Source organism: Puniceicoccales bacterium (assembly GCA_031283585.1).
Classification (GTDB): Bacteria; Verrucomicrobiota; Verrucomicrobiia; order Opitutales; family LL51; genus JAIRTH01.
Genome location: JAITBP010000007.1, coordinates 57,672 through 101,326 on the forward strand (window position 1 = coordinate 57,672; position 43,655 = coordinate 101,326).

The following is a 43,655-nucleotide window of genomic DNA, read 5'->3' on the forward strand; positions in this document are numbered from 1 at the left end:
CTATCCAGGATATTTTTGCCAAAGCTATGGTAGGTAAATCCACTGTCAGCACATAGTTCGACCATCGTCGGCGGGATGTCCACATGAGATCCAACCGGCACAAAATCAACAGCTAACTGATCTAAATAATTTTTCCCATATATAATTAGAGGCACGCAGCTGGATTCATAAAACGAATGTTCATTATATAAGTGCCTGCGCGAGAAGTGATCACCGGTTATCAAGAATAAACAGTTCTCAAATTTTTCATCGGCCTTTTTCACAAAATTAGCAATACAGTTGTTCGCATACCATATGTGCCGCAGCTGTTTTATCTTACTACTATCCGACGTCACGGCACTAATTGCTTTCACCGGAACTCCTTTGCTATCAACATCAATTTCATAGGGTGGATGGTTAGAGGTGTTCAAAATCAGGCTGAACGTGGGAACATCACTGGGAATCTTTTCCAGGACAAAATCAAATAATCCGTCATCGTCCACACCCCACTCTTTACCGGTCAACTCACCCATGACATCGCCGCCATATACATTCTTGAACCCATTGATGGGCACAAAGTTATTGATATTTTGCCAACTCATGTATCCACCGTAAAAAAAACTGGTCTCGTAGCCCAATCTGGAAAAAATCGAGCCAACCGAATAGGGAAACTCCTTCTGGCACTCAGGCATATGGTTGAAGTACAACCGGGCATAGGGAAAATTGCATATCTGGGACGATATGGCATTGATAGTCATGTCCGCCGCTGGCAAAAACGACCAGACAAAAAGCCCTTTTTCGGCCACATCCCGGAGATCATTTACCAAATCCAGATACCTGTATTTGTCCAAAAATGGCCAGCTATCCATGCTCTCGGCCACCAGAACAAACAGATGCTTTGGTTTTGGATTTAATTGAAAGCCAGAAGCTTGCCGCTCAAGTATAGCATCTATGTCATCGGTGTCAACCTCATCGCCAAACAAAAACCTGATCGATTCCCTCAGACGAACCTCGGACAAATTATCCTTTATTCGCTCCTCAAAAGACCTCCGATCATAATTTCGGAATAGCAAATAATAGAGAGCATAGGCCGGATTGATCACAAGTTTATTCAAAAAAGGATCGCCGGTTATCGCCACATCCAGCATCTGCAGTGGCCGACGCCCAAAGGTCCCTCTCAGCGCAAATAAAAATCCTAGAAGAAACACTCCAATGGCAACCCAATTGCACCAAGCATTTGCCCTTGAAAGTTTTTTGACCCAAACGCATTCCATCCTGTCCCATTTATTATAAAAATGGCAAAAAATTTTCGAGATAAGTATCGCAGCCAATAGCATTCTAATGATTGGATAATCGATCCATATGGTCTTGAGAATGGCGACCTTATCATCAAACAAAAAATTTAATACCCACCAATTGAATTGGTCTTTGTATTCCTTAAAATAGGCAAAATCCACCAGGCTCAGCGACACAGCAATCACTATCAATAGATAGCCATAGGCTCGGCGGCGAGCCGGCCAAAATTTTCCACAATCACTTCCGTACCAAAGAAATACCAACGGTGGGATGATAAAAACCGGCAAAGTCGCGACACTGACAACTTTCAGGTCAAACAGAAAACCATGCCTAAACAATATCCATAAACCTGAAAATGTTCTGTTATTCCATAAATATATGTGTGAAAAAAATAACCCTAGCCGAAGGTAGGTAAAAATTGAAGCCAAAACTATCAACAGCTTCAGAGATCTAGCTGTTTCCACCAATACATGGTTGGAAAAATCACTCCAGTTATACTTTGCACGTGGCATACTTTCAATCAACCTAATTTAATAGAATTGCTAGCAGCAGAGCGAAAGTCAACAGAATTATATGGCCTTCCTCTAACCACAGACGTCCATATTGCATTGACAATTTGCAATGTAAAGAGTTAAAATTCTTTTGCATCTGCGCAAATGCGCAAATAAATTAAATTGCCAATTGGTCGCAATATCCTAGCAGTATGCAGGATGACGACAGACAAAACTGTATCCATCTCCATCTGGCTTAAAGCGATAGCCGCCATCGACTCCAACAGGGTAATCGGAGCCAACGGTGGCATACCCTGGAAAATCAAAGAGGAATTTGGTGTTTTTAAGAAGATCACCACGGGCCATAGTCTGGTGATGGGTCGAAAAACCTATGAATCCATAGGTAAGCCGTTGCCAAACCGAATCAACCTGATCATGAGCCGCTCCATGCAACCCCAGGATGGCATAACCATTGTACGGGGACCCGAAGAACTCAGGCCACCCGCCGATGGTAAGTTACTCTGGGTCTGCGGCGGCGCCGAAATATACCGGATGCTTCTCCCGCGATGCTCCCAGCTGATCCTCTCCCATGTCCATGGAGATTTCCACGGGGACACATTTTTTCCAGAATTTTCGCATTTATTTAAGTACAATAGCGACATACATCTGGGTGACAAATTTGTGACAAAACTCTACGATAATGTGCATTGCTCCTGGCCAACGGAAAAATTTCTGCTTGACTAAAAATTCATATCCTAGTTGCCTGATTGGCGATGTTGGCAATAGTACAATCCGGAGCGATTCTTGGCATAGAAGCGCTTCCAATTAACATCGAGATAAATTCTGGCGAAGCCGGTGAGCCAAGATTTATACTGGTTGGATTGCCTGATACGGCGGTCAAAGAATCCCAGGGTCGAGTATATTCAGCCCTGGCAAATTCTGGTTTTTTTCCACCAAAAACACGGACCACAGCTAATTTATCACCAGGAAATATAAAGAAAGAAGGGCCACTCTACGACCTGCCGATTGCCCTGGGGATCATAGCAAGCACGAACCAGGCAATTTTTCATGGATTGGACAGATTTTTAATAGCCGGCGAGCTCAGTTTATCCGGCAAAGCGTTACCGGTCCGAGGCGCCATATCGTTGGGAATTTTGGCCAAAAAGCTGAACAAATCCCTAATACTACCCAGGCCATCGGCCGAAGAAGCCGCGCTGCTCGATGGTCTAGAAGTTATAGGTGTCGAATCCCTGGACCAGGCTGTACAATTCCTAACCGGCAGAATAAACCTAGAACCTAGGCATAGCAATATCAACGAGATATTTGACATAAACAGGCGTTCCTACCAGGTGGATTTTTCCGATGTAAAAGGTCAATTTATGTTACGTCGTGCCGTGGAAGTGGCTGTTGCTGGTGGCCATAATCTGCTGATGATAGGCGCACCAGGATCTGGTAAATCTATGATAGCCAAGAGGATTCCGAGCATAATGCCGGAGCCAACCATCTCGGAATTTTTAGAAAATCTTCGCATAGAATCCCTGGCCGATGCAAATTCACTGCCAACCCAAAGGTCATTTTGCCGGCCGTTCAGATCGCCACATCACACCCTAAGCGATATAGGCCTGATCGGTGGTGGTAAAATTCCGACTCCCGGTGAAATATCGCTGGCCCACAACGGCGTACTGTTTCTCGACGAGCTGCCTGAGTTCAAAAGATCGACATTGGAAGTTCTGCGCCAACCACTTGAAGATGGCACTGTTTCCATATCGCGAAGTGCCGGCAAGATAACGTTTCCCTGCGAATTTATGCTGGTTGCGGCGATGAATCCCTGTCCCTGCGGTTACCTCGGCGACCGAAGGATCTCGTGCCATTGTTCCATCGATAAAATACAAAAATACAGATCCAGAATAAGCGGTCCCTTGCTTGACAGGATCGACATTTACATAAACGTTAAGGCCGTCCGGGCAAACGAATTAGCAAACAACACTCCCGGCGAATCATCGGCAGATATAAAGAAACGCATTCAAACGGCCAGGTCCATACAGCAGGAAAGATATCAAAGCAAAACCATCAATGCCCGGGCCAGCAGAAGTGATATGAAAAAATATTGTGTGCTGGATGCGGCTTGTAGCAAACTGATTGAGGCAGCCATGGCCCAATTTTCAATCTCCGCCAGAGCCCATTCCAAGATCATAAAAGTGGCAAGAACCATAGCCGACCTGGCCTCATCGGACAAAATCCAAGAAGAACATCTGTTAGAAGCCATACAATATAGATCCTGGGATCACCACTGATGAGCGAGGCAAAGTTTCGTAGATATGATTCGCCAGGACAAAAAACTCAGTAAAAGAAAAATATTATTTTTTGACTCAAAAATCTATAGAAATCAATAATTAACAATACTAACAATAAATACATAACCAGGTAACGATAATTTTCCGATGGACAAAGGTTCACAGGTTTGCTTTTATAAAATAATTAAAATAATAAAATTAGCATTGACCTTAGGGCACCATGTTTACAAATTTGCGTCCATGGTTATGTTCGCCCTTGTAGCTCAGTCGGCAGAGCGCATCCTTGGTAAGGATGAGGTCGGCGGTTCAAATCCGCTCGGGGGCTCCAGTTGGCGAACACATAGGACTTTTGATATGATAAAATAAAAAATTGTTGTTAAATTTTAATTAATGTAGTTATGATGTTTAATGTTTTAATATATGAATAGGAGTACAGCAAAGATATGAGTAGAAATATAGCAAATGATGAGATTGTAAAAGTAAAATCGGCGAAGAGTGAATTTATAGCAAATAAGCCACATATAAATGTGGGTACAATTGGACATGTCGACCATGGGAAATCTACTCTCACAACTGCATTATTAAAGGTTCAGGCCGACAAAGGGTTGGCTGAATTTAAGTCCTATGCAGATGTGACCAAAGGTGGGACGGTCCGGGATGCGACAAAAACAGTTACAATAGCCGTGTCCCACGTTGAATATTCAACCGAAACCCGACATTATGCACATGTTGACTGCCCTGGCCATGCCGATTTTATAAAAAATATGATAACCGGTGCCGCTCAAATGGATGGCGCAATTTTAGTTGTGAGCGCCCATGACGGCCCGATGCCCCAGACCCGGGAACACATACTGTTGGCTCGACAGGTTGGTGTCCCAAATATAGTCGTTTTCTTAAATAAAGTAGATCTTCTAAAAAATGAACCGGAACTCATTGATCTGGTGGAAATGGAAATCCGTGAGCTGCTAAGCAAATACGAATACGATGGCGATAATATACCAGTGATACGTGGATCGGCATTGAGTGCGCTGACAGACGAAAAGTCCGGAGTAAATTCCAAGGAAGGAATGAATTCCAGGGAGGGAGTAAATTCCATTATGAAGTTATTGGATACCCTGGACAGTTATATCAAAGTACCAATCCGTGATGTGGAAAAACCGTTTTTGATGGCCGTCGAAGATGTATTTTCCATTACAGGTCGTGGCACTGTGGCCACCGGACGGATCGAACGTGGAACGATTAGGCTCAATGAAGAGGTAGAGATCGTTGGCCTAGGCGAAACCAAAAAAACCATTTGCACCGGCATCGAAATGTTCCGTAAGTTGCTGCCAGAAGGCCGCGCCGGCGACAATGTGGGACTTTTGCTCCGTGGACTTAATAAAGAAGACGTTGAAAGAGGCCAGGTTATAGCTAAGCCGAAAAGCATCACTCCTCATACCGTGGCGAGGGCTGAAATATATGTGTTAACAAAGGACGAAGGTGGTCGGCATACGCCATTTATTAATGGTTATAGACCGCAATTTTTCTTTGGAACAGCGGATGTCACCGGCGTTGTAACCCTTCCTGAAAACGCAGAAATGGTAATGCCAGGCGACAATTTGAACGTTAAGCTGGATTTACAAAAGCCCATAGCAATGGAAAAAGGCCAAAAATTTGCCATGAGAGAAGGTGGACGTACCATAGGTGCCGGCAGAATTACAGAGATTATTGAGTAAAAATTATAAAATTATATTGACTAATTTTGATAAATGGTCTTTTAATGTCCAATCTTCGGGAATAGGAGAATAGCTCAATTGGCAGAGCAACGGTCTCCAAAATCGTAGGTTGTGGGTTCAAGTCCCTCTTCTCCTGCCATTTAAATTTGAATATGAATCCGTTTAGGCGAATCAGTATATTTTGCGTTGAAACCGTAGATGAGTTAAAAAAGGCTTCCTGGCCAACGGCCCGGGAGCTACGTAAATCGACTATCGTTGTGTTAATTGGAATGGTAGTGCTGGGGATATATGTGTCATTGGTAGATTTTGCGCTAGGTGGAGCTATTAATACGGTAAGTTCTTGGGTAAGAGGATGCATTGGATAAAAGATGGCCACAACTACGATTGATGATTTCCGGTGGTATGCCTTGCAGATTTTAACCAATCAGGAAGGCAAGGTTAAGTCATATATAGATAAGTTTATGTTGATAAATGGCTTAACCGAATTCATAGCTGAAGTTTTGGTGCCTTCGGAAAATGTGGTTGAGATAAAGAATGGGAAAAAATATCATCGGGTTAAGAAATTTTATCCGGGCTATGCGTTCATTAAGATGAAATTATTCGATGATGATGGCAATTTATTGCAGGAACCTTGGCAGTTCGTCAGAAATACCCAGGGAGTTGTGAATTTTGTCGGTGGAGATAAACCGGTTCCTCTGAAACAACCTGAGGTTGACCGAATTCTGGAACAGGCTAAAAAAGCCAACGAGGCTCCGGTGCAAAAGGTCTCTTTCGACATTGGAAATCGGGTGAAGATAACCGAGGGTCCCTTTGCGGAATCCGTTGGTGATGTGATAGATATAGATCTTGATACGGGAAAAATGAAGGTATCGGTTTCGCTATTTGGCCGCGATACACCGGTGGAACTGGAGTTTTGGCAGGCCAATATTATCAATAAACAATAGGTAAGTTTTTATGGCAAAAAAGGTAGTAAAACAAATAAAGTTACAATTACCTGCTGGAGCAGCGACTCCTGCACCGCCGGTGGGTCCGGCTCTTGGCGCAGCTGGTGTGAACATCATGGGGTTTTGTAAGGAATTCAACGCCAAGACGAAAGATCAGGCAGGAATGATAATTCCGGCGGTTATATCCGTGTATGCCGATAAGTCGTTTACATTTGAATTGAAATCGCCGCCGGCCTCGGTGTTGTTGCTGAAAGCAGCTGGTATACCCAAGGGTTCCGGTGTGCCGAATCGCAATAAAATCGGTAAAGTCACCCGGGCTCAAATAAATGAAATCGCCGAAATAAAAAAGAAAGATCTTAATGCTATTGACTTGAAGGCGGCTGGATTAATGATAGAAGGCACGGCTAGAAGCATGGGAATAGAAGTGGCTCCCTAGCATTTGGTATTGTTAAAGTGGTAATTTTTATGTTTATGAAAAAACGAAGCAAACGTCACAGAAAAGGGCAGGAAGTTGCTGATTTAAGTCAATTTTTTAGAGTGGAGGAAGCTGTAGCACTGCTTGACAAAATGCCTCGGGCTAAATTTGATGAAACGGTCGAACTTTCGGTTCATTTTGGTGTTGACCCAAAACAAAGCGATCAAATGGTGCGCGGAACGGTTAAATTACCCAATGGTAGTGGAAAAAACGTGAAAGTTCTTGCATTCACCGAATCGCCGGAAATCGCGCTCCAAGCCGGTGCTGATTTTGCTGGGCTAGATGATATGATCGAAAAGGTAAATTCTGGTTGGCTAGAATTTGATGTGGCAGTGGCAACTACTTCGGCCATGAAGCAGGTTAGGAATGTCGCAAGGGTTTTAGGCCCAAGAGGTTTGATGCCAAATCCAAAATCTGGCACCGTGTCGGATGACATAGGTTCCGCCATAGCCGAAGTGAAGGCCGGCCGGGTGGAATTTAAGATGGACAAAACCGCCAACGTTGGTGTTATTGTAGGTAAAAGGTCATTTGAGCAAAGTAAAATTGTCGCAAATCTGAAGGCTGCAATCGCATCGGTAAACGAAGCAAAACCAGCCGGGTTTCGCGGCACTTTTATAAAAGGAATGGCAATCAGCGCAACCATGACGCCAGGTATAAAGGTTGCTCAGGCTGAATATAATAATGAAGTTGCCTAGGAGGGTAAATAATGAGAAGTGAAAAAGTTTTTTTTGTCGACGAAATTTCGAATTATCTTCAAAAATCGGATTATGTTTATTTATCGGATTTCACTGGTGTTTCCGTTGCATCTATCTCTCGGTTACGCAACAACTTACGAGCTGAAGCCGCCGAGTGTCATGTGGTAAAAAACCGAATTTTACAGTTGGTTTTGAAAGATCGGGTTGATTCCATGGATGAATCTTGGTTTTCCGGCCATACAGCTATAATAATTGGAGGAAACAATCCGTCCGGCGTGGCAAAAGTTTTGACTAGGTTTTCGAAAGATAATGAAAATAGAATGAGATTCAAAGGCGGCATACTAAAATCTAAAAAATTGTTGCTAAATGATTTGAATACTTTGGCCGAATTGCCAAGCCTGGAAGATTTACGTAGCAAATTGCTTTCCATTTTCTGTGAGCCAGCCCGTGGGCTTGTTAGAATTCTGAATGCGGTTCCACAAGGTGTTGTAAATGTGTTACAAGCGAGGGTTAAGCAGGGAGCATAAATTTTAATGTAGGGTGTCCTTAGGAGATTTTCTCTTAAATGGTTTCGGCCGCTAAGGATGCTTTAGGAGGATAAAAATGTCAAATATTACAAAAGAACAAGTTGTAGAATGGTTAAGTGCCCAGTCTGTTTTAGATATAGCTGGGTTGGTTAAAGATCTGGAAGCCAAATGGGGCGTAAGTGCTGCTGCACCCGTGGCCGCTGTGGCTGCCGCTCCCACGGCCGCCGCCGTCGAAACAGTGGAAGAACAGACTGAGTTCAGCGTCAATCTGCTTTCCTCTGGCGCAAATAAAATCGGCGTCATAAAAGAGGTTCGCGCTGCCACTGGCCTTGGTTTAAAAGAAGCCAAGGATGCGGTCGAAGGTGCTCCAAAAATAGTGAAGGAAGGTATGTCGAAGGCTGAAGCCGAAGATCTTAAGAAAAAGCTCGAAGCCGCTGGAGCCACCGTGGAGCTAAAATAATGTTGTCAAAAATCGGTATTTTGTTGTGATTCCAGAAATTTTTAGTCTCCTAGATCATCAAAATAGTGATTTGTGTGAATTCTTATCTTTACAAACAGTTTATTATATATAAAAACCATGTGAGTAGCGTGGTGTTGATGTGTTTAGCATATGTCAGAACGTATTGATTTTGGGAAACTTACGGAAGTAATAGAACCACCAAATTTGATAGAGATTCAAATAAGTTCGTTTTGTGAATTTCTACAGAAAAACCTGCCGACCAGTAGTCGTACAGATATTGGTCTGGAGGGCGTTTTTCGTGAATTTTTTCCAATAGGAAGCTATGATGGTCGTTGCAACCTGGAGTACGTTTCCTATAGGATATGTGACCCCAGGTACCATGAGGACTATTGTGTACGTGAGGGGATTACCTATTCGGCGTCTCTGTATGTGACACTTAGATTACGAAATAACGATGAAATAAAGGAAGAGGAGATATATTTTGGAGAGCTACCAATAATGGGCGAACGTGGTTCTTTTATAATAAACGGTGCCGAGCGTGTCGTTGTCAGTCAACTACATAGGTCACCGGGCATATGCTATGAGGGAACCCAGCACACCAGTGGCAAAATCTTATATTCATTTAGAGTGATTCCCGATCGAGGCACCTGGCTAGAGGTTCAATTTGACCAAAGCGACCTGTTATATGTCTATCTCGATCGCCGTAGGCGAAGAAGGAAGTTCTTGGTAACCACATTGTTACGTGCATTTGGCTATGGGTCCGACAGGGAAATATTGGGGTTATTTTACAACCTGGAAGATAGGACACTGGAATCATTGAAAAGCTGTGATAACATATCGGATTATGTTCTGGTAGAAGATATTATCGACACAAAGGATGGCATAGTATTGGCCAGGGAACACGAACAGCTCTCGAAGACAATTCTCGACACCTTTGAAAATGCTGGCATCGGAAGCATTCCGGTGGTGAACGCCAGCGTCGATGACGGCATGATTGTGCGCAGTTTGAAAAAAGACACAACGAAAAATACCGATGAGGCTCTGCGAGAAATGTATAGAAAACTCAGGCCGGGTGAGCCGGCCACGACTCCCAATGCTAAGTCGATGATGCTAAGATTGTTTGGCGATCGAAAGCGCTATGATCTGGGCCGGGTTGGTCGTCGAAAACTGAATCAGAAGCTTAAGATGCATAGGAACTTGGAAGACAGGTTGCTGGATGCGAAGGATATTGTGGCCGCAACAAAAAGGCTATGCAGACTTAGGAAAGGCGAGCATTCCATCGACGATATAGATCATTTGGGAAATCGAAGGATTCGCAATGTGTGTGAACTTCTAATGAACCAATGCCGTCTTGGATTGTTGAGAATGGAACGTCTTGTTAGAGAACGGATTGCATTATTTGATAACAGCGTCGATGCGATTGTTCCGCAGAAACTGGTCAATCCAAAGATTTTCATGAGTGTGATCAGGGATTTCTTTGCGCGCAGCCAGTTATCCCAATTCATGGACCAGATCAATCCTCTGGCCGAGCTTGCCCATAAACGTAGGCTATCTGCTTTAGGCCCAGGTGGGTTAAGTCGCGACAGGGCCGGGCTTGATGTTAGGGATGTACACGTCTCCCATTACGGTAGAGTATGCCCTATTGAAACACCCGAGGGTCCGAATATTGGACTAATCAATTCTCTCAGTATCTATGCTAAAGTCAATGAGTTCGGGTTCATTGAAACGCCCTATCGGGTGGTAAAAAATGGCAAAGTTACCGATGAAGTCGTCTACATGGATGCAACCGATGAAGAGGACGAGGTTATTGCCCAGGCCAATTCGGAGATTGACGAAAATGGTTATCTTGTGGGCAAAGTCCAAGTGAGAAAAGGAGATACGTTTCTTGAGGTGGCGCCCAAGGATGTGAATTTAATGGATGTTTCGCCAAAACAGGTCCTGTCCGTTGCCGCCGGCCTAATTCCTTTCATCGAGCACGATGATCCAGCCCGGGCGTTGATGGGATCGAACATGCAACGGCAGGGAGTTCCATTGATTGTTCCAGAGGCTCCGCTGGTAGGCACGGGCATAGAACGGAGAGTCGCCATAGATTCAAAAAATGTTGTGACCGCAAGGTTTGACGGGATCGTGGCATCCGTCGACGCTAACTGTATAATTATAACCAAGGACGGCAAGTTGCCGAAAAAAATAGAACCTCGAGTTGCCCAAAATAAGGATCTGGCGGTGTATAATCTGCGCAAATTTGTGAGATCCAATTCCGCCACCTGTTTCAACCAAAAGCCAAGGGTACAAAAGGGGCAAAAGGTTACGGCCGGAGATGTGTTAGCCGACGGTGCAGCCACGGATAACGGTGAATTGGCCCTGGGTAGAAATGTTTTGGTTGCATTCATGCCCTGGCATGGATACAATTTCCAGGATGCTATCATATTGAGTGACAGTCTGATAAAGGACGATGTGTTCACATCCATACACATAGAAGAATTCGAGGTAGTAGCCAGAGATACCAAACTAGGGGCTGAAGAAATCACCAAAGACATTCCTAATGTCAGTGAGGATGCGCTGAAAAATCTTGACCGCGACGGTGTTATAAAAATAGGTTCGGAAGTGAAACCAGGCGACATACTGGTTGGCAAGATAACTCCTAAGAGCGAAACCGACCTGGCTCCCGAAGAAAAATTGCTGCGTGCGATTTTTGGTGAAAAAGCCGCCGATGTCAAAGATTCATCGCTTACGGTTCCGCCCGGATGCTTTGGTATAGTCATGGACGTCAAGGTTTCTGGACATATCGATCGGGAAAAAGAAGACACGTCGATTGCGGATATGAAGCGTCGAACCAAAAAGGTCAACGAAGAGTTTCGTGGCCAATCGGATAAACTCAGAGATGATCTCACCGAGGCGCTGTCCAGCATATTGCTTGGAGAAAAAATTCCTCTTGATGTCACAAATGGGTTAAATGGCGAAATAATTATACCAGCGAACAGGAAAATAACCAAAACTCTTCTTCGCAAACTGGCCTCCTGTTTTGATTCGGTCGAAATCGCTGCATCTCCTGTAAAAAACAGGATCATGGAAATAGTTGAAAATTACAAAAATAGATTCGATGATCTTGAGCAAGAAAGAATTAGAAGAATTGAATCCATCGAAGCCGGCGACATCGATGACAGTGGCGTGATCAAGAACGTGAAAGTCTATATAGCGACCAAAAGAAAGATTCAGGTGGGCGATAAAATGGCCGGACGTCATGGAAACAAAGGCGTTGTCTCTAACATTGTTAGACGCGAAGACATGCCGTTTTTGCCCGATGGTACGCCGGTTGATATAATACTTAATCCACTGGGTGTTCCGAGTAGGATGAATGTTGGGCAGGTTTTGGAAACCAATCTCGGCTGGGCTTGTCAAAAGCTTGGATTGAAGGCGGCCACACCCATATTTGACGGTATACCTGAGGAGAAGATTCGAGAATTTTTGAGGCAAGCTGGTCTTCCCGAAAGTGGAAAATCGAAGCTTTTTGATGGGTTAACCGGTGAAGCTTTTGAACAGGATGTGGTTGTAGGATATATATATATGATGAAATTAAATCATCTTGTTGCCGATAAAATACATTCCCGAGCGGTCGGTCCCTACAGTTTGATAACCCAGCAGCCTCTCGGCGGCAAGGCCCAATATGGAGGGCAAAGGTTCGGTGAAATGGAAGTTTGGGCTCTAGAAGCCTATGGGGCGGCCTACACATTACAGGAAATTTTAACGGTCAAGTCCGATGACGTACAAGGTAGGACAAAAACCTATGAGTCGATTGTCAAGGGCGATAATTCGTTGCAGGCTTGTATCCCTCAATCATTCAACGTGTTAATGAAAGAAATACAGAGTCTATGTTTGGACGTGAGGCTGGAAAACGACAGTAGTTTTTAATCATAAATTGTAAATATTTTTTGATGAGTAATCAGGATATAAGAGAGTTCCTAGGGTTTGAAACCAGTGATAATTTCGACAGTGTTGCGATTTCGATTGCTTCGCCGGATGCCATTCGTTCCTGGTCCCGAGGCGAGGTAAGAAACCCAGAGACAATAAATTACAGAACATTTAAGCCGGAACCCGGTGGATTGTTTTGTCAAAGAATATTTGGCCCGATTCGCGACTATGAGTGTGCCTGTGGTAAATATAAAAGGATAAAATACAAGGGCACGATTTGTGACAGATGTGGCGTTGAAGTAACGGCTTCAAGAACAAGACGTGAGAGAATGGGACACATAGAACTTGCAATTCCAGTCTCACACATATGGTTTTTAAAAAGTTTACCCAGCAGGCTCAGTCTATTTCTAGATATGACGGCTCGAGAGTTGGAAAAAGTCATATATTATGAAAATTACATGATCATCGATCCGGGTCTTACGCCGTTGAAAAGGAAGCAGTTAATCAATGAACAGGAATATGGTGAGCTGTGTGCCGAGTATGGTGATGATGCGTTCGTCGCGAAGATGGGCGCCATTGCTTTGAGAGAAATTCTCTCCGGAATGGATCTGGACGATACGATCTGCAACATTCAGGAGGAAATGTACAACACAAATTCAAAGCAATTGAAAAAAAGACTTGCCAAGAGGTTAAAACTCATAACTGGTTTCTCCAAATCCGGTTCCCGGCCGGAATGGATGATTTTAGAGGCGTTGCCAATATTGCCGCCGGATCTGCGGCCGCTGGTGCCACTGGATGGTGGTCGATTTGCAACCAGTGATTTGAATGATCTGTATCGGCGGGTAATAAATAGAAACAACAGGCTGAAGAGCTTACTGCAATTAAAAACTCCCGATGTGATTGTTCATAATGAGATGCGGATGTTGCAGGAAGCCGTCGATGCTCTTTTGGACAACGGTCGTCATGGTAAGGCGGTTTTGGGCGCCGGCAATCGTCCGCTTAAGTCGTTGAGTGACATGCTTAAAGGTAAGCAAGGGCGCTTTAGACAAAATCTACTTGGGAAACGAGTTGACTACAGTGGTCGATCGGTGATCGTCATCGGGCCTGAACTAAAACTCCATCAATGTGGGTTACCGAAAAAAATGGCGCTGGTGCTATTTGAACCGTTCATAATCAGGCGTTTAAAAGAATTCGGATTCGTCCATACGGTGCGAAGTGCTAGGAAAATGATAGAAAAACAGTCTCCTGAGGTGTGGGATATTTTGGAAGAAGTGACTCGAGGTCATCCGATATTGCTGAACCGAGCCCCTACTCTACATCGACTGTCAATTCAGGCTTTTGAACCAATACTCATTGAAGGTGAAGCGATTAGACTCCATCCATTGGTATGTGCGCCATTTAATGCGGATTTCGACGGAGATCAGATGGCCGTGCATGTGCCGCTGTCCATCGAAGCAATTCTGGAATGTAAGTTGCTCATGATGGCACCAAATAACATGTTTTCTCCGTCCAGTGGCAAGCCGATTTTAACACCATCCCAGGACATAATCCTCGGTGTGTATTATCTGACCTATGAACCTAAACTTCCTGAAAATAAAAGGGTTCCATTATTTGGTTGCTATGAAGAGGTCTTATTAGTCAGGTTGGATGGCAGTATGGCCGTCCACGACTGGGTTGACATACCGAACCCGGATTATAATCGTGCTACGCGCTATGGGGATCCAAAGAAAAAAATAATCAGAACAACGGTGGGAAGGGTTTTGTTTAATAGCATTTTTCAGAAAAATCTTGGTTTCGTAAATACTTCTGTCGGAAAAGGTATGCTCGGAGATCTGATAGCGGCAACCTATAAAGTTGCCGGACAAAAAGAAGCCATTATCATGCTGGACCGATTGAAAACATTGGGATTTTTAAGCGCCATGCAAGCCGGTTTATCCATCGGCATCGATGACATGATTGTTCCGGATAAAAAGGCTTTAACTATCTCAAATGCAAGGGCTAAGGTAGCAGAAGTAGATAGCCAATTTAGAAAAGGAATCATCACCGTTGGCGAAAGGTCGAACAAGATAATCGACATTTGGACCAGCACCACCGATGAAATCTCGAATATGGTTTTTAAAAGTTTGCAGGAAAATGATGGTAAAGATTTTATAAATCCAATCTACCTGATGATGGACTCGGGCGCGAGAGGTAACAGACAGCAGGTCAGACAGTTATGTGGCATGCGCGGACTCATGGCCAAACCGTCCGGTGAGATTATAGAGCAGCCAATTCTATCCTCTTTTCGAGAGGGGCTTTCGGTGTTAGAGTACTTCATTTCAACGCATGGAGCACGTAAGGGATTGGCTGATACAGCGTTAAAAACCGCCGATGCTGGGTATCTTACCCGTAAGTTATGTGATGTGGCCATGGATTGCATAATCAGTTGCTACGATGATGACATTCGTCATGGCGTATGGAAACAGGCGATTTTGGACGGCGAAGACGAGGTTGTAAGCCTTAAGGAACGCATAGTTGGCCGATGTTCCGCCGATGATATTCACAATCCACTTAATCCCGATGAGATAATAATTCACTCCACCGGATTGATTACAGCCGACGTGGCCAAGATAATTGATGACTGTGGGATAGAACGAGTTAAGGTTTTATCGCCGTTGACAAGCATGCGAAGAAATGGCATTTCAGCCCTCTCCTACGGCATAGATCCGGCGACGAATAGCATGGTAAAATGTGGTTCGGCGGTGGGCATAATCGCTGCCCAGTCGATCGGTGAACCGGGTACCCAACTTACGATGCAGACATTTCACGTGGGCGGTGTTGCGAGGCAAATGCTTAAGGCATCGGAACTTAGAGCTCACGATGATGGTATTGTAAAATATATCGATGCCAGGTTGGTGAAAACCGCCGACGGGGCAAGCATCGTCCTAAACAAGTCTGGCTATCTATCTTTACAGAGCAAAGATGGCCACGAAATCGAAAAATATAGCATAGTTCATGGAGCCGTTTTAACCGTTGGCGATGGGACTCATGTAAAAAAAGGTCAACTGCTGGCCGTGTGGGATCCGCACAATGTTCCAATCATGTCCGAATGTTCAGGTAGGATTCGGTTTCGTGATATGATTCAAGGGGTTACAATACGCCGAGATATAGATGAAATCAGTGGCAAAATAACGACGATTGTCATTGAGCATAAAGAAGATCTTAATCCTGTCATCGATGTTTTGGATGATCTGGACAACGGCGTTGAGTCGCCAAAAGTAATTGCTTCCTACGCGATTCCGACTGGAGCTCAAGTTATTGTGGATGATGAGAATATGATTTCGGCCGGTGCTCTATTGGCCAAAACGCCGAGATCTGCCTCAAAGACCCATGACATCACCGGCGGATTGCCGCGGGTGGCAGAACTATTTGAGGCACGGAGACCTAAGGAAGCCGCTGAGATGGCCAAAATAGACGGCATTGTGTCATTTGGAGGTACCGTTAGAAATAAAAAGAGGATCTGGATCACCGACGCCGAAGCCGGCAGAAGAGAAGAACATCTAATTCCTCATGGAACGCAAATCATTGTCCATGAAGGAGATTTTGTTAGTCGAGGTCAGTATCTCACCGGAGGATCGGCCGATCCTCACGAGGTACTTGAGATTCTTGGAGTTTCCAGCGTCCAGGAATATCTGATCGCTGAAATTCAAAAAGTCTATAGGATGCAAGGAGTTACAATCAACGATAAGCATGTGGAACTCATCATCGCGAGGATGCTAAGAAAGGTTCGAATTACAAATCCAGGAGATTCTGACTTTTTCTGGGGCGAACAGATTGATAAAGATGAGTTTATGGAACGGAATAACGAAATAATCGAGGCCGGTGGTAAACCCGCCGAAGCCGATCCGGTTTTGCTAGGTGTAACGAAAGCTTCTTTGGAAACCGAAAGCTTCATTTCGGCCGCATCATTCCAGGAAACCACAAGGGTTTTGACCGACGCCGCCACTCTATGTAAAATCGATGAGCTGAAAGGGTTTAAGGAAAATGTCATAATGGGCCATTTAATCCCGGCCGGCACAGGATTACCAAAATATAGGAAGTTGAAGATAAATTACTTAGATAACAGTCAGTCCAATATGAAAGACTACGATCATGTATCCAATGTGACCGAGGCATTGACCGAAAGCCATGGGTAATTTTATTTAATTATGTAATTTTCATAAATAAATGCTTGATTTCGCGAAAATTTTTGGTTCTACTTTTAAACAGATTTGTTTTAAAATAAAATAATAAATTAATATTTTGATGCCTACAATTAATCAGTTAATAAGCAGACCTAGGGTTAGCAATTTGGTGAAGTCCAAAGCGCCGGCATTGAGGAGTAATCCGTTTCGTCGAGGAGTTTGTATTCAGGTCATGACGCGGACACCCAAAAAACCGAACTCGGCCATACGAAAAGTTGCTAAGGTTCGCTTGACCAACCGGATGGAAGTGATTGCCTATATTCCTGATGAGGGGCATAGTTTACAGGAACACAGTGTGGTTCTTGTTCGTGGTGGTCGGGTTAAGGATCTTCCCGGCGTTAGGTATCATATTGTTAGAGGAACTCTTGATTGTACGGGAGTTGAGAAACGTCGTCGCAGCAGATCCAAATATGGAGTAAAGCGACCGAAGGCTAGTAAAAAATAAAGAGGATTGAGCAGATATGTCACGGCGGAGAAGAGCAGAGAAGCGAGAATTGGCAAAAGATCCTAGATTCGGCAGTCAGTTGATTGGGCAGCTGGTCAATATAGTGATGGAGCGCGGTAAAAAATCGTTGGCCTGTTCCATTGTGTATGGTGCAATAGAGTATGCCAGTGAACAACTTAGCAAAGGCGACCCGATAGAATTATTGATGGGTGCCATAGAAAATGCCAGACCAAAGTTGGAGGTAAAAAGTCGTCGAGTTGGTGGAGCCACCTATCAGGTTCCGATAGAAGTTCCCTACGTTCGGCAGCAAAGTTTGGTATTTAGATGGATGGTTCAGATGGCGAAGGACAGAAAAGGTCAATGTATGCGCAATGCCCTTGGGCAGGAAATAGTTGATGCATATAATAATACTGGTGCTGTGGTTAAAAAGAAAACCGAGATGCATAAAATGGCCCAGGCAAATCGGGCCTTTGCCCACTTGGTTTGGTAAAAGCTAATGTTTTTATGTTATGTATATCGCTAACAAGAAAATTTCATCGGTAAATTCCCCGGACCGGGATACACCATTGGAGTATACGCGGAATATCGGCATAGCTGCTCACATAGACGCTGGCAAAACCACTACCACCGAAAGGATATTATATTATACCGGGGTGGTCCACAAAATGGGCGAAGTTCACGATGGCACCGCGGTCACCGATTGGATGGAGCAAGAAAGAGAGCGTGGAATAACAATAACATCGGCGGCAATAAGTTGTTCATGGAAAACAAATGACGGTAATTTTTCTGGGATAAAACACAAAATAAACATCATCGACACACCTGGTCATGTGGATTTCACAGCTGAAGTCGAAAGATCCCTTAGGGTTCTTGATGGAGCGGTGGCAGTGTTTTGTGCCGTTGCTGGTGTTCAACCGCAATCAGAAACCGTTTGGCGTCAAATGGATAAGTACAAGGTTCCGAGAATAGCGTTTATAAACAAAATGGATCGAACCGGGGCGGATTTCCTCGGTGCAATCGATGATATAAGGGAAAAACTTGGAGGCAACGCCTACCCGTTGTATCTGAATCTTGGTGAAGAAGACAGTTTTTGTGGTCTCATAGATCTTATAAAGATGAAAGCCTATTTGTATGATGAAACAGATGAGCTTGGAACAAAGTATGATACGATCGATATACCGGCTGAGTATTTGGCTGAAGCTAGGAAACATCGAGAGGCATTGATCGAGGCCGTGGCTGATTACGATGATGATCTTGCAGAGAAGTATTTGGACGGCAAAGAGTTATCCGTTGACGAGATTCGCGCTGCCGTAAGAAAAGCTACTCTATCGATGAATTTCATAGGTGTAATACCAGGGAGTTCATTTAAGAAAAAAGGCGTACAATTCCTTCTTGATTCGGTGGTTGAGTATTTGCCATCTCCTCTGGATCTGCCACCGATGAAGGCGTTCAAAGATGATGATTGTGAGAAGACCGAAATTGTTCCCAATGATAGTACAAACATCGCTGTAAAGACCGAAATTGTTTCCAATGATAGTGCAAACATCGCTGTAAAAACCGAAATTGTTCCCAATGATAGTGCAAACATCGCTGTATTGGCTTTTAAATTGATGTCGGACCCCTATGTGGGAAAATTGGTTTTTTGTCGAGTTTATTCAGGTCAGCTCAAAAAAGGCAGCAGTGTTTATAATCCACGGACTAGGAAAACCGAAAGAATTAGTCGGTTGATGGTGATGAAAGCCGATTCCCGGGAAGACATAGCCGTTGCCTACTCGGGCGATATTTGTGCTATCGTAGGAATCAGGGACATAGTGACCGGCGATACTCTATGCATTCGGGAATCTGAAATTATTCTGGAGCCACCCACATTTCCCGAGCCAGTTATAAGTATGTCCATTGAACCGAAGGCGAAAGATGACCGAGAAAAATTATCTTCAGCGCTGCAAAGTTTGTCCGAGGAAGATCCAACTTTCAAGGTTTCCACAAATATTGAAACCGGGCAGACGATCATAGCAGGCATGGGCGAGTTACACTTAGAGATAATATTGGATAGGTTGTCGAGGGAATTCGGTGTTCATGTGAATTCTGGTAAGCCTCAAATTGCGTACAAGGAAACGATTATTGCCGAGGCCGTTGGTGAAGGAAAATTTATAAGGCAATCCGGTGGTCGTGGTCAATATGGCCATGCGATTGTAAAAATTGAACCGAGTACGAGAGGTGAAGGCATTGAAGTTATCAATGAAATAGTTGGTGGCGTCATTCCAAAAGAATATATAAAACCAACCCAGGATGGCATAATGGAAGGAGCTAGAAATGGGGTGGTAGCTGGGTATCCGGTGATAGATTTTAGGGCAAGGATAATAGATGGTAGTTTTCACGAAGTTGATTCTTCTGAAATGGCATTTAGAATGGCTGGAATTTTTGCTTTTAAAGAAGCAATGAGAAAAGCATTGCCGATATTGCTTGAACCGATAATGAAAGTTGAAATATCGACTCCAAATGAGTATCAAGGCGATATAATTGGTGATATAAATCGGCGTCGTGGTCAGATTCAGAGCACTGAGTTGAATGGATCGTTTGCGAATGTGATAGCCTTTGTTCCGCTGGAGACCATGTTTGGCTATGCAACCGATGTTCGTTCTATAACTAAAGGCCGTGCAAGTTATTCGATGACGCCATCCCATTTCGAACAGGTTCCTGCAAATTCGCTTCAACAGATAGTTGAAAATTCCGTGCGTGCAGTGGCACGTGCCTGAGGAGATTTTATGACTTATAAAAATAAAATTAGAATTAGATTGAAAAGTTTTGATAGTGGATTGATTGATAAGTCGTCAGCTGGTATTGCTGACACTGCCAAGCGATCCGGTGTAAAAGTTGTTGGGCCCCTTCCGTTACCTAATAAAAAGGAAATATTTACGGTTAATAGAAGCCCTCATAAGGATAAAAAATCGATGGACCAGTATGAGTTACGTACCCATGATAGGATGATTGAAATTCACGATCCGACAGTTGATACGATAGAATCGTTAAAAAAATTGAATCTGCCGGCGGGTGTTGAAATAAGTATAAATGCGTAGAATGAAGGCAGTGTTTTTATTTTCTTGACAATTTGATATTTGTTAAAAGAAGTGTGTTGAAAACTAATGTAAGTTGTTGCTTACCGCTTAGAACAATGAAAGATAGGACATTAATTTTAGGCAAAAAGATTGGAATGACCCAGGTGTTCATCGAATCCGGTGAGCTTGTGCCGGTAACGGTTATTCAAACTGGGCCATGTTTTGTAAGTCAGGTAAAAACCGAAGCAGTCGATGGATATTGTGGCGTACAGATTGCTTTTGGGCAAAAAAAATCGTCGAGAATCAAAAAACCATTGGCTGGGCATTTTGCCAAAAATAATTTAAAGGTCGGCGCCGATATTTGCGAATTCAGAACCGATGGTGATTCAGTCTATAAGGCCGGTGATATAATAGATTTGTCGATTTTTTCCAAGGGTGAAAAAATTGATGTCATAGGAACTTCGAAAGGCCGTGGCTTTCAAGGAGTTATGAAACGGTATGGGTTTGCCGGAGGACCAGCATCTCATGGATCCATGTTTCACAGACGCGGTGGGTCCTATGGTCAACGGCAATGGCCCGGTCATGTGTACAAAGGGCGGAAGATGCCTGGGCATACCGGCTGTGATAGAGTAACAATTCAAAACCTAGAAGTCGTTGATTTACATCAAGATCGTGGTATTATTGTATTAAAAGGCGGTGTTCCGGGACCCAATGGTGGGTTGATCACTCTACGCAAGGCACAAAAGGCAAAATGTGTCGGAAAAAGTTGAGGGCGTTATTGATATGAAATTGAGAATTTATAATTCTTCGGGTGAATTGTCCAATGAAAAGGAAGTGTCTGTATTGGCATCATTTGATAGCGGACGTGGTGCCAAAGCGGTGAAGTTTGTGGTGGATGTGTTATTGTCAAATCTGAGGCAAGGTAATGCTTCGACCAAAACACATTCAGATGTAAGTGGCAGTGGCAAAAAGCCTTACAGGCAAAAAGGTACCGGTAATGCCAGGCATGGTTCGATTAGAAGTCCCCTGTGGAGTGGCGGTGGCGTGGTGTTTGGACCTCATCCGCGCAGCTATTATGGAAAAATAAATAAAAAGGTAAAAAGATTGGCACTGGGTCGTGCGATGTATGATGACATATTATCATCTGAACTGTATGCAATAGAAGCACTTCCGAAACTAGGTGTGAAGTCCAAATCATTGGTTGGATTTATGAACAAAATCTATCCTTCGGAACAGGAAAAAATTCTTGTCATAGATACGAAATTTAGTAATGAATTCGTTCTTGCGGCACGTAATTGTAGTCGAATATATACCGTGGATGCAGCTTCCGTAAATGCCTTAGATCTAATACGATATGATCGTTATCTGGTTTCAGAAGCGGCTTTCGATGTGTTAATAAATAGGATAGGAATGTAGGTAATTATGGTTTTTGTAGATAAAATTTTAACCCGGATTTATTACACAGAAAAATTTACGGCCATATCTGCGGCGTTAAATAAGTATACTTTCGAAGTTCATCAAAATGCTACCAAGAAGCTTGTGAGTGATGCTGTGGAGCAAGCCTTTGGTGTAGAGGTGATTAGTGTCAATATGATTGTTCGAGCTGGCAAATTGAAACGTGATAAATCACAGCGAGGTCGTTATGGCAGAACCAGTTGCAGGAAACTGGCGGTGGTTGGTATTAGAAAGGACCAAAAAATAGAAATTGTTTGATTTTAAAATTTTTGATAAATGAGTATTATTCAGCATAATCCGGTGACACCAGGTCAAAGATTTTTGTCTTTAAGTAGGCGTAGGTTGCACAAAAATGACCCTGAGCGTAGTCTTGTTAGGAGTAAAATTCGCGGCAGTGGCAGAAATTGTTACGGAAGAATAACTTCTCGGCGTAAAGGTGGTGGACATAAAAAACTTTACAGAGTCATTGATTTTAAAAGAGATAAGTTTAATGTGCCGGGGACAATTTCTCGTGTAGAGTATGACCCAAATCGGTCGGCTGATATTGCTTTAGTTGCTTATCGTGATGGTGAAAAACGCTATATTTTATGTCCGCGCGAGTTAGGCGTTGGAAGCACGGTGGTCAGTTTGAATTCACCCACGGATAATTTTAGTGTTGGTATCTCATTGCCATTGAATATGATGCCGCTTGGCATTCCGATTCATTGTATTGAGTTACATCCGGGTTGTGGAGCGGCTTTGGCCCGGGGCGCAGGTGTTTGTGCCACACTCGTTGCTTTGGATGGTAAATTTGCGACAATAAAAATGCCAAGTGGAGAAATTCGATTGTTGAACCCAAAATGTCGAGCAACCATAGGCGAAGTTGGTAATAATGAGCATCTTAAGCAATCTTTAGGCAAGGCTGGAAGGAATCGTTGGCTTGGACGTAGGCCAAGGGTTCGCGGAGTTGCGATGAATCCCGTCGATCATCCGATGGGAGGCGGTGAAGGTCGTTCATCCGGTGGACGGCATCCAACTTCACCCTGGGCTCAATTGGCAAAAGGGTTGCCGACGAGGAAAAAATCGAAGCCGACCAATGCTATGATTATCGTTCGGCGTAATGGTAGAAAGGTGAAAAAAGGTTAATTTTATGGCACGTTCTTCTAAAAAAGGTTTTTATGTCGAACCAAGTTTGTTAGATCTGGTTGATCTTGCGGTTAGTTCAGATAACAGAAAGCCGATTAAAACCTGGTCCCGGCGGTCTACCATTACGCCCGATTTTGTTGGTCTTAATTTTCAAGTTCACAATGGCAAAATTTTTACCGATGTTCATGTGACAGAAAATATGGTCGGTCATAAACTTGGCGAGTTCTCCTTTACTCGTACATTTAAAACACATAATCCACATACTCAAAAATAAAGTAAAATAAAATAGTTAATTGGTTTGACATGGAAATAAAATCTGTAACAAAATATGCAAGAATGTCGCCGAAGAAGGTGCATATGGTTGCTCGTTCTGTGGTAGGGATGCACGCCGAAAGGGCGTTGCAGCTGCTTAGGCTTGTGAATAAAAAGTCCGCCGGTCTTGTGGCAAAGACCCTCGCCAGCGCGATTGCCAATGCGAATTGTAAAAACGTTGATTCTGATTCACTTTATGTCAAGGATGCTGTTGCTGAGCAAGGGATTATGTTTCATAGATTTGTTCCAGCGTCTCGAGGTTCAGCTCATTCAATAAGGAAACGAACAAGTCATATAAAGGTGACTCTTATCGGTAATTTAAAAAACAGTAATAATGTTAAATAGCTATGGGACAAAAGGTTAATCCAATTGGTTTGCGTTTATGTGTCAGAAAGAATTGGAGTTCGCATTGGTATGCGACCAAAAAGGATTTTCCGACCTTATTACATGAAGATTTCAGGATAAGATCATTTCTTAAGGAAAAACTTGGACCGGCGGCCTGTTCACAGATAACCATAGAGCGGGCCGGAAATCGTGTGCGAGTTAAAATATCTACGCCGAGGCCTGGCATTGTAATTGGAAGGAAAGGGCAGGAACTTGATCGACTGTGCGATGATTTGAAGGCCCTGGCTGGGAAAGATGTAATTGTTGATATTCAAGAAATTAAGAAACCTGATCTGGTGGCCCAATTGGTAACGGAAAATATTGCAATTCAGCTAGAGCGAAGGGTGTCATTTCGAAGGGCAATGAAAAAAGCGATTCAGGCTGCAATCAGCCTAGGTGCTCATGGAATTAGGCTTCAATGTGCCGGACGATTAGGCGGCGCAGAGATAGCAAGAACCGAATCGCAAAGAGCCGGACGTGTTCCATTGCACACACTTAAGGAAAATATAGATTACGGTTTTTCTGAAGCCGGAACGGTTTACGGTAAAGTAGGAATTAAATGTTGGATCTGTCGTGATGAGGGATTGAAAGTATAGAAGTTATAGCAAATGAGCAAGTTATCACCAGCAAGGACCAAGTATAGGAAGGTACAAAAAGGTAGAAATCGAGGAAGTGCCAAAGGAGGCGATTTTTTGGCGTTTGGAGATTTTGGCATTCAGGCCCTCGAACGTTGCAGTATGACGGCGGCTCAAATAGAAGCCGCACGGGTTTCCATATCTCGTCATTTGAAAAGAAAAGGCAAGTTGTGGGTCAGGATTTTTCCGCACAAGCCAATAACTAAAAAACCGGCCGAAACCCGCATGGGGAAAGGGAAAGGTACCGTTGAATATTGGGCTTCGGCGGTTAAACCTGGAACCATATTATTTGAGCTGGCTGGTGTTTCGGTAACGTTAGCACGGGAAGCACTTAGGTTAGCTGATTGCAAATTGCCTATCCATTGTAGATTCATCATCCGCGAAAGTTTGGAGGATTATAAATGACTGATAATGTTAATTATAGAGAGCTTTCCGTGGTAGAACTCGGTAAAAAATTGGCAGAAGCTCATGATGAGATGTTTCAATTGCGGCTTAAAAAATCATCTTCTCAGTTGGAAAATTCTGCCTTCATTACAAAAACGCGAAAAAAAATTGCAAAAATTAAGACTTTTTTGAGACAAAAGTCTTGCAAGTCCAGTCAAATGCCAACATGTTAGAGGAGTATAGTATGTCTGGGAGTTGTCATAGTATAAGTAGAAAAAATGCGCGAAAGAAGTTGGTAGGTATTGTGACCGGACGTTGCGGTGACAAAACCATCAAAGTTGCCTACTCTTATAAAGTTCCACATCCTCTTTATAAAAAGGAAATTAAGCGAAGGACATTGGTCCATGTCCATGATCAAAATAACGAGTGTTCCGTTGGCGACGAGATTGAAATAATGGAAACGCGGCCTTTGAGTAAATTAAAACGTTGGCGTTTCGTGGGAATAGTAAAAAAAGCACCCATTTTGTGATGTAAAGTAAATAAAATAGAAAGGTTTTTATATTATATGTTGCAACAACAAAGTATATTGGATGTGGCGGACAATACCGGCGCTAAAAAGGCGATGATGATTCGGCGGCTTGGTCAGAATAAGCGAACTGCTTCGGTAGGAGACATTATAGTTGTCACAATAAAAGATAGCATTCCTGAAGCATCTGTGAAAAAAGGTACTGTTGCTAAGGCAGTTATAGTCAGAACAACCTATCCCGTAAGGCGTGAAGATGGCAGTTATCTTCGGTTCGACAGCAATGCCTGTGTATTGATAGATGATAAAAATAATCCGTCGGGGACGAGAATTTTTGGTCCGATCGCTCGTGAACTGCGACAGAAAAATTTTATGAAAATAATATCGCTATCTCCGGAGGTAATATGAAATATTCTATAAAAAAAGGTGATGACGTGGTTGTTATTTCCGGTTCGAATAGAGGAGAAAGAGGTCGCGTGATTCGCGTGTTGCGTGATTCGTGTCGAGTTACAATAGAAGGGGTTGCATTACGAAAGAAGTTCGTGAAAAAAAGTCAGACCAACCCGGAAGGCGGTGAAATTAAAATGGAATCGGCGATCCACTATTCCAATGTTATGTTAGCATCTAGGTACGATTCAAAACGGACAAAGCCTGTCAAATGAATGATGATATGTTGTTGTGGTAGTAATAGTTATGGTTATGAAAATTAGATCTACATTGAAGGATTTATATCTAAAAGTGGTTGTTCCTGAACTCGAAAAAGTTCACGGATATCGTAATCGTCATGATGTTCCAAAGCTCGAAAAAATTGTCGTGAATTCTGCGATAAATTCAAGTTGTGATAAATCTTACATTGAGGATCTTACGAAAGATATAGGTTTGATAACCGGCCAAAAACCTGTGCTAATTGCCGCAAGGAAAAGTATCTCTAACTTCAAGCTGAGGAAAGGGATGCCGAACGGAGTGAAAGTTACATTACGAGGTGATAGCATGTACGATTTTTTTCTAAGGTTCACATGTATTTCTCTGCCAATAGTTAGGGATTTTAGAGGAGTTTCGAGTAAAATGGATGGTCGTGGTAATTACACCGTGGGTGTGACTGATCACACCATATTTCCTGAGATTAGTGTTGACCGAGAGAAAAAAATTGTAGGAATGGACATATCGTTTATTACTACGGCGAAGACCGATAACGAAGGACGCGATCTTCTAAGGATGTTAGGGATGCCTTTCAAGAAAAAAATTAATGTGTAATAACTATGGCAAAAATTTCGGTGATAAAAAGAAATGAAAAGCGCAAAGCTCTCGTGGCTAAATTTGCGGCGAAAAGAGCTGAATACAAAAAAATACTTCGCGATCAAAATGTGGAGGATGCGGTGTTTTTTGAAACGTTGCGTAAATTGAACAAACTTTCAAGGAATTCGTCGTCGGTACGCGTTAGAAATAGGTGCTGCATAACCGGTAGACCTCGCGCATTTCATGGAAGATTCGGTGTGTCGAGGCTTCAGTTGAGAGAATTTGCTCTGGCCGGATTGATTCCTGGATTGGTTAAGGCTTCTTGGTAGTTTAGGGTGTGATTTCATGGATACCGTAGGAGATTTTTTAACCGCTATAAGAAATGCAAGTGCCGCTGGCAAAGAGAGTTGTGTTTTCCCATTTTCGAAAATGAGAGAGTCCATCGCCGCTATTTTGAAGGCCAATGGTTATATTGCGGATTGTTTTAAAATTAATACAGAAAAAGGTGTTTTAATGTTGAAAGTTTGCATTAAATACGTAAAGGATAAACCTGCGATAGTGGAACTTATGCGTTGTAGTAAACCTGGGTGTAGGATTTATTTTGGTGCGAAATCGATACCACCGGTCATTAATGGTTTGGGCATGTCCATTCTCAGCACATCCAAAGGGGTAATGTCAAATCGTGAAGCATTCAGGCTGAATGTAGGTGGTGAACTGTTATGTAAGGTTTGGTAGGTGAATATGTTATGAGTAGAATTGGAAAATTACCAATAGAAATACCAGCGGCTGTTACCGTTACCGTTGATGGTGATGTGGTTAATGTGACCGGTCCCCAGGGAAAGCTCAGCAAAAAATTCGATTCGTCGGTTATTATAAGTACTTCTGCCGGAGTTGTTTCTGTAACATGCAAAGATAGCAATAATGCCCATTCATTGGCTATGCACGGTACGGTTAGGTCTATTATAAATGCGATGATAATCGGTGTTCAGAAATGTTTTTCGAAAAATCTCGAAATAAATGGAGTTGGGTTCAAAGCCGCTATCTCCGGCAATGAATTGGATTTATCCCTAGGATATTCGCATCCAATACGTTACAAGGTGCCAGAGGGAATAAAAATTGTGATTAGGGAAAATACGAAAATTTTGGTCGAAGGCGCGGATAAACATATGGTCGGGCAGGTTGCCGCTGATATAAAGCATTTTTATCCGGTTGAACCCTATAAGGGAAAAGGAGTTAGAATTGTGGGCGAACATGTTCGCAGAAAAGATGGTAAAAAGGCGTCCTAGGATATTTGTTTATGAATTGTAAAAATAAAAAGAAATCGCAGGAAAGAAAAAAACTTAGAGTTAGGCAACGGATTCATGGCACAACGTTAAGACCTAGATTGTCTGTTTATTTCAGCGCTAAACATGTTTATGCTCAGTGCATAAACGATGACACGGGTTCGACGGTTGCTGCACTATCGACACTGTCTTCCAAGTTTAAGGACAAAAAACTCAAGCCAAACGTCGATGGCGCCGGCGAATTTGGCCTTGAATTTGGGAAACATGCCCTGGCCTGTGGAGTTAAACAGGTGGTGTTCGATCGTGGCATAAGAAAGTTTCATGGTGTGGTCGCCTCGTTCGCAAATGCTGCAAGGTCATCTGGGTTAAGCTTTTAGTATATTATGAATGGCGATAGAAATTTTTCTGGTTTTTTCGGTGCTAATAGTGGTTTTCGCGGTAGAAGAAAGCGCGATAGTGGTGAAGCCACTAAAGATCCGCGCGATCCCGAAAATCAATTTGTGGACAAGGTTGTGCGAATAAATCGTTGCGCGAAAGTTGTTAAAGGCGGGCGTAGGTTTGGATTTTCCGCATTGGCAGTGGTGGGCGACAAGGCCGGACGCGTGGGTATTGGTCTGGGCAAAGCAAAAGAAACGCCGGATGCGGTCCGTAAAGCCATTGAGCAGGCTAAGAAAAACATAAAACCCTACTCTATCCATAGTTCCACTGTTCCACATGTAGTTGTCGGTGTTGCAGATGGAGGTCGAGTGTTGCTGCGTCCAGCCGCACCTGGCACCGGAATCATAGCCGGCGGTGGCGTTCGGGCTGTTCTGGAAGTCCTTGGCGTAACAGATATTCTCACAAAGTCAATGGGATCGAATAATCCATTTGCAATGGTAAGAGCAACCCTGGATGCGCTTTCGCAACTCAGGACAAAGGAAGAGGTTATGGCCATACGCAATGCAAACTGTGACTGTTAATTTATTGGGTTAATTGGTGATGAAATTACATAATTTAGTTAAAATTGGAAATAGCGATCATAACCGCCGGCGAGGACGTGGTGATAGTAGCGGAAGAGGCGGAACCAGTGGCCGCGGCCATAAGGGCGGAAAGGCAAGGTCTGGCTATTCGCCGGCGCCCTGCTGTTGCGGAATCCCCTACTATAGAAGGTTACCGAAACGTGGCTTCAAAAATTTTTTGTTCAAAACCGATGTGGCTATTGTAAATATTTCAAGCCTAGCCCGGCTAACCGAAGACTTGATTGACAGATCCACACTGATAAAGTATGGGCTTGTGGACAAAGGTGATATGATCATAAAAGTGCTTGGAAGCGGAGAACTTGACAGAAAAATCACCGTAACGGCCGATTTTTTTTCGACGGCAGCGGAAAAGAAAATATTGGACGCCGGCGGATCCGTGGTCAAACTGGCCTCCGGGGCAAAAATTGAAGATTAAATTGGCGTTATTACATGTTTTTAGCATTTATAAATTGCATAAAAATTCCCGAACTGAGAAAAAAGATATTTTTTACTCTGTCCATGATTTTTGTCGCTAGGATCGGGGCTAGCATTCCACTTCCAGGCTTAGATCCTAAGCCATTGTGCGATTTTTTTACAAAACAAAACAGTTCTTCGGGTGGACTGGTCGGGCTCTATGACATGTTTACCGGCGGTGCTTTTTTAAAAGGAGCTATTTTTGGCCTAGGCGTAATGCCATACATAAGTGCGTCCATAATATTACAACTCCTTACGGCTGTTACACCTAGCCTCGCAAGGATCCAAAGAGAACATGGCGGTCGTCAGAGAATCGCCCAGTACACCAGGTATCTAACCGTGTTGATTTGTCTGATTCAGGGCATTCTGTTGGTACTCGCTCTCGCAAACTATCCAGAGAAGCTGTTTATGGGCTTCGATAAAGAAAAATACGGGGACATAGTTGTGATGAACCGTGGAATGTTTTTTGTCACATCCACCATATTTTTGACGGCCGGTACGATGATTTTGACCTGGTTTGGCGAAAGAATCACGCAATTTGGCATAGGTAATGGTGTTTCCGTGTTGATAACCGTAGGCATCCTGTCTTCGCTGCCAAAGGCCATATATTGTTTATGTGGAATGCTTAGCACACCGCTTGGCGAGGAAAAATCCATTCTTGGAGCATCCCAATTGGGCCTGATGATGATTTTACTTCTTATAGTCGTAAGCAGCATGGTGGCTGTTACCCAGGCCGTGAGAAAAATTCCAGTACAATACGCGAAGCAGGTCATTGGCAGGAAGGTTATGGGTGGCCAAGCGTCGGTGTTGCCATTGAAAGTCAACTATGCCGGTGTCATGCCAGTTATATTTGCTAGCACGATATTAATGTTTCCGCAGCAAGTACTTGCATACATTGGTGGCGCAACAGGTATTTCATTTTTTCAAAAAATGTCAGTCATCCTGTCCCACGGCTCCAAGGTTTATTATACGATCTATGGCACATTAATACTGGTATTCAGCTACTTCTGGGTTTCCATCATGTTTAAACCTACCCAGGTCGCCGATGATTTGAAGAGAAATAACGGCTATATTCTTGGAATTCGGCCAGGGGCTGCGACGGCAGAGTTTTTGGATTTTGTAATGACACGGCTCACTTTGGCCGGCGCTATCTTCTTGACTGTAATAGCTTTATTGCCGGATTTGGTATATTTTTCGTTTGGAGTTCCCTATCAAATTGCCATGTTTTTTGGAGGAACCGGAACATTGATCTCCGTCGGAGTCATACTGGAGACGATGAAACAAATGGAGGTGCACTTGCTGGAAAGAAACTATGACGGATTTTGGGCCAAGGGGAAAATCAGGACCAGAGCGCTGCCATCAGGCGGTGAACAGGGCACATCTCGGGATGTTATTGAGTTCATTAGAAGGACTAGAAAATTTTGGATTGCAGTCGGTATTCTGATGATTGTTGGACTCATATCATTCTTTCTAAGAAAGAGATAGGTTCGCAATGTATGATAAATATTAGGACAGAATCCGATATACTGAAAATGAGAAAAGCAGGACAGGTTGCAGCGGCGGTTTTGGATGATGTGGTTTCCCAGGTGAAAATTGGCATTTCCACCGCACAGCTCAACGAGTTAACGTTCGAATCCATGAAAAATCACGGGGCCACCAGCGCCACCTATAACTATAAAAGTGGCAATAAAGTATTTCCAGGCTATGCCTGTTTTTCCATAAACGATGTGGTCGTCCACGGGATCCCGTCGAATCAGATTCTATTGACCGATGGCGATATTATAAGTATCGATGTCGCAACATTTTATGACGGCTTTGTCGGCGATAACACAAAAACAGTTTTGGTTGGCCAGGTGGACGAGTCCGTTAAAAGTTTGGTAAATGCAACGGAGTTGGCGCTTCAGGCTGGCATAGATGCCGCGGTCGAAGGTAATCGGGTTGGCGATATTTCCTATGCAATTCAATGTTGTGCGGCTATGCATGGCTACGGTGTTGTAAAAGAGCTTGTCGGCCATGGTGTTGGGAGAAATATGCATGAAGAACCACAGGTACCAAATTATGGCAGACCAAACACCGGTCCTCTGTTGAAAAAAGGCATGACCATAGCCATAGAACCGATGTTAACCCTAGGAAAATCCGACATATCCGTCGACGATGACGGGTGGACCATAAGAACCACCGACGGATCCGTGGCCGCTCACTGCGAACATACCATATTAATCACAAATAATGAACCAGAAGTGTTGACTTTGTTAAAAAAATGATTTTCAAAAGCAAAAGTGTTGAGAAGTTAGTTTATCAAAAGGTAAAATTATGCCACGTTTATTAGGAATAGATATACCGAATAATAAAAAGTTGCCCTTTGCGTTGCGCTATATATATGGCATCGGGCCTACGCGGGCCGATTTGATCGTCGAGCAGACCGGACTTAATCCAGACATGCGTTCCAATGAGTTGACCGAAGAAGATATAAACAAAATATCGTCGACTATTGTTGAAAATGGATGGAAAATTGAAGGTGACTTGCGCCGGGAGATTGTTTCAAATCTCAAACGATTGCAGGCAATTAAGTGTTATCGTGGTCTACGACATTACCGTGGACTTCCGGTGCGCGGACAACGGACCTCAACCAATGCAAGAACGAGGAAAGGCTCCAGGAAAACGGTTGGTGTTTTGCGTGGTAAAAAGTAGTAGATATGCGCGGTTATGAGTGACGAAATAAAAAAGAAGGATGATCTTCCGGTTGATTCGGCCCAAAAAACCGAAGCATCGGTTACGGATCTTCTTGGCGATGAGGTTGGAGACGTTAAAATCCGTCGTGCCAAAAATAGCAGAAATATTACCCGGGGACTATGTCATATATTGGCCACATTTAACAACACAAAGGTTTGTTTTTCAGATCCGGCTGGCAATGTGATATCCTGGTCGAGTTCCGGAAAATGCAACTTCAGGGGCTCAAGAAAATCCACAGCCTATGCTGCGCAGATTGTTACCCAGGACGCTGGCAAAGTTGCTATGTCCCACGGACTTAAGGAAGTTGATGTGAAGGTTAAGGGGCCAGGAATGGGTCGCGATTCGGCCATACGGACGTTGCAATCTTTAGGCTTGACTGTTTACAGCATTCTTGATGATACGCCTCTTCCGCATAATGGTTGTCGCCCGCCGAAACGTAGGCGAGTGTAAGTGTGATAATAGGAGGAAGTTATGTCTCGTTATACCGGTCCAAAAGCAAGAATTAATAGACGTTTCAACCAGGAAATATTCCCGGATTGTAGGGCTGTGGAGCGCAAGCCCTATCTGCCTGGCATACATGGTCCACGGCTACGTCGTCGCACATCCGAGTATTCCGTTGGGTTGAACGAAAAACAAAAATTGCGGTTTATGTACGGTTTGACCGAAAAGCAGTTTCGGCTGATATTCGATACGGCTAAAGGGTTGCCTGGCATCACAAGCGAGCGGTTTATGTGCCTACTGGAGATGAGGTTAGATAGCATTGTTTATCTGCTTGGGTTAGCTAAAACCCGACGGGCGGCACGGCAATTTGTATCCCACAGGCACGTTACGGTGAACGGCCGTTGTGTGGATATCGCCAGCTATCTGTGTAAAATTGGCGACAGCGTAGGTGTTAAAAATTCATCCCAGTCAAAGAGATATGCAACACAAAGCATTGCTGACTCGATCTACAGGTCGATTCCAGCTTGGTTGTCCCAGGATAAAACCATGTTGAATGGAAAAATCGAACGCGATCCACTTCCAGAAGAACTGGATAAGAAAATAAACGGACAATTGATAGTTGAATTTTATAATAGATAGTTTTTTTTAATTTATGATTAAGCGTCTGGGTAAGTTTGAGTTGCCGAAAAAGTTGACCAAAGTTGATGGGACAGCCACGGATACCTATTCAATGTATGTGGCAGAACCGTTTGAGTCAGGCTATGGACATAGTATAGGTAACTCCTTGAGGCGGATACTGTTAAATTCCATAGAAGGGGCTGCAGTTTCGTCGATAAGGATAGCTGGTGTTCAGCATGAATATCAGAGTATGCCGGGCGTGGTCGAAGACGTCATCGACATAGTGCTTAATCTGAAGAAGGTTTTATTCAAAAGCGCAACGAATAACCCGCCGCCATTGCAAATAGATGTTGATAGAGAAGGAGTTGTGTTGGCATCTGATATAATTTGCCCCGATGGTGTTACGGTTATAAATCCAGATCAATTGATATGCACAATAAACAGTAAGCGTAAGCTACACATAACCATGGAGGTCAAAGTTGGCCGAGGCTATTTTATCGCCGATGACAATAAAAAACCCGACCAGGATATTGGTGTTATTCCGATAGATTCGCTTTTTAGTCCGGTGAAGCTTGCAAGATATTACGTTGAAGACACGCGGGTGGGCCAGGTGACCGACTTTGATAAATTGATTTTGGAAATTTGGACCGATGGCAGGATTTCGCCGGACAATGCGCTAAAGGATTCTGTCGCAATAATGAAGCGACACCTGGAGGTCTTTGACAACATAACCGACGACATTATTGAGTTTGATTCGGCGGCCAGAGAAGTGACCGAGGAACAAAATAAGCTGCGTGTACTGTTGAATATGAGTGTCAACGAGATAGAGTTGTCGGTGCGAGCGGCAAATTGTTTAAACAACGCAAACATTACGACCGTCGGTGAGTTGGCGATGAAATCCGAAGCTGAAATGCTACGCTACAGAAATTTTGGTAAAAAATCACTCAATGAAATCAAGCATAAATTGGAGGAATTGGGGTTATCTCTTGGTATCAAGATCGATGAGCGGCTTCTCGACAATCCAATCAACAATTAATACGGAAAGGAGTTTTGATGCGTCACGGCAAACATAAGTACTTATTAGGCAGGAAGAAAGAGCACAGAAAGGCTTTGATGGCAAATTTGGCAACAGCTTTTTTCAACCATGGTAAAATAACGACGACTTTAGCTAAAGCGAAGGCATTGCGGCCTTTTGCCGAAAAAATAATAACCCTGGCGAAACACGCCAACGCAGCTACAGATCAAGCTGTTAAGTTACATTTTCGAAGGTTGGCGATCTCAAATGTGCGCAGCCCGGGAGCCATCAAAAAATTATTTGACGAAACTGTAACGGAGTTTTTAGACAGAAATGGCGGTTATACAAGGATTTACAAGTTATTGCCGCGCCGCGGTGATGACGCTAAGATGGCCATAATAGAACAGGTAAAAGCCGATGACCGTGGCTATAAAAAGCAGAGCGCAAGTCGACGTAAACGAATGGCCGGTAAACACTCCGAAAAAAAGAAAGAAAGTGCAGAACTTCCTGATACTGAAGCTGTTATCGAAAGCAACCCGACTGCCAAAGGTGATGTGTTAGCCGAGGTGGTTGTCGACCCAGAATCAGAACCCAAAGTTTAGAAAATCTCCAAGGAATGGCGATTTGTTCTGCAATTATTTTATTCACAATCACTTCGGTGCTGGGTATGATTAGCATCTGGATAGTTTCCGGCATCTGTACGCCAACCATAAGCAAATCAAAACGTTACGTTCTGCGTTGTGTGGCCTGCGGCAGGATATCTTGCTCGGCGCACAAGTTGACAAAATGTACAATCTGTGGGGATAATTGTCTTAGATTACTGTTTTGATAATATTAACTCTTTGATTTTAATAGGTTTATGCTTTACTGCCAGATATATTCTATTTAGGATTAAGCTATGATTGTTGGTATTTTGACCGCCGGTGGAATTGCTCCATGTTTGTCCGCTGCCGTCGGGAACTTGATTAAAAAGTACACAAAAGCGTCGCCGGAAACTGAAATCATTCTGTACAAAGATGGGTATAAGGGGCTTCTCCTTGGCGATAAGATAGTTGTGACACAGGCTCTGCGCAAAAATGCCGAAGCGTTACTTACCCACGGTGGCAGTGCCATCGGCAACAGCAGGGTTAAACTGACCAACCTGGATGATTGCGTAAAAAGAGGTTATGTATCCGCCGGACAGGATCCGCGGCAGGTTGCAGCCCGACAACTAGTTGCAGATAAAATAGATGTGTTACATACTCTGGGTGGCGATGACACAAACACCGCTGCAGCGGATCTGGCAGAATTTTTGAAAAAAAACGGATACAATTTGGCCGTGATAGGCTTACCGAAAACCATCGACAACGATGTGTACCCGATCTCGCAAAGTTTGGGCGCATTAACGGCCGCCGAATATGGTGCGAAATTTTTTGCGAACCTTGTCTACGAGTGTACCGCAAGTCCAAGAATGCTAATAGTTCACGAAGTTATGGGCAGACACTGCGGCTGGTTGACAGCTAAAACAGCGCACCTGTACAGGCAATCTCTCAAAACCAAACAATTCATACCAGAGATCGGGCTACCCATTGAGAAGCTTGATATTCATGGAATTTATCTACCTGAGCTGCAACTAGATATAGAAAAAGAATCGGCCAGACTCTGCGAAATAATGGACAGGGTCGGTTGTGTAAATATATTTATGAGCGAAGGTGCCTGCCTCGATATCATCGTCGAAAAACTGGAAAAATCCGGCACGCCAGTGAAGCGGGATCCATTTGGCCATGTCAAACTCGACCAAGTCAATCCAGGCCAATGGCTTGCGTCCGAATTCTCTAGACTTATGAGAGCTGAAAAAACCTTGGTTCAAAAAAGCGGTTACTTTGCCAGGTCAGCACCGGCAAACGGCGCTGATTTGTCAATAATCGCTGATAGTGTTGATGTTGCGATACAGTGTGCCAGAGAACGCCGGTCCGGTGTCATAGGTTTCGATGAACAAAACAATAACAAGTTGCACTGCATAGAATTTTCGCGAATCAAGGGCGGAAAACCGTTTGACATTGCCACTAAGTGGTTCTCTACCATGCTCCAGGAAATCGGTCAGGGAGCATAAATTTTTCCAATCAAAAAATCTAATCACCTATTTTTCTTGTTTATACGCGAATAAATAATAGTATCATAGGCGTAGCTATGGGTGTGGAGGTACTAATTGCGGAAGGTGTGGATCATAATATCCTTTCTTTCAATGAGTTATATGCAAAACAAAGGGAATGGCAAATTTCCTGCGGAGAGAATAGATTTTCTTTTGGAACCTCCGCGCCAAGTGCTATAGCCGGCGAAGAATGCACTACAATTACCGTTTCCGTCGGCATAGATGACATAGGGCTATCGTTCTATAAGCTGCCGTCTATGCACATGTTATCGAACAGTTTTAGTAAAGAAATCGACCTAGATTCGCTCTCACCCGAAATCCAATTAATGGTCATCGAGGCCGCAGCGGGTGATATTTTAACCCGGGCAGAAACATTTTTCAGACACAACATCAGCATTTCGAAGGTTGCAAAATCCACTCGCTCCGGCGGCGGTCAGGACGAAATTTGCATGTACCTGAAGACCCAGGACGGCTCGTTCGCGACGAATTTTTACATTTCTGGAACGCCAGGAATAATGAATTTTATCCGCAAAAGCATAATAAAAACCACACCAAAAAGAATTCATAAATTCAACTCAATAGCGATCGAGTACTCTATCGAGCTCGGTCGGACGTACTTAACAAACGATGAATACCTAAGTATCGGCAAAAATGACATAATTTTTATCAAAAATAGCCACCTGGGCTCTGGCCAACCGGTCCCACTTCGAGGACTAGGAATCAGCGCAGTGATAACCGATGGTAAAGTGATAGCCAGCACGAAACCAATTCCGTAGAAACGACATACCATGGACAAAGAAAATCAAATAGAATATGATGACGATGATGTATCCTACGTGGATACCATCGATCCGGACGAAATCATCAAAGAAGCCTTCCCAGAAAATCCAATGGATAATCCTCAGGGTGAAACACAACTCCCACAAGGTGAGCTGGTTATAAAACTTGACGAGGAATCAACCGAAGCGCAAAAAGAGCAAAAAAACATGGCATTCGCCGAGGCAGCCACTCCAGATCTCAGTAATTTACTTAAAAAAAAAACGATAACCCTGCAAATGTTATGGAAAACCAAAATGATCCTAGTGAAATGACGAGCAGCGATGCGGCGAAAATCGGAATAGCCGAGAACTCTGCAGCGGAAAATCAAATCGATGCGACCAGTCAGGGCCAGACCAGGCCGGATGACAGCCCGGAATCCGCCCAGATCAGTGAGGCGACCATCGAATCCAAAGATGCTGGCTCAGAAGATGTTAACGAACAAATAACCGACGAACCAGCTGCCGATGCACCAGCCGACGGCGAACCACCTGCCGACGAACCGGCCGTCGGTGAACCGGCCCCAGCGGCCTCTTCCGTGGAAGAAATCGAACAAAGCATCGAGGAAATAAAAAGCCAAAACGACAGCACTTTGACCGCAGTCACGCCGGAAACCACCACCAAGCCTGAACACGTCAGCGCACCGGCCATAGACGAAACCAACAGACAAACCAAGCATGCCGATCCAGATGATGCAAAACTCGTTCCGCCGGAAGAACCAACGGAACAATATAGTAAAAAACCAAAGCATCAGGTAACACTGACCTTCGAAATATTTGATCAAAAAATACCACTCAGTGAACTGGAAACCATAGACAAAGGCTACGTTTTTTCCTGTGACAACCCGATTGAAAGCCCGGTGACCATATGCGCGAATGGTACGCCCATCGGCAGCGGCGAACTGGTGAATGTAGATGGTAAAACCGGCGTAAGAATCCTAGAGATTTTCGACAAATGAACAGCATCTCCTTCGATCCGACCACCATAGCCATCGTGCTCACCACACTGACCATGGCACCGTTCGTGCTCATGTTGGTATCCTCCTTCGTAAAAATAGTAGTGGTCCTAACCCTCATAAGAAATGCGCTTGGTGTACAACAAGTTCCTCCAAATATGGTACTTAACGGTATCGCCATAATGCTTACCATCTACATAATGTACCCCATCGTCCAGGAAACCTTCGAGATAACCAAAGGATTGGAATTCGATATGAACAATATAGCTACGCTAAAGGACCCTCTGGCAAAGGCTTGTGGGCCATTAAAGAAGTTTTTAAAAAAACATACCAAGTCCCAGGGCCGAGCATTTTTTATGAGCACAGCAAAGGAAATCTGGCCCCAGGAAATGCAAACCGGACTGGAAGAAGGTAACCTAATCGTTCTTATCCCGGCCTTCATCGTTTCAGAACTCACAGATGCCTTCCAGATCGGATTCCTACTCTACCTGCCATTCATTGCCATAGACATGATCGTCTCTAACATCTTGCTAGCCATGGGTATGATGATGGTCTCTCCGATGACAATCTCTCTGCCATTCAAACTTATGCTGTTCGTCCTGGTCGACGGCTGGACAAAAATGATCGAAGGTATTGTAAAAACCTACAGATAACCAGAAATAACCCAACTACGATCACTGGATAACTCCTTGAATATCAACCACATCGTTTACTGCCAAAACCCTGGTCAATAGTTAAAAGCCAGCCGCCAATGCACCGTCCAAATCCTAATGAACGAACCAAAATCTGGCATACACCGGTCAGACCGACCTCGACATAACCCTAGCCTATTACCGTACTGAAAAATATTTAACATGACAAAAATACCACTGCTACAGCAAGCTTCTCTCCCAATACCATTGGGTTGTCAACAAAAATCTATGATAATCTCCGATCCTTCAGGTAAACAGGACCCAGCATTGGTTTGTTCCAGGGACAAAAAGACATAAAAAGATATATAAAGATATAAAAAGACACAAAAGACATAAAAGACATAAAAAACATCAAATAGAACCCGGTCAAGTTATTCACAATGACCTGTTAATAACCTGTGAATAGCCTGTGAATTAGTGTTAATAACCTGTAGTTGTTCACATTTGTTCACATACTATTCACATAGTTATACACAGGGTTATTCACAAAAATTTCCCTCTGGATCCCTGTAATATACTTACAAATTCATACTTATTAACATATTAACGGGCCCCCTACTACTACTACTATATAAATATAAATTATTAGTAGTATATATTAACGGTCACCAGAGGAAGCATATTTCCAGCGGCCATCTAGCAAAATTATTTATTTATTTTCTTTATATATATTTTCATATAGTATAATTCTCGACAGTTGATGGTCGCTCTGATTTTTACCATATTGATTACTTTGTTATTATCAGGGATATGCTCGCTGCTTGAAGCGGTGATATTCAGTACGGATCAAGTTGAAGTAGAGGCACTTAAAAAGAAACATAGCCGGATCGGTCGATGGCTTGAGGATAGTAAGGACAATATCGAGGAGACCAGTTCGGCGATCCTGATACTGAACACCGTAGCAAATACCTTTGGGGCTGTGGTCGCCGGAGGCATGGCGTCAAGAATATTTGGCGAAGATAAACTGTGGTTGTTTTCTCTGGCGATGACCGTTGTCATATTGACCATTTCGGAAATACTCCCAAAAAACATCGGTATAGCCTACCGGAGAAAACTACAAAGGATTGTGGTCTATCCGCTTAGGTTCATTCTGTTCATCATGTATCCGCTGTCAAAACTCTGTAGATTGATGGTGAGAATCCTGATACCACAGAAAAAAATGGCGAGTTACTCCGAACGAGACATACTTCTAATGACCGAAAAAGGTGTGCGGGACGGTACGCTTACGAAGATAGAAAGTCGAATGATAGCCAATGTGGTCAATATGGATAGCACCGAAGTGGCCCAGGTTATGACACCACTGGGTGATCTTACTTCCTACGATCAAAATAAAACGATTCGTGATGTTTTTTCACTGGACAAGGATATTCCCATAGGCCGATTGCCTGTTTATGCCGAATATCCCGAGAATCTGGTGGGAATAGTTTTGCGCAGAAACATACTTAAAGCCTTTGCCGATGGTGAGGTATCCAAACAGCTGAGAGAATTGATGCAAACACCGAAGGTCATTGATAGTGAAAGTCTTGTGGCCACAGCTCTCCACGAGTTCCTGACCGAGGCCTGTCAGCTTGCATTTGTAAAAAAAGAGAATAAAATAATCGGCATACTTACTTTGGATGATATTTTTGAGCATATAACTGGCATAGAAATTGCTGAGAATGATGACGTTGAGGTAAGAAAAAGTGTTAAAAATGTTGCTAAACGGAAGCTGAAGTTCCAGAAACGGCGCAAATGAAACTGAGGAGTTGGGTCAGGGATAGAGTAGGATTGATTTCTAGCAAAACACCGGAAGTTTTTTTCCCTGAGAAAGATAGTGGACCAGTGTCCCGGTGGAAATCATCCAATGACCGGGAAAATGCACCGGCCTGTGCCCTGGAAACCCAGACCGGGACGGAACCGGAAACAGTGGATTTGGCCGTGGCCAGGCAACCAGCTATCAAAAGAGATGACGCCTGGTCCATCGGGGCGAAGCATTTGGCCAATGGCCTAGCCGGTTATGGATCTGGGGATCGGCATAGGTTGGCTGCGACATATGAAGACATGCCATCGCCGGTGAGCTACCAAAGCTCCCAAAAGAAACCCTCGGCAAAACAAAAACGTAAAAAATATGAAAAATATGAAAAATGTAAAAAACATGAAAAACATAAAGATGTTGTGTTCCTGAGTATAAAGATTGAGAAGAAAGCGCGTATTATTCGCGGAATCTCGGTGCTTATGTCCTCGGGCACAACCCTTGGATCCGCCATTTCCATAATGATCAATCAGGAATCAGAAGACAGAGTCCTGAGGAATTTTCTCAAAAACCTCTCGATGAAAATAGAATCTGGCAGCCCGTTGTCCGAAGCCATAGCGTCGTCCAAGGTCAGATTTAATGGGTCAGAGATCGCAATGATAAGGGTCGGAGAATCGATAGGTGCTCTGGCAGAAACCCTGGATCGGATGGCCAACCTGATGGACAAAAAAATCCATCTGGGGAAGAAGATCACGTCGGCGATGTTTTATCCCCTAACGGTCATGATTATCTCCTCGGTGGTTGCGTTGCTACTCACAGGCATCGTCATTCCCAAGTTCGAAAAGATCATCGAAGACCAAATCGGTCCCCGGGCTATGCCGGCGCTGACCAGCGTAATAATTAAAGGAAGCCGATGGATTTCTTCTTATTGGAAAGAATTTTTAATGACCGGGATGGTGGTGCTTGCATTGAGTTGCTCGCTGAAACGCCTGGGTTTTGTCAAAAACATTTTTTACAGAATTTTGCTAAAAATCCCTCTGGTCGGCGATGGCATGGTCAAATGGAACCTGGTGGTGTTTGCCAGAACATTCGGTGATCTGTTGCTCTGTGGCTTACCCGTCATCGATGCCATGAGACTGTCCAGCGCAGGCGTTGGAAATTTTGTGATGAGAGCTAAGTTGGAATTAACTATCCTGGACCTTCAGCAGGGATTGTCGCTGTCTGATTCGATCCATAGAAGAGGAATTTTCCCGGCGATGGTAGAAGGCTTGATAAGGGTTGGAGAGGAATCTGGCCAGCTTGGCGCGATGATGATTAGCATCGCAAATAACTGCGAAAACGACCTGGATGAGGTCATTGCCAGAATATCCTCCACGTTGGAGCCGATTTTGGTCGTAATCCTGTCCCTGTTCGTTGGAACCATAGTTATCGGGTTATTCATGCCATTGATAACTCTGATCCAGGGAATTGCACCCTAAAATAGGGTTAATTTTTACAACCGAGGATGATATAAGATATAAAAGTCAAATAAAAATAAATTAGTTAAGCCGCTTAGCTCCAAGCTGTCTCGTATGATTTTAGGCAAAAATATTGACATAATTTTTATACAGCTAGTTTCTCGGCAAATATGGTTATGTTAGATGGTCCGATGTGAATACAATGTTTTGGTTTTTTGTTTCATGCTCCTGGCTACCGGTTTGCCATTGCAGGCGGTAATCAGCTATGATGAGTTGAACACTGTCTGTGGAAAAATGGCTGATTATGGAATAGATATTTGCACGAGGGAAATCATTATAGCCATTATTTGTTATGTGGATGAATTTGGTGGAAGTAGCCTCAATTCGCTGTTGGCTATAATCAGGGGACGCGAATACGGTTATTATCTTAGTAACGCTACCTTATTAATTGAAATTGCTAATTGTCCAAGAAAATATAAAAAAATGAAAAATATAATTTTAAAACTGTTAGATAATAGTTTTGGCCTAACTAAAGCCAAGGCAGCTATAGCTAGGAGATTAATGAAACAAATTATGTCTCGTAGCGAAATATTTTTGTAATTTTTTATAATTTTTTGTAATTTTTTGCAATTTTTTCATGATTTACATTTTAACATTTTTTTATATGGATTAGAAAAATGGATGGGTATAGGCGTTACATTTTTATCCTTGGCTTTATGCTTCTAGGGAGTATCTCGCCGCTGCAGGCTGTGATTACACTGAATAATAGAAATGAAGCGTCAAATGCATTATTTAATGCTGGTATAGACAGCCGCACTATAAATGTTATTGAAAAGATAGTCGATTTTGTTGATGGAGGAGGCAGGCACAAAAAGGAAATGCTTGCGCTTCTTGCGCAGTACTTTAATAATCCGGCCAGTACTACTGCGCTAAATCAGATTGCAATGGGTGATCCAGCTGGCAATTCTAAGAAAAAACCTATTTTTGAATCACTGTATACATTTTTTGGAGTAAAGCCAGGTAATAGATCAGGTAATAGATCAAGCAATAGATCAGGTAATAGATCAGATAATAGATCAGGTAAGGTTAAGAGGTCCCGTGCTTTACTAGTCCAGGTGATAAGGAATTTTACCAATTAATAACATCAAGATGGTTCCAGCTGATCTCATCGGATAGTTGCTTCGAGGAAATTTGAAAAAATTTTCAATGCTAGGAAAACCAGTATTCATCAGAAAAAGGACGACCTAGGCTTGCTGGTTGTCAGGAAGTAAAAATAAACCAGCTTCAGGTGGCCATAGGTTTTTTACCAGGTCTCTCGTGAAATGAATTAGCGCCCCTGGGCCAGCCTATCGTTTAACGATAGGCTTTTTATTTCCTATTTCAGTTAGGTGTAGTCCATCGTAATGCAGAAAAATGCAAAAAAATGCAAAAAAATACCATAATCGAAAAAAATGCTTGCCAAGTCGTTGAAGAATGTGAGAGAATCTGTGCTTAAGTCCGTGGTGGGCTTAATGATAGTGAACAAATAAATTATGAAAGGTAAAAAAATGAAGAAGAAATTGTTAATGATGTTCTGTGGCGCTTTGTCGGCAGTAGCATCGGTAAACTGCAATGGTGCACCAGCAGACACTGACTATGGAAGAGGTTCTAATTTAGGAACCAACCATTTTGATATATATCCCGTATTTACTAAGGATCCTGCCAAAAAATTTGCAGAATCTAAGATCTATGAGCTGATCCCCCAAAT

At 43.4% G+C, this 43,655-nt stretch carries 51 protein-coding genes, 2 tRNA genes and 1 pseudogene (1 of these 54 only partly in view); 53 read left to right on the forward strand and 1 reads right to left on the reverse strand.

What is annotated here, in order from left to right:
* Positions 1 to 1,787, reverse strand: the 5' portion of a protein-coding gene (locus LBB20_02160) for a sulfatase-like hydrolase/transferase (GenBank protein ID MDR2735623.1). Its footprint begins 223 nt before the window's first position; only the first 1,787 of its 2,010 coding nucleotides appear in the window; it begins with the start codon at positions 1,785 to 1,787; its stop codon lies beyond the left edge, outside the window.
* 198 nt (positions 1,788 to 1,985) lie between these two features.
* On the opposite strand from LBB20_02160, the gene LBB20_02165 reads away from it, so the two are divergent.
* The 53 genes and pseudogenes from LBB20_02165 to LBB20_02425 form a co-directional block, all read left to right on the forward strand.
* Positions 1,986 to 2,510: a dihydrofolate reductase gene (locus LBB20_02165; GenBank protein ID MDR2735624.1), complete on the forward strand. Its 525-nt coding sequence runs from the start codon at positions 1,986 to 1,988 to the stop codon at positions 2,508 to 2,510.
* 29 nt (positions 2,511 to 2,539) lie between these two features.
* Entirely contained in the window at positions 2,540 to 4,060 is a 1,521-nt protein-coding gene (locus LBB20_02170) for a YifB family Mg chelatase-like AAA ATPase (protein MDR2735625.1), read from the forward strand.
* A gap of 252 nt (positions 4,061 to 4,312) precedes the next feature.
* Positions 4,313 to 4,388: transfer RNA gene (locus LBB20_02175), tRNA-Thr, on the forward strand.
* Between the two features lie 115 nt (positions 4,389 to 4,503).
* The gene (gene tuf / locus LBB20_02180; GenBank protein ID MDR2735626.1) at positions 4,504 to 5,775 is read left to right on the forward strand and encodes an elongation factor Tu; all 1,272 of its coding nucleotides are present in this window, start codon (positions 4,504 to 4,506) and stop codon (positions 5,773 to 5,775) included.
* Positions 5,776 to 5,838: 63 nt separating this feature from the next.
* Positions 5,839 to 5,914, forward strand: a tRNA-Trp gene (locus LBB20_02185).
* A 13-nt stretch (positions 5,915 to 5,927) separates the two neighbouring features.
* The gene (secE, locus tag LBB20_02190) at positions 5,928 to 6,140 is read left to right on the forward strand and encodes a preprotein translocase subunit SecE (GenBank protein ID MDR2735627.1); all 213 of its coding nucleotides are present in this window, start codon (positions 5,928 to 5,930) and stop codon (positions 6,138 to 6,140) included.
* 3 nt (positions 6,141 to 6,143) lie between these two features.
* Positions 6,144 to 6,719: a transcription termination/antitermination protein NusG gene (gene nusG / locus LBB20_02195; GenBank protein MDR2735628.1), complete on the forward strand. Its 576-nt coding sequence runs from the start codon at positions 6,144 to 6,146 to the stop codon at positions 6,717 to 6,719.
* Positions 6,720 to 6,729: 10 nt separating this feature from the next.
* Positions 6,730 to 7,155: a 50S ribosomal protein L11 gene (gene rplK, locus LBB20_02200; protein ID MDR2735629.1), complete on the forward strand. Its 426-nt coding sequence runs from the start codon at positions 6,730 to 6,732 to the stop codon at positions 7,153 to 7,155.
* Between the two features lie 35 nt (positions 7,156 to 7,190).
* Positions 7,191 to 7,889, forward strand: coding sequence for a 50S ribosomal protein L1 (rplA, locus tag LBB20_02205; protein ID MDR2735630.1), 699 nt, complete (start codon positions 7,191 to 7,193; stop codon positions 7,887 to 7,889).
* Positions 7,890 to 7,900: 11 nt separating this feature from the next.
* Positions 7,901 to 8,416, forward strand: a complete 516-nt coding sequence (gene rplJ, locus LBB20_02210) for a 50S ribosomal protein L10 (GenBank protein MDR2735631.1) — start codon at positions 7,901 to 7,903, stop codon at positions 8,414 to 8,416.
* Positions 8,417 to 8,492: 76 nt separating this feature from the next.
* Positions 8,493 to 8,876 (forward strand): 50S ribosomal protein L7/L12, encoded by a 384-nt coding sequence (rplL, locus tag LBB20_02215; GenBank protein ID MDR2735632.1) that lies wholly within the window; start codon positions 8,493 to 8,495, stop codon positions 8,874 to 8,876.
* 150 nt (positions 8,877 to 9,026) lie between these two features.
* On the forward strand, positions 9,027 to 12,785 hold the full coding sequence (gene rpoB, locus LBB20_02220) for a DNA-directed RNA polymerase subunit beta (protein ID MDR2735633.1): 3,759 nt from the start codon (positions 9,027 to 9,029) through the stop codon (positions 12,783 to 12,785).
* A 23-nt stretch (positions 12,786 to 12,808) separates the two neighbouring features.
* A complete protein-coding gene (gene rpoC, locus LBB20_02225; protein MDR2735634.1) occupies positions 12,809 to 16,960 on the forward strand; it encodes a DNA-directed RNA polymerase subunit beta' in 4,152 nt (1,383 codons plus the stop codon).
* 109 nt (positions 16,961 to 17,069) lie between these two features.
* Positions 17,070 to 17,453, forward strand: coding sequence for a 30S ribosomal protein S12 (rpsL, locus tag LBB20_02230; GenBank protein MDR2735635.1), 384 nt, complete (start codon positions 17,070 to 17,072; stop codon positions 17,451 to 17,453).
* A 16-nt stretch (positions 17,454 to 17,469) separates the two neighbouring features.
* A complete protein-coding gene (gene rpsG / locus LBB20_02235) occupies positions 17,470 to 17,943 on the forward strand; it encodes a 30S ribosomal protein S7 (GenBank protein ID MDR2735636.1) in 474 nt (157 codons plus the stop codon).
* Between the two features lie 19 nt (positions 17,944 to 17,962).
* Positions 17,963 to 20,209, forward strand: coding sequence for an elongation factor G (fusA, locus tag LBB20_02240; GenBank protein MDR2735637.1), 2,247 nt, complete (start codon positions 17,963 to 17,965; stop codon positions 20,207 to 20,209).
* 9 nt (positions 20,210 to 20,218) lie between these two features.
* On the forward strand, positions 20,219 to 20,530 hold the full coding sequence (rpsJ, locus tag LBB20_02245) for a 30S ribosomal protein S10 (protein ID MDR2735638.1): 312 nt from the start codon (positions 20,219 to 20,221) through the stop codon (positions 20,528 to 20,530).
* Between the two features lie 95 nt (positions 20,531 to 20,625).
* Positions 20,626 to 21,279: a 50S ribosomal protein L3 gene (rplC, locus tag LBB20_02250; GenBank protein MDR2735639.1), complete on the forward strand. Its 654-nt coding sequence runs from the start codon at positions 20,626 to 20,628 to the stop codon at positions 21,277 to 21,279.
* 13 nt (positions 21,280 to 21,292) lie between these two features.
* The gene (gene rplD / locus LBB20_02255; protein ID MDR2735640.1) at positions 21,293 to 21,925 is read left to right on the forward strand and encodes a 50S ribosomal protein L4; all 633 of its coding nucleotides are present in this window, start codon (positions 21,293 to 21,295) and stop codon (positions 21,923 to 21,925) included.
* 6 nt (positions 21,926 to 21,931) lie between these two features.
* Positions 21,932 to 22,222 carry a 50S ribosomal protein L23 gene (locus LBB20_02260; GenBank protein MDR2735641.1) on the forward strand — a complete coding sequence of 97 codons (291 nt, stop codon included), beginning with the start codon at positions 21,932 to 21,934 and terminating at the stop codon, positions 22,220 to 22,222.
* A gap of 18 nt (positions 22,223 to 22,240) precedes the next feature.
* On the forward strand, positions 22,241 to 23,089 hold the full coding sequence (gene rplB / locus LBB20_02265) for a 50S ribosomal protein L2 (GenBank protein ID MDR2735642.1): 849 nt from the start codon (positions 22,241 to 22,243) through the stop codon (positions 23,087 to 23,089).
* A 4-nt stretch (positions 23,090 to 23,093) separates the two neighbouring features.
* Complete coding sequence (gene rpsS / locus LBB20_02270; protein ID MDR2735643.1) at positions 23,094 to 23,363, forward strand: 30S ribosomal protein S19; 270 nt, start codon at positions 23,094 to 23,096, stop codon at positions 23,361 to 23,363.
* A gap of 29 nt (positions 23,364 to 23,392) precedes the next feature.
* Entirely contained in the window at positions 23,393 to 23,746 is a 354-nt protein-coding gene (gene rplV / locus LBB20_02275) for a 50S ribosomal protein L22 (protein ID MDR2735644.1), read from the forward strand.
* A 2-nt stretch (positions 23,747 to 23,748) separates the two neighbouring features.
* Entirely contained in the window at positions 23,749 to 24,381 is a 633-nt protein-coding gene (rpsC, locus tag LBB20_02280) for a 30S ribosomal protein S3 (GenBank protein ID MDR2735645.1), read from the forward strand.
* Between the two features lie 12 nt (positions 24,382 to 24,393).
* Positions 24,394 to 24,825: a 50S ribosomal protein L16 gene (gene rplP / locus LBB20_02285; GenBank protein MDR2735646.1), complete on the forward strand. Its 432-nt coding sequence runs from the start codon at positions 24,394 to 24,396 to the stop codon at positions 24,823 to 24,825.
* The gene (rpmC, locus tag LBB20_02290; protein ID MDR2735647.1) at positions 24,822 to 25,037 is read left to right on the forward strand and encodes a 50S ribosomal protein L29; all 216 of its coding nucleotides are present in this window, start codon (positions 24,822 to 24,824) and stop codon (positions 25,035 to 25,037) included. The genes rplP and rpmC overlap by 4 nt, the downstream gene beginning before the upstream one ends.
* Entirely contained in the window at positions 25,031 to 25,333 is a 303-nt protein-coding gene (gene rpsQ / locus LBB20_02295; GenBank protein MDR2735648.1) for a 30S ribosomal protein S17, read from the forward strand. The genes rpmC and rpsQ overlap by 7 nt, the downstream gene beginning before the upstream one ends.
* 36 nt (positions 25,334 to 25,369) lie before the next feature.
* The gene (gene rplN, locus LBB20_02300; protein ID MDR2735649.1) at positions 25,370 to 25,735 is read left to right on the forward strand and encodes a 50S ribosomal protein L14; all 366 of its coding nucleotides are present in this window, start codon (positions 25,370 to 25,372) and stop codon (positions 25,733 to 25,735) included.
* Positions 25,732 to 25,989, forward strand: a complete 258-nt coding sequence (gene rplX / locus LBB20_02305) for a 50S ribosomal protein L24 (protein MDR2735650.1) — start codon at positions 25,732 to 25,734, stop codon at positions 25,987 to 25,989. The genes rplN and rplX overlap by 4 nt, the downstream gene beginning before the upstream one ends.
* Before the next feature lie 37 nt (positions 25,990 to 26,026).
* A complete protein-coding gene (gene rplE, locus LBB20_02310; protein ID MDR2735651.1) occupies positions 26,027 to 26,581 on the forward strand; it encodes a 50S ribosomal protein L5 in 555 nt (184 codons plus the stop codon).
* Positions 26,582 to 26,586: 5 nt separating this feature from the next.
* A complete protein-coding gene (gene rpsN, locus LBB20_02315; protein MDR2735652.1) occupies positions 26,587 to 26,892 on the forward strand; it encodes a 30S ribosomal protein S14 in 306 nt (101 codons plus the stop codon).
* Between the two features lie 16 nt (positions 26,893 to 26,908).
* Positions 26,909 to 27,298 carry a 30S ribosomal protein S8 gene (gene rpsH, locus LBB20_02320; GenBank protein ID MDR2735653.1) on the forward strand — a complete coding sequence of 130 codons (390 nt, stop codon included), beginning with the start codon at positions 26,909 to 26,911 and terminating at the stop codon, positions 27,296 to 27,298.
* Positions 27,299 to 27,309: 11 nt separating this feature from the next.
* Entirely contained in the window at positions 27,310 to 27,849 is a 540-nt protein-coding gene (gene rplF / locus LBB20_02325; GenBank protein MDR2735654.1) for a 50S ribosomal protein L6, read from the forward strand.
* Positions 27,850 to 27,860: 11 nt separating this feature from the next.
* Positions 27,861 to 28,223: a 50S ribosomal protein L18 gene (gene rplR, locus LBB20_02330; GenBank protein MDR2735655.1), complete on the forward strand. Its 363-nt coding sequence runs from the start codon at positions 27,861 to 27,863 to the stop codon at positions 28,221 to 28,223.
* Positions 28,224 to 28,229: 6 nt separating this feature from the next.
* Positions 28,230 to 28,805: a 30S ribosomal protein S5 gene (gene rpsE / locus LBB20_02335; GenBank protein ID MDR2735656.1), complete on the forward strand. Its 576-nt coding sequence runs from the start codon at positions 28,230 to 28,232 to the stop codon at positions 28,803 to 28,805.
* A 19-nt stretch (positions 28,806 to 28,824) separates the two neighbouring features.
* Entirely contained in the window at positions 28,825 to 29,280 is a 456-nt protein-coding gene (gene rplO, locus LBB20_02340) for a 50S ribosomal protein L15 (protein MDR2735657.1), read from the forward strand.
* 14 nt (positions 29,281 to 29,294) lie between these two features.
* A complete protein-coding gene (secY, locus tag LBB20_02345) occupies positions 29,295 to 30,803 on the forward strand; it encodes a preprotein translocase subunit SecY (protein ID MDR2735658.1) in 1,509 nt (502 codons plus the stop codon).
* 11 nt (positions 30,804 to 30,814) lie between these two features.
* The gene (gene map / locus LBB20_02350; GenBank protein ID MDR2735659.1) at positions 30,815 to 31,582 is read left to right on the forward strand and encodes a type I methionyl aminopeptidase; all 768 of its coding nucleotides are present in this window, start codon (positions 30,815 to 30,817) and stop codon (positions 31,580 to 31,582) included.
* A gap of 49 nt (positions 31,583 to 31,631) precedes the next feature.
* Positions 31,632 to 32,009 carry a 30S ribosomal protein S13 gene (gene rpsM, locus LBB20_02355; GenBank protein MDR2735660.1) on the forward strand — a complete coding sequence of 126 codons (378 nt, stop codon included), beginning with the start codon at positions 31,632 to 31,634 and terminating at the stop codon, positions 32,007 to 32,009.
* A gap of 15 nt (positions 32,010 to 32,024) precedes the next feature.
* Positions 32,025 to 32,501, forward strand: coding sequence for a 30S ribosomal protein S11 (gene rpsK / locus LBB20_02360; protein ID MDR2735661.1), 477 nt, complete (start codon positions 32,025 to 32,027; stop codon positions 32,499 to 32,501).
* 21 nt (positions 32,502 to 32,522) lie between these two features.
* Positions 32,523 to 33,131 (forward strand): 30S ribosomal protein S4, encoded by a 609-nt coding sequence (gene rpsD, locus LBB20_02365; GenBank protein MDR2735662.1) that lies wholly within the window; start codon positions 32,523 to 32,525, stop codon positions 33,129 to 33,131.
* Positions 33,132 to 33,144: 13 nt separating this feature from the next.
* Positions 33,145 to 34,146 carry a DNA-directed RNA polymerase subunit alpha gene (locus LBB20_02370; GenBank protein MDR2735663.1) on the forward strand — a complete coding sequence of 334 codons (1,002 nt, stop codon included), beginning with the start codon at positions 33,145 to 33,147 and terminating at the stop codon, positions 34,144 to 34,146.
* A gap of 17 nt (positions 34,147 to 34,163) precedes the next feature.
* Positions 34,164 to 34,535 (forward strand): annotated as a pseudogene (rplQ, locus tag LBB20_02375) (50S ribosomal protein L17).
* 488 nt (positions 34,536 to 35,023) lie between these two features.
* On the forward strand, positions 35,024 to 36,217 hold the full coding sequence (locus tag LBB20_02380) for a pyrophosphate--fructose-6-phosphate 1-phosphotransferase (protein MDR2735664.1): 1,194 nt from the start codon (positions 35,024 to 35,026) through the stop codon (positions 36,215 to 36,217).
* Positions 36,218 to 36,294: 77 nt separating this feature from the next.
* Positions 36,295 to 37,032, forward strand: a complete 738-nt coding sequence (locus tag LBB20_02385; protein ID MDR2735665.1) for a hypothetical protein — start codon at positions 36,295 to 36,297, stop codon at positions 37,030 to 37,032.
* A gap of 12 nt (positions 37,033 to 37,044) precedes the next feature.
* Positions 37,045 to 37,347, forward strand: a complete 303-nt coding sequence (locus tag LBB20_02390; protein MDR2735666.1) for a hypothetical protein — start codon at positions 37,045 to 37,047, stop codon at positions 37,345 to 37,347.
* A complete protein-coding gene (locus tag LBB20_02395) occupies positions 37,317 to 38,030 on the forward strand; it encodes a FliM/FliN family flagellar motor switch protein (GenBank protein MDR2735667.1) in 714 nt (237 codons plus the stop codon). Before LBB20_02390 ends, LBB20_02395 begins: the two co-directional genes overlap by 31 nt.
* Positions 38,027 to 38,680: a type III secretion system export apparatus subunit SctR gene (sctR, locus tag LBB20_02400; protein MDR2735668.1), complete on the forward strand. Its 654-nt coding sequence runs from the start codon at positions 38,027 to 38,029 to the stop codon at positions 38,678 to 38,680. The genes LBB20_02395 and sctR overlap by 4 nt, the downstream gene beginning before the upstream one ends.
* A gap of 739 nt (positions 38,681 to 39,419) precedes the next feature.
* Positions 39,420 to 40,454, forward strand: coding sequence for a CNNM domain-containing protein (locus tag LBB20_02405; protein ID MDR2735669.1), 1,035 nt, complete (start codon positions 39,420 to 39,422; stop codon positions 40,452 to 40,454).
* Positions 40,451 to 41,929: a type II secretion system F family protein gene (locus tag LBB20_02410; GenBank protein ID MDR2735670.1), complete on the forward strand. Its 1,479-nt coding sequence runs from the start codon at positions 40,451 to 40,453 to the stop codon at positions 41,927 to 41,929. Before LBB20_02405 ends, LBB20_02410 begins: the two co-directional genes overlap by 4 nt.
* 201 nt (positions 41,930 to 42,130) lie before the next feature.
* The gene (locus LBB20_02415; protein MDR2735671.1) at positions 42,131 to 42,508 is read left to right on the forward strand and encodes a hypothetical protein; all 378 of its coding nucleotides are present in this window, start codon (positions 42,131 to 42,133) and stop codon (positions 42,506 to 42,508) included.
* Between the two features lie 77 nt (positions 42,509 to 42,585).
* A complete protein-coding gene (locus LBB20_02420) occupies positions 42,586 to 43,047 on the forward strand; it encodes a hypothetical protein (protein ID MDR2735672.1) in 462 nt (153 codons plus the stop codon).
* 393 nt (positions 43,048 to 43,440) lie between these two features.
* Positions 43,441 to 43,655 (forward strand): hypothetical protein (locus LBB20_02425; protein MDR2735673.1); only part of this gene is annotated, 215 nt, incomplete at its 3' end.

What these genes read in the sequence shown, in the direction of transcription:
- LBB20_02165 (MDR2735624.1), top strand. Translation starts at nt 1,986, where the DNA reads ATGACGACAGACAAAACTGTATCCATCTCCATCTGGCTTAAAGCGATA.
- LBB20_02170 (MDR2735625.1), top strand. Translation starts at nt 2,540, where the DNA reads ATGTTGGCAATAGTACAATCCGGAGCGATTCTTGGCATAGAAGCGCTT.
- tuf (MDR2735626.1), top strand. Translation starts at nt 4,504, where the DNA reads ATGAGTAGAAATATAGCAAATGATGAGATTGTAAAAGTAAAATCGGCG.
- secE (MDR2735627.1), top strand. Translation starts at nt 5,928, where the DNA reads ATGAATCCGTTTAGGCGAATCAGTATATTTTGCGTTGAAACCGTAGAT.
- nusG (MDR2735628.1), top strand. Translation starts at nt 6,144, where the DNA reads ATGGCCACAACTACGATTGATGATTTCCGGTGGTATGCCTTGCAGATT.
- rplK (MDR2735629.1), top strand. Translation starts at nt 6,730, where the DNA reads ATGGCAAAAAAGGTAGTAAAACAAATAAAGTTACAATTACCTGCTGGA.
- rplA (MDR2735630.1), top strand. Translation starts at nt 7,191, where the DNA reads ATGAAAAAACGAAGCAAACGTCACAGAAAAGGGCAGGAAGTTGCTGAT.
- rplJ (MDR2735631.1), top strand. Translation starts at nt 7,901, where the DNA reads ATGAGAAGTGAAAAAGTTTTTTTTGTCGACGAAATTTCGAATTATCTT.
- rplL (MDR2735632.1), top strand. Translation starts at nt 8,493, where the DNA reads ATGTCAAATATTACAAAAGAACAAGTTGTAGAATGGTTAAGTGCCCAG.
- rpoB (MDR2735633.1), top strand. Translation starts at nt 9,027, where the DNA reads ATGTCAGAACGTATTGATTTTGGGAAACTTACGGAAGTAATAGAACCA.
- rpoC (MDR2735634.1), top strand. Translation starts at nt 12,809, where the DNA reads ATGAGTAATCAGGATATAAGAGAGTTCCTAGGGTTTGAAACCAGTGAT.
- rpsL (MDR2735635.1), top strand. Translation starts at nt 17,070, where the DNA reads ATGCCTACAATTAATCAGTTAATAAGCAGACCTAGGGTTAGCAATTTG.
- rpsG (MDR2735636.1), top strand. Translation starts at nt 17,470, where the DNA reads ATGTCACGGCGGAGAAGAGCAGAGAAGCGAGAATTGGCAAAAGATCCT.
- fusA (MDR2735637.1), top strand. Translation starts at nt 17,963, where the DNA reads ATGTATATCGCTAACAAGAAAATTTCATCGGTAAATTCCCCGGACCGG.
- rpsJ (MDR2735638.1), top strand. Translation starts at nt 20,219, where the DNA reads ATGACTTATAAAAATAAAATTAGAATTAGATTGAAAAGTTTTGATAGT.
- rplC (MDR2735639.1), top strand. Translation starts at nt 20,626, where the DNA reads ATGAAAGATAGGACATTAATTTTAGGCAAAAAGATTGGAATGACCCAG.
- rplD (MDR2735640.1), top strand. Translation starts at nt 21,293, where the DNA reads ATGAAATTGAGAATTTATAATTCTTCGGGTGAATTGTCCAATGAAAAG.
- LBB20_02260 (MDR2735641.1), top strand. Translation starts at nt 21,932, where the DNA reads ATGGTTTTTGTAGATAAAATTTTAACCCGGATTTATTACACAGAAAAA.
- rplB (MDR2735642.1), top strand. Translation starts at nt 22,241, where the DNA reads ATGAGTATTATTCAGCATAATCCGGTGACACCAGGTCAAAGATTTTTG.
- rpsS (MDR2735643.1), top strand. Translation starts at nt 23,094, where the DNA reads ATGGCACGTTCTTCTAAAAAAGGTTTTTATGTCGAACCAAGTTTGTTA.
- rplV (MDR2735644.1), top strand. Translation starts at nt 23,393, where the DNA reads ATGGAAATAAAATCTGTAACAAAATATGCAAGAATGTCGCCGAAGAAG.
- rpsC (MDR2735645.1), top strand. Translation starts at nt 23,749, where the DNA reads ATGGGACAAAAGGTTAATCCAATTGGTTTGCGTTTATGTGTCAGAAAG.
- rplP (MDR2735646.1), top strand. Translation starts at nt 24,394, where the DNA reads ATGAGCAAGTTATCACCAGCAAGGACCAAGTATAGGAAGGTACAAAAA.
- rpmC (MDR2735647.1), top strand. Translation starts at nt 24,822, where the DNA reads ATGACTGATAATGTTAATTATAGAGAGCTTTCCGTGGTAGAACTCGGT.
- rpsQ (MDR2735648.1), top strand. Translation starts at nt 25,031, where the DNA reads ATGTTAGAGGAGTATAGTATGTCTGGGAGTTGTCATAGTATAAGTAGA.
- rplN (MDR2735649.1), top strand. Translation starts at nt 25,370, where the DNA reads ATGTTGCAACAACAAAGTATATTGGATGTGGCGGACAATACCGGCGCT.
- rplX (MDR2735650.1), top strand. Translation starts at nt 25,732, where the DNA reads ATGAAATATTCTATAAAAAAAGGTGATGACGTGGTTGTTATTTCCGGT.
- rplE (MDR2735651.1), top strand. Translation starts at nt 26,027, where the DNA reads ATGAAAATTAGATCTACATTGAAGGATTTATATCTAAAAGTGGTTGTT.
- rpsN (MDR2735652.1), top strand. Translation starts at nt 26,587, where the DNA reads ATGGCAAAAATTTCGGTGATAAAAAGAAATGAAAAGCGCAAAGCTCTC.
- rpsH (MDR2735653.1), top strand. Translation starts at nt 26,909, where the DNA reads ATGGATACCGTAGGAGATTTTTTAACCGCTATAAGAAATGCAAGTGCC.
- rplF (MDR2735654.1), top strand. Translation starts at nt 27,310, where the DNA reads ATGAGTAGAATTGGAAAATTACCAATAGAAATACCAGCGGCTGTTACC.
- rplR (MDR2735655.1), top strand. Translation starts at nt 27,861, where the DNA reads ATGAATTGTAAAAATAAAAAGAAATCGCAGGAAAGAAAAAAACTTAGA.
- rpsE (MDR2735656.1), top strand. Translation starts at nt 28,230, where the DNA reads ATGAATGGCGATAGAAATTTTTCTGGTTTTTTCGGTGCTAATAGTGGT.
- rplO (MDR2735657.1), top strand. Translation starts at nt 28,825, where the DNA reads ATGAAATTACATAATTTAGTTAAAATTGGAAATAGCGATCATAACCGC.
- secY (MDR2735658.1), top strand. Translation starts at nt 29,295, where the DNA reads ATGTTTTTAGCATTTATAAATTGCATAAAAATTCCCGAACTGAGAAAA.
- map (MDR2735659.1), top strand. Translation starts at nt 30,815, where the DNA reads ATGATAAATATTAGGACAGAATCCGATATACTGAAAATGAGAAAAGCA.
- rpsM (MDR2735660.1), top strand. Translation starts at nt 31,632, where the DNA reads ATGCCACGTTTATTAGGAATAGATATACCGAATAATAAAAAGTTGCCC.
- rpsK (MDR2735661.1), top strand. Translation starts at nt 32,025, where the DNA reads ATGAGTGACGAAATAAAAAAGAAGGATGATCTTCCGGTTGATTCGGCC.
- rpsD (MDR2735662.1), top strand. Translation starts at nt 32,523, where the DNA reads ATGTCTCGTTATACCGGTCCAAAAGCAAGAATTAATAGACGTTTCAAC.
- LBB20_02370 (MDR2735663.1), top strand. Translation starts at nt 33,145, where the DNA reads ATGATTAAGCGTCTGGGTAAGTTTGAGTTGCCGAAAAAGTTGACCAAA.
- LBB20_02380 (MDR2735664.1), top strand. Translation starts at nt 35,024, where the DNA reads ATGATTGTTGGTATTTTGACCGCCGGTGGAATTGCTCCATGTTTGTCC.
- LBB20_02385 (MDR2735665.1), top strand. Translation starts at nt 36,295, where the DNA reads ATGGGTGTGGAGGTACTAATTGCGGAAGGTGTGGATCATAATATCCTT.
- LBB20_02390 (MDR2735666.1), top strand. Translation starts at nt 37,045, where the DNA reads ATGGACAAAGAAAATCAAATAGAATATGATGACGATGATGTATCCTAC.
- LBB20_02395 (MDR2735667.1), top strand. Translation starts at nt 37,317, where the DNA reads ATGGAAAACCAAAATGATCCTAGTGAAATGACGAGCAGCGATGCGGCG.
- sctR (MDR2735668.1), top strand. Translation starts at nt 38,027, where the DNA reads ATGAACAGCATCTCCTTCGATCCGACCACCATAGCCATCGTGCTCACC.
- LBB20_02405 (MDR2735669.1), top strand. Translation starts at nt 39,420, where the DNA reads ATGGTCGCTCTGATTTTTACCATATTGATTACTTTGTTATTATCAGGG.
- LBB20_02410 (MDR2735670.1), top strand. Translation starts at nt 40,451, where the DNA reads ATGAAACTGAGGAGTTGGGTCAGGGATAGAGTAGGATTGATTTCTAGC.
- LBB20_02415 (MDR2735671.1), top strand. Translation starts at nt 42,131, where the DNA reads ATGCTCCTGGCTACCGGTTTGCCATTGCAGGCGGTAATCAGCTATGAT.
- LBB20_02420 (MDR2735672.1), top strand. Translation starts at nt 42,586, where the DNA reads ATGGATGGGTATAGGCGTTACATTTTTATCCTTGGCTTTATGCTTCTA.